The sequence below is a fragment of the Streptomyces parvus genome, assembly GCF_014648875.1.
Lineage (GTDB): Bacteria > Actinomycetota > Actinomycetes > Streptomycetales > Streptomycetaceae > Streptomyces > Streptomyces parvus.
On record NZ_BMRY01000004.1, the window covers coordinates 1 to 57,298 of the forward strand.

General features: G+C 71.8%; 52 protein-coding genes (1 of these 52 cut by a window edge). 32 read left to right on the forward strand and 20 right to left on the reverse strand.

Annotated elements, in window-relative coordinates:
- Positions 1-458: 458 nt before the first annotated feature.
- From IE140_RS13685 to IE140_RS35970, 8 genes are all read left to right on the forward strand, one after another.
- Complete coding sequence (locus IE140_RS13685) at positions 459-1,259, forward strand: helix-turn-helix domain-containing protein (protein WP_150198242.1); 801 nt, start codon at positions 459-461, stop codon at positions 1,257-1,259.
- 162 nt (positions 1,260-1,421) lie between these two features.
- Entirely contained in the window at positions 1,422-2,903 is a 1,482-nt protein-coding gene (gene rimO, locus IE140_RS13690) for a 30S ribosomal protein S12 methylthiotransferase RimO (protein ID WP_073779960.1), read from the forward strand.
- Entirely contained in the window at positions 2,900-3,757 is an 858-nt protein-coding gene (gene pgsA, locus IE140_RS13695) for a CDP-diacylglycerol--glycerol-3-phosphate 3-phosphatidyltransferase (protein WP_150198244.1), read from the forward strand. Before rimO ends, pgsA begins: the two co-directional genes overlap by 4 nt.
- Positions 3,754-4,263, forward strand: coding sequence for a CinA family protein (locus tag IE140_RS13700; protein WP_150198246.1), 510 nt, complete (start codon positions 3,754-3,756; stop codon positions 4,261-4,263). The genes pgsA and IE140_RS13700 overlap by 4 nt, the downstream gene beginning before the upstream one ends.
- A gap of 109 nt (positions 4,264-4,372) precedes the next feature.
- Entirely contained in the window at positions 4,373-4,756 is a 384-nt protein-coding gene (locus IE140_RS13705; protein WP_003965837.1) for a helix-turn-helix domain-containing protein, read from the forward strand.
- Positions 4,757-4,957: 201 nt separating this feature from the next.
- Positions 4,958-5,428, forward strand: a complete 471-nt coding sequence (locus IE140_RS13710) for a Dps family protein (protein WP_006128014.1) — start codon at positions 4,958-4,960, stop codon at positions 5,426-5,428.
- A gap of 63 nt (positions 5,429-5,491) precedes the next feature.
- On the forward strand, positions 5,492-5,683 hold the full coding sequence (locus IE140_RS13715; protein WP_150198248.1) for a CsbD family protein: 192 nt from the start codon (positions 5,492-5,494) through the stop codon (positions 5,681-5,683).
- Between the two features lie 205 nt (positions 5,684-5,888).
- Positions 5,889-6,146, forward strand: coding sequence for a hypothetical protein (locus IE140_RS35970; RefSeq protein WP_088575245.1), 258 nt, complete (start codon positions 5,889-5,891; stop codon positions 6,144-6,146).
- On the opposite strand, the gene IE140_RS13720 is transcribed toward IE140_RS35970, so the two are convergent.
- The 3 genes from IE140_RS13720 to IE140_RS13730 all read right to left on the reverse strand — a co-directional run bounded on the left by IE140_RS13720 (position 6,094) and on the right by IE140_RS13730 (position 12,553).
- Positions 6,094-6,858: an SDR family NAD(P)-dependent oxidoreductase gene (locus IE140_RS13720; protein ID WP_150197123.1), complete on the reverse strand. Its 765-nt coding sequence runs from the start codon at positions 6,856-6,858 to the stop codon at positions 6,094-6,096. The two genes, IE140_RS35970 and IE140_RS13720, sit on opposite strands and share 53 nt — an antisense overlap.
- 36 nt (positions 6,859-6,894) lie before the next feature.
- Positions 6,895-7,764, reverse strand: a complete 870-nt coding sequence (locus IE140_RS13725) for an Fpg/Nei family DNA glycosylase (RefSeq protein ID WP_093445157.1) — start codon at positions 7,762-7,764, stop codon at positions 6,895-6,897.
- A 103-nt stretch (positions 7,765-7,867) separates the two neighbouring features.
- Entirely contained in the window at positions 7,868-12,553 is a 4,686-nt protein-coding gene (locus tag IE140_RS13730; RefSeq protein ID WP_150197124.1) for an Lhr family ATP-dependent helicase, read from the reverse strand.
- A gap of 102 nt (positions 12,554-12,655) precedes the next feature.
- On the opposite strand from IE140_RS13730, the gene IE140_RS13735 reads away from it, so the two are divergent.
- From IE140_RS13735 to IE140_RS13745, 3 genes are read left to right on the forward strand one after another with little or no spacing between them, the layout of a single operon-like run.
- The gene (locus IE140_RS13735) at positions 12,656-13,588 is read left to right on the forward strand and encodes an AraC family transcriptional regulator (protein ID WP_150197125.1); all 933 of its coding nucleotides are present in this window, start codon (positions 12,656-12,658) and stop codon (positions 13,586-13,588) included.
- Between the two features lie 10 nt (positions 13,589-13,598).
- Positions 13,599-14,432, forward strand: a complete 834-nt coding sequence (locus IE140_RS13740) for an AzlC family ABC transporter permease (protein WP_128808292.1) — start codon at positions 13,599-13,601, stop codon at positions 14,430-14,432.
- Complete coding sequence (locus IE140_RS13745) at positions 14,429-14,734, forward strand: AzlD domain-containing protein (protein ID WP_003965829.1); 306 nt, start codon at positions 14,429-14,431, stop codon at positions 14,732-14,734. Before IE140_RS13740 ends, IE140_RS13745 begins: the two co-directional genes overlap by 4 nt.
- Positions 14,735-14,837: 103 nt before the next feature.
- On the opposite strand, the gene IE140_RS13750 is transcribed toward IE140_RS13745, so the two are convergent.
- Positions 14,838-15,752, reverse strand: a complete 915-nt coding sequence (locus IE140_RS13750) for a hypothetical protein (RefSeq protein WP_150197126.1) — start codon at positions 15,750-15,752, stop codon at positions 14,838-14,840.
- Between the two features lie 79 nt (positions 15,753-15,831).
- Here IE140_RS13750 and IE140_RS13755 point away from each other — a divergent pair, with 79 nt between their 5' ends.
- Positions 15,832-16,026, forward strand: a complete 195-nt coding sequence (locus IE140_RS13755) for a DUF3046 domain-containing protein (RefSeq protein ID WP_006128024.1) — start codon at positions 15,832-15,834, stop codon at positions 16,024-16,026.
- 278 nt (positions 16,027-16,304) lie between these two features.
- Positions 16,305-17,471, forward strand: a complete 1,167-nt coding sequence (locus IE140_RS13760) for an AI-2E family transporter (protein ID WP_093445153.1) — start codon at positions 16,305-16,307, stop codon at positions 17,469-17,471.
- Here IE140_RS13760 and IE140_RS13765 read toward each other — a convergent pair.
- Positions 17,462-18,346 (reverse strand): SDR family oxidoreductase, encoded by an 885-nt coding sequence (locus tag IE140_RS13765; protein WP_010072349.1) that lies wholly within the window; start codon positions 18,344-18,346, stop codon positions 17,462-17,464. The genes IE140_RS13760 and IE140_RS13765 overlap by 10 nt on opposite strands.
- 120 nt (positions 18,347-18,466) lie before the next feature.
- Positions 18,467-19,087: a dihydrofolate reductase family protein gene (locus IE140_RS13770; RefSeq protein WP_100564865.1), complete on the reverse strand. Its 621-nt coding sequence runs from the start codon at positions 19,085-19,087 to the stop codon at positions 18,467-18,469.
- A gap of 294 nt (positions 19,088-19,381) precedes the next feature.
- Here IE140_RS13770 and recA point away from each other — a divergent pair, with 294 nt between their 5' ends.
- Positions 19,382-20,500 carry a recombinase RecA gene (recA, locus tag IE140_RS13775; protein ID WP_100564867.1) on the forward strand — a complete coding sequence of 373 codons (1,119 nt, stop codon included), beginning with the start codon at positions 19,382-19,384 and terminating at the stop codon, positions 20,498-20,500.
- Between the two features lie 3 nt (positions 20,501-20,503).
- Complete coding sequence (gene recX / locus IE140_RS13780) at positions 20,504-21,253, forward strand: recombination regulator RecX (protein ID WP_150197127.1); 750 nt, start codon at positions 20,504-20,506, stop codon at positions 21,251-21,253.
- A gap of 51 nt (positions 21,254-21,304) precedes the next feature.
- On the opposite strand, the gene IE140_RS13785 is transcribed toward recX, so the two are convergent.
- From IE140_RS13785 to IE140_RS13820, 9 genes are all read right to left on the reverse strand, one after another.
- Positions 21,305-21,931, reverse strand: a complete 627-nt coding sequence (locus tag IE140_RS13785; RefSeq protein ID WP_006128031.1) for a DUF6197 family protein — start codon at positions 21,929-21,931, stop codon at positions 21,305-21,307.
- Between the two features lie 191 nt (positions 21,932-22,122).
- Complete coding sequence (locus IE140_RS13790; protein WP_150195831.1) at positions 22,123-22,536, reverse strand: rhodanese-like domain-containing protein; 414 nt, start codon at positions 22,534-22,536, stop codon at positions 22,123-22,125.
- The gene (locus tag IE140_RS13795) at positions 22,533-23,162 is read right to left on the reverse strand and encodes a cupin domain-containing protein (protein WP_150195833.1); all 630 of its coding nucleotides are present in this window, start codon (positions 23,160-23,162) and stop codon (positions 22,533-22,535) included. The genes IE140_RS13790 and IE140_RS13795 overlap by 4 nt, the downstream gene beginning before the upstream one ends.
- Before the next feature lie 73 nt (positions 23,163-23,235).
- The gene (locus IE140_RS36590) at positions 23,236-23,382 is read right to left on the reverse strand and encodes a putative leader peptide (RefSeq protein WP_366385032.1); all 147 of its coding nucleotides are present in this window, start codon (positions 23,380-23,382) and stop codon (positions 23,236-23,238) included.
- A gap of 24 nt (positions 23,383-23,406) precedes the next feature.
- Positions 23,407-25,128 (reverse strand): FAD-dependent monooxygenase, encoded by a 1,722-nt coding sequence (locus tag IE140_RS13800; protein WP_150195835.1) that lies wholly within the window; start codon positions 25,126-25,128, stop codon positions 23,407-23,409.
- Between the two features lie 176 nt (positions 25,129-25,304).
- Positions 25,305-26,246, reverse strand: coding sequence for an amino acid ABC transporter permease (locus IE140_RS13805; protein WP_150195837.1), 942 nt, complete (start codon positions 26,244-26,246; stop codon positions 25,305-25,307).
- Positions 26,243-26,890: an amino acid ABC transporter permease gene (locus IE140_RS13810; RefSeq protein WP_006128036.1), complete on the reverse strand. Its 648-nt coding sequence runs from the start codon at positions 26,888-26,890 to the stop codon at positions 26,243-26,245. Before IE140_RS13810 ends, IE140_RS13805 begins: the two co-directional genes overlap by 4 nt.
- A gap of 192 nt (positions 26,891-27,082) precedes the next feature.
- The gene (locus IE140_RS13815) at positions 27,083-28,006 is read right to left on the reverse strand and encodes a glutamate ABC transporter substrate-binding protein (protein WP_032769476.1); all 924 of its coding nucleotides are present in this window, start codon (positions 28,004-28,006) and stop codon (positions 27,083-27,085) included.
- Positions 28,007-28,038: 32 nt separating this feature from the next.
- On the reverse strand, positions 28,039-28,824 hold the full coding sequence (locus IE140_RS13820; protein ID WP_032769482.1) for an amino acid ABC transporter ATP-binding protein: 786 nt from the start codon (positions 28,822-28,824) through the stop codon (positions 28,039-28,041).
- A gap of 387 nt (positions 28,825-29,211) precedes the next feature.
- On the opposite strand from IE140_RS13820, the gene IE140_RS13825 reads away from it, so the two are divergent.
- Positions 29,212-29,904 (forward strand): response regulator transcription factor, encoded by a 693-nt coding sequence (locus IE140_RS13825; protein WP_032769484.1) that lies wholly within the window; start codon positions 29,212-29,214, stop codon positions 29,902-29,904.
- Between the two features lie 21 nt (positions 29,905-29,925).
- Positions 29,926-31,320, forward strand: coding sequence for a sensor histidine kinase (locus IE140_RS13830; RefSeq protein ID WP_150195839.1), 1,395 nt, complete (start codon positions 29,926-29,928; stop codon positions 31,318-31,320).
- A gap of 83 nt (positions 31,321-31,403) precedes the next feature.
- Here the strand turns inward: IE140_RS13830 and IE140_RS13835 are convergent, their stop codons facing one another.
- On the reverse strand, positions 31,404-32,405 hold the full coding sequence (locus IE140_RS13835; RefSeq protein ID WP_150195841.1) for a TAXI family TRAP transporter solute-binding subunit: 1,002 nt from the start codon (positions 32,403-32,405) through the stop codon (positions 31,404-31,406).
- Positions 32,406-32,543: 138 nt separating this feature from the next.
- On the opposite strand from IE140_RS13835, the gene miaB reads away from it, so the two are divergent.
- Together miaB and IE140_RS13845 are read left to right on the forward strand one after the other, a co-directional pair.
- Complete coding sequence (miaB, locus tag IE140_RS13840) at positions 32,544-34,064, forward strand: tRNA (N6-isopentenyl adenosine(37)-C2)-methylthiotransferase MiaB (RefSeq protein WP_006128043.1); 1,521 nt, start codon at positions 32,544-32,546, stop codon at positions 34,062-34,064.
- A gap of 146 nt (positions 34,065-34,210) precedes the next feature.
- A complete protein-coding gene (locus IE140_RS13845) occupies positions 34,211-34,951 on the forward strand; it encodes a class III extradiol dioxygenase subunit B-like domain-containing protein (protein ID WP_150195843.1) in 741 nt (246 codons plus the stop codon).
- A gap of 155 nt (positions 34,952-35,106) precedes the next feature.
- On the opposite strand, the gene IE140_RS13850 is transcribed toward IE140_RS13845, so the two are convergent.
- Positions 35,107-35,409, reverse strand: a complete 303-nt coding sequence (locus IE140_RS13850; RefSeq protein WP_032769491.1) for an antitoxin — start codon at positions 35,407-35,409, stop codon at positions 35,107-35,109.
- Between the two features lie 154 nt (positions 35,410-35,563).
- Here IE140_RS13850 and miaA point away from each other — a divergent pair, with 154 nt between their 5' ends.
- From miaA to hflX, 6 genes are all read left to right on the forward strand, one after another.
- On the forward strand, positions 35,564-36,502 hold the full coding sequence (gene miaA / locus IE140_RS13855; RefSeq protein WP_109180331.1) for a tRNA (adenosine(37)-N6)-dimethylallyltransferase MiaA: 939 nt from the start codon (positions 35,564-35,566) through the stop codon (positions 36,500-36,502).
- A gap of 104 nt (positions 36,503-36,606) precedes the next feature.
- Positions 36,607-37,059, forward strand: coding sequence for a hypothetical protein (locus tag IE140_RS13860; RefSeq protein ID WP_030715963.1), 453 nt, complete (start codon positions 36,607-36,609; stop codon positions 37,057-37,059).
- A 103-nt stretch (positions 37,060-37,162) separates the two neighbouring features.
- Entirely contained in the window at positions 37,163-38,029 is an 867-nt protein-coding gene (dapF, locus tag IE140_RS13865; RefSeq protein ID WP_150195845.1) for a diaminopimelate epimerase, read from the forward strand.
- 213 nt (positions 38,030-38,242) lie between these two features.
- Complete coding sequence (locus IE140_RS13870) at positions 38,243-40,405, forward strand: RelA/SpoT family protein (protein WP_150195847.1); 2,163 nt, start codon at positions 38,243-38,245, stop codon at positions 40,403-40,405.
- 194 nt (positions 40,406-40,599) lie between these two features.
- Positions 40,600-42,045, forward strand: a complete 1,446-nt coding sequence (locus tag IE140_RS13875; protein WP_150195849.1) for a M1 family metallopeptidase — start codon at positions 40,600-40,602, stop codon at positions 42,043-42,045.
- A gap of 131 nt (positions 42,046-42,176) precedes the next feature.
- Positions 42,177-43,697 carry a GTPase HflX gene (gene hflX / locus IE140_RS13880; protein ID WP_006128051.1) on the forward strand — a complete coding sequence of 507 codons (1,521 nt, stop codon included), beginning with the start codon at positions 42,177-42,179 and terminating at the stop codon, positions 43,695-43,697.
- Positions 43,698-43,776: 79 nt separating this feature from the next.
- Here hflX and IE140_RS13885 read toward each other — a convergent pair whose 3' ends face one another.
- Positions 43,777-44,949, reverse strand: a complete 1,173-nt coding sequence (locus tag IE140_RS13885; protein ID WP_150195851.1) for a trypsin-like serine peptidase — start codon at positions 44,947-44,949, stop codon at positions 43,777-43,779.
- A 227-nt stretch (positions 44,950-45,176) separates the two neighbouring features.
- Entirely contained in the window at positions 45,177-46,343 is a 1,167-nt protein-coding gene (locus IE140_RS13890; protein ID WP_150195853.1) for a trypsin-like serine peptidase, read from the reverse strand.
- Positions 46,344-46,698: 355 nt separating this feature from the next.
- Between IE140_RS13890 and IE140_RS13895 the strand changes: the two genes are divergently transcribed.
- From IE140_RS13895 to IE140_RS13915, 5 genes are all read left to right on the forward strand, one after another.
- Entirely contained in the window at positions 46,699-48,093 is a 1,395-nt protein-coding gene (locus tag IE140_RS13895) for a diaminobutyrate--2-oxoglutarate transaminase family protein (protein ID WP_100564884.1), read from the forward strand.
- 28 nt (positions 48,094-48,121) lie between these two features.
- Positions 48,122-50,017: an IucA/IucC family protein gene (locus IE140_RS13900; protein WP_150195856.1), complete on the forward strand. Its 1,896-nt coding sequence runs from the start codon at positions 48,122-48,124 to the stop codon at positions 50,015-50,017.
- Positions 50,018-50,120: 103 nt separating this feature from the next.
- The gene (locus IE140_RS13905; protein WP_109180336.1) at positions 50,121-50,846 is read left to right on the forward strand and encodes a GNAT family N-acetyltransferase; all 726 of its coding nucleotides are present in this window, start codon (positions 50,121-50,123) and stop codon (positions 50,844-50,846) included.
- A 60-nt stretch (positions 50,847-50,906) separates the two neighbouring features.
- Positions 50,907-52,862, forward strand: a complete 1,956-nt coding sequence (locus IE140_RS13910; RefSeq protein WP_150195104.1) for an IucA/IucC family protein — start codon at positions 50,907-50,909, stop codon at positions 52,860-52,862.
- Positions 52,863-52,900: 38 nt separating this feature from the next.
- Complete coding sequence (locus IE140_RS13915; RefSeq protein WP_093444145.1) at positions 52,901-54,871, forward strand: ATP-dependent DNA helicase; 1,971 nt, start codon at positions 52,901-52,903, stop codon at positions 54,869-54,871.
- 123 nt (positions 54,872-54,994) lie between these two features.
- Here the strand turns inward: IE140_RS13915 and lexA are convergent, their stop codons facing one another.
- A complete protein-coding gene (gene lexA / locus IE140_RS13920; protein WP_010072358.1) occupies positions 54,995-55,792 on the reverse strand; it encodes a transcriptional repressor LexA in 798 nt (265 codons plus the stop codon).
- A 524-nt stretch (positions 55,793-56,316) separates the two neighbouring features.
- On the opposite strand from lexA, the gene nrdR reads away from it, so the two are divergent.
- Both nrdR and IE140_RS13930 read left to right on the forward strand, forming a co-directional pair.
- Complete coding sequence (gene nrdR / locus IE140_RS13925) at positions 56,317-56,829, forward strand: transcriptional regulator NrdR (RefSeq protein ID WP_006128060.1); 513 nt, start codon at positions 56,317-56,319, stop codon at positions 56,827-56,829.
- A 165-nt stretch (positions 56,830-56,994) separates the two neighbouring features.
- Positions 56,995-57,298, forward strand: the beginning of a protein-coding gene (locus tag IE140_RS13930; protein ID WP_109180340.1) for a vitamin B12-dependent ribonucleotide reductase. Its footprint extends 2,594 nt past the window's final position; 304 of the gene's 2,898 nt are visible here — the first part of the coding sequence; its start codon is at positions 56,995-56,997; the stop codon falls past the right edge of the window.

Genomic DNA, 57,298 nt, shown 5'->3' on the forward strand with positions numbered 1-57,298 from the left:
CCTGACCCTCTACCAGGCCCTGGACCTCCTCCAACACCTACTGGCCACCTGGACCGGAACCTGCCCCACCTGCCGACAACCCACCCCATGGCAGCCCTACGACACCACCTAACAAAGCCCTACTAGGACCCGACGTCACAAAATCCGCTCGGTAAAGGTTTTGTGGGCAACCGTTTCGTACGGTCGTACGTCCAGTTGAAGGGAGGGACGGACCCGTGCTCCTCCCCGCAGCCAGCTCCGTCACCACCTCACCCCTGCTCCCCCCCGTTCGGCCCACTACAGGTTGCCCAGTCCTCGATCGGGGCCGTCCTCCGCCCCCGCTCCGCACCGGAGCCGGAGGCGGAGACGTCCGGCGAAACCCGATGGCGTACAAAGTCGTCCCTCCCGGTTGCCCCACCCTTTCGTACCCCCCCTAGACTGAACATCCAGCAGGTGGCTCACGCTCGAAAGGCGCCCCCGTGTCCATCGGCAACTCCCCCGAAGACGACCAGCCTTCGATCGGTCGTGCCCTTCAGCAGGCTCGCATCGCCGCAGGTCTGACGGTCGAGGAAGTCAGCAGCTCCACCCGGGTGCGCATCCCCATCGTGCACGCGATCGAGCAGGACGACTTCTCCCGCTGCGGCGGCGACGTCTACGCCCGCGGCCACATCCGCACGCTCGCCCGTGCCGTCGGTCTCGATCCGGAACCGCTGGTCGAGGAGTACGACGCCGATCACGGCGGCCGTCCCGCCCCGACCCCCGCGGCACCGCTGTTCGAAGCGGAACGCATCCGCTCCGAACCCCGGCGGCCCAACTGGACCGCCGCCATGGTCGCGGCCATCGTCGCCGTCGTCGGGTTCGTCGGCTTCACGCTCTTCAGCGGCGAGGACGAACCCACCAACACCGCCCAGGTCGCGGAGGGCTCCAAGCCCGACAAGACCGCGGCCAAGCCGACCACCACGAAGCCCGCAGACCCCAAGCCCGTGCCCTCCGAGAGCGCCATCGCCGCCGCCCCCCGGGACAAGGTGACGGTCAAGCTCAGCGCGGACAGGGACAAGAGCTGGGTCTCGGTCAAGGACCACAACGGACGGCGGCTCTTCGACGGGCTGCTGCTCCAGGGCGAGTCCAAGACCTTCCAGGACAAGGAGCGCATCGACCTCGTCCTGGGCAATGCCGGGGCGATCGACCTCTTCGTCAACGGCAAGCAGGTCGAGGACCGCTTCGGTCCCGGCCAGGTCGAACGGCTCTCCTACACCAAGGGTGACCCCGAGGCCGGCTGATCCGCCGCCCCGATTCCCCTGCCGCGTCCCGACGGGCGCCCGGTTCCGTACCGGGCGCCCGTCGGCGTTCCCCGCCCCGCGCCTGCTACGCGGAGTAACAGCGGCGGGGGCAGGCAACCCTGCACGGCAGGGCGGCCGCCGGGACAAAGTAGTCTTGAGTCCATGCCCGAACGCCGTACCGTCGCCCTTGTCACTCTTGGCTGCGCCCGTAACGAGGTGGACTCGGAGGAGCTTGCAGGCCGCTTGGCAGCGGACGGCTGGGACCTCGTCGAGGATGCCTCGGACGCGGATGTCGCAGTCGTCAACACCTGTGGGTTCGTCGAAGCCGCCAAGAAGGACTCCGTCGACGCCCTGCTCGAAGCCAACGATCTCAAGGACCACGGCCGCACCCAGGCCGTCGTCGCCGTCGGCTGCATGGCCGAGCGCTACGGCAAGGACCTCGCCGAGGCCCTGCCCGAGGCGGACGGCGTCCTCGGATTCGACGACTACGCCGACATCTCCGACCGGCTCCAGACCATCCTCAACGGCGGCATCCACGCCTCGCACACCCCGCGCGACCGCCGCAAGCTCCTGCCGATCAGCCCCGCCGAGCGGCAGGACGCCGCCGTGGCGCTGCCCGGCCACGCCCAGGAGACGCCCGCCCCGGCCCCCGAGGACCTCCCCGAAGGCGTCGCCCCGGTCTCCGGGCCGCGGGCACCGCTGCGCCGCCGGCTCGGCACCAGCCCCGTCGCCTCGGTCAAGCTCGCCTCCGGCTGCGACCGCCGCTGCTCCTTCTGCGCCATCCCCTCCTTCCGCGGCTCCTTCATCTCGCGGCGGCCCTCGGACGTGCTCCAGGAGACCCGCTGGCTGGCCGAGCAGGGCGTCAAGGAGGTCATGCTCGTCTCCGAGAACAACACCTCCTACGGCAAGGACCTCGGCGACATCCGTCTCCTGGAGACCCTGCTGCCCGAGCTGGCCGACGTGGACGGCATCGAGCGGATCCGGGTCAGCTACCTCCAGCCCGCCGAGATGCGCCCCGGTCTCATCGACGTCCTCACCTCGACGCCGAAGGTCGCCCCGTACTTCGACCTCTCCTTCCAGCACTCCTCCCCGAGCGTGCTGCGCACGATGCGCCGCTTCGGCGACACCGACCGCTTCCTGGAGCTCCTCGACACCATCCGGAGCAAGGCGCCCCAGGCCGGAGCCCGCTCCAACTTCATCGTCGGATTCCCCGGCGAGACCGAGGCGGACCTCGCCGAGCTGGAACGCTTCCTCACCGGCGCCCGCCTCGACGCGATCGGCGTCTTCGGCTACTCCGACGAGGAGGGCACCGAGGCGGTCGGCTACGAGAACAAGCTGGACGCCGACACCATCGCGGAACGCCTCGCCCACATCTCCCAGCTCGCCGAGGAGCTGACTTCGCAGCGGGCCGAGGAGCGCGTCGGTGAGACCCTCCAGGTGCTCGTGGAGTCCATCGAGTCGGACGAGGACGGCGAGGTCGCGATCGGGCGCGCGGCCCACCAGGCCCCCGAAACGGACGGCCAGGTGGTCTTCACCACACGCGAGGGACTCGTGCCGGGCCGTATGGTCGAGGCAAAGGCAGTGGGCACCGAGGGCGTCGACCTGGTGGCCGAACACCACGAGCTTGCGGAGGCAGCCAGATGACGGGAGTCCCGGCATCCGCGGCAGGCGGTTCCGGCGCGAAGCCGGTCCGCGGCGGCAAGCTGGGGACTGCGGCCGTCAACCAGGCCAGTCTGTGGAACATCGCCAACATCCTGACCATGGTGCGGCTGCTGCTCGTGCCCGGCTTCGTCCTGCTGCTGTTCCACAACGGCGGCTACGATCCGGCCTGGCGCTCCTTCGCCTGGGCGGCCTTCGCCATCGCCATGATCACCGACCTGTTCGACGGCCATCTCGCGCGGACGTACAACCTGGTCACCGACTTCGGGAAGATCGCCGACCCGATCGCCGACAAAGCGATCATGGGCGCGGCGCTGGTCTCGCTGTCGATCCTGGGCGATCTGCCCTGGTGGATCACCGGCGTGATCATCGCGCGTGAGCTGGGGATCACGCTGATGCGGTTCTGGGTGATCCGCCATGCCGTGATCCCGGCCAGCCGGGGCGGCAAGCTGAAGACGCTCGCGCAGGGGACGGCGGTCGGGATGTACGTCCTGGCGCTCACCGGCCCCCTGGCGACCTTGCGCTTCTGGATCATGATGGTCGCCGTCGTGCTGACGGTCGTCACCGGACTCGACTACGTACGCCAGGCCGTCGTCCTGCGCCGCAAGGGCCTCGCGGCCGAGCGCGCCGCCGCGGTCGAGCGGGCGGCGGAGGCGACGGAGGAGGCGTTGCGGGCCGCGGCCGGGACCACGGTCGGTGCCGGTGCTGCTTCCGGCCCTGTGGCCGGTTCCGTGGCCGGTGCGACGGACGTACGCGGTGGCGTCACGGACGTACGCCGTGCCGGGGCGGATGCAAGCGGTACGGCCGAGGCGCGCGACGCCGCGGAGGCCGAGCGGTGACAGCCGCTGCCCGGGTGCTCCGGCTTCTCGGGGCGCGGGGCGAGACGCTCGCCGTCGCCGAATCCCTGACCGGCGGCCTGGTCGCCGCCGAACTGACCTCCGTACCCGGAGCCTCGCGGTCCTTCCGGGGCTCGGTGACGGCCTACGCCACCCCTCTGAAGCGGGACGTCCTGGGTGTCGACGCGACCCTTCTGGCGGAGCGCGGCGCGGTGGACCCCGAGGTCGCGCTGCAGATGGCGGCCGGTGTGCGCCGGGCGCTGGAGGCGGACTGGGGGATTTCCACCACGGGCGTCGCGGGGCCGGAACCCCAGGACGGACAGCCCGTCGGCACCGTCTACGTTGCCGTCGCCGGACCCTCCGGCGTCGAGAAAGTGACGGCACTGCGGTTGAATGGTGAGAGGGCGGATATCCGTAGGGAGAGTGTGCGAAGCGTCCTCGAACTGCTCGCGAGCGAACTCGGTGGGAATGCGCGGGCACAGGATACGGAACAACACGGGGGGAATTGATGTTTGCAGCCCTGAGTGAACACGACATCGCTCCCCGCACGGCCGCAGCACAAGGCGGTACGGTAGGGCGTGAAGGATGCGGCTACGCGGTCCGAGGAGGGAGCCACCGATGATTCTGCTCCGTCGCCTGCTGGGTGACGTGCTGCGTCGGCAGCGCCAGCGCCAAGGCCGTACTCTGCGCGAAGTCTCCTCGTCCGCCCGGGTCTCGCTCGGTTATCTCTCCGAGGTGGAGCGGGGGCAGAAGGAGGCATCCTCCGAGCTGCTCTCCGCGATTTGCGACGCGCTTGACGTACGGATGTCCGAGCTCATGCGAGAGGTGAGCGACGAGCTCTCGCTCGCGGAGCTGGCCGAGTCGGCAGCTGCCAGTGATCCGGTCCCAGTACCGGTTCGTCCCATGCTCAATTCCGTCTCCGTCTCGTCGGTCGCAGGTGTGCCGTCGGGACGCGTGACCATCAAGGCGCCCGCGGAAGCGGTGGACGTCGTCGCCGCCTGATCCACGCGGCACTGAGCTCGACCGGAGTCCCGGTCGGCCCCTACCGGGGTCGGCCGGGACTTCTGCGTGACGGGTGTGTGAATCGGGAGCCAGTGGGCACACGGAGGACAAGGCCCACATGACCGTTTTGCTTCATATGTGCCATCGTGGGTGATGCACCGAGACGGTCAGTGAAGTGGCTGACGGATGGGAGTAGCGCACATGTCTGTGGTCAAGAGCACGTTGTCCGAGGGGGATCTCAAGGTCGTGGGAACGGCGCTCCAAGGCGCTCTGGTCGACCTCGTCGACCTCTCCCTGGTGGCCAAGCAGGTCCATTGGAACGTGGTCGGCCCGCGCTTCCGCTCCGTGCACCTTCAGCTCGACGACGTCGTCGCCACGGCCCGGCAGCACTCCGACACGGTGGCCGAGCGCGCCTCGGCGGTCGGGGTCAACCCGGACGGGCGGTCCGGCACGGTGGCCAAGGAGACGGCCATCGCGTCCGTGCCCGAGGGCTGGATCAAGGACACCGACGCGGTGAAGATCCTGGTCGACGCGCTCGGCGTGGTCATCGGCCGGATGCGGGAGCGCATCGAGGCGACCGACGAGCCGGACCCCGTGACCCAGGACCTGCTGATCGCGCTGACGGCAGATCTTGAGAAGCACGCCTGGATGTTCCAGGCGGAAAGCGCCTGACCGGAGGCCGGACGACCGGCGACCGACGACCGCGATACGTCTGACGAGCGAAGGAGCGACATCATGAGCGACGGAGCCATGGACAAGCTGAAGGGCAAGGGCAAGGAAGCGGTCGGCAAGCTGACCGGCGACCACCGCAAGGAGGCCGAGGGCAAGGCCGACCAGGCCAAGGGTGGAGCCAAGGGCATGGCCGACGGGCTCACCGAGCGCGCCAAGGGCGTCAAGGACTCCCTCGGCCGGGACGACGACAAGTAGTCCTGCGGCCCAGGCCGCCCAGGGTTTTCCGTGCCCCCGCCGTTCTCTTCCTCTGGCGGGGGCACGGTTGTGTGGTTGGGCCCTCGCCTGGGGAGGGTAGCTCTTCGGCTTCTGTGGGGGTGGCTCTTCGGCCGGACGTTCTGGATGCACTGCCGCCGCTGCCAGGGGAAACTGCCGGAAAGGACCCCGGCCGCAGGAGGCAACCTTGATACGGCGATGGGTGCCGGCGCTGGTTCTCGGCGGGCTGTGGTGGTGGGCGGTGCTCCGGCTGGTGCTGCGTCCGGAACAGGCGGGGCTGGTTGAGGGGGCGGTGGCGGCGGGCGGCTGGGGGCTGAGCCTGTTGCCGGTTCATGTCGCGTCGGTGGTGCCGTTGGGCTCGTCAAGGGGCCCGGGCGCGGCTCCTGGGGGGCTCACCAGGGCATGGCGACGCCGCCGTTCGGCCGGAGGATCTGGCCGGTCATGAAGGCCGAGGCGTCCGAGGCCAGGTGCAGCACGGTATGGGCGACGTCCTCGGGCTCCCCGACCCGGCCCAGTGGGGAGATCCGGGCCATCGTCGCCTCCACCCGGTCCTGCCCGTCGGCATCGTGCCGGTCGGTCATCGGCGTACGGATCCAGCCGGGCGCGACGGCGTTCACCCGTATGGCGTGCGGGCCCAGCTCCGTGGCCAGCGTCCTGGTGAGCTGGACCACGGCGGCCTTCGCGACGCTGTAGCAGAGCAGGCCCGCGCTCGCGGAGTCCACGGCGCCGGACGCCATCGTGATCAGGGAGCCGGGGGCGGAGCGGGTCGTCATGGAGCGGGCCACTTCCTGGCAGGCGTACAGCACCCCCTTGAAATTGGCCGCCAGCACGCGGTCCAGATCCTCGTCCGCAGTCTCCAGCACGCTGCTGGTGTGCATGATCCCGGCCGCGGCGACCAGGATGTCGAGATGGCCCGCGTCGGCGACCGCGGCACGGACCCGGTCGCGGTCGGTGACGTCCAGGGGGTGGGTCCGGGCACTGCCGCCCGCACCGGCGATCAGGTCGTACGTCCGGCGCAGGCCCGTCTCGTCGCGGTCCGCGCAGTGCACCAGGGCCCCGGCCTCCGCGAGCAGCAGGGCGCTCGCCCGGCCGATGCCGCTCGCCGCCCCGGTGACGAACGCGGCGCGGCCCGTGAGGTCGTACGCGGAGAGAGCCATAACCGGACCGTACGACTGTATCTGACGGGTCGTCAACTAGGGAGTCGGTCCCGATTGGCACCCTGGGCACCAGTAGGTGGGCCGGTCGTCCTGGTCGGCGAGGCGGATCGGGGTGCCGCAGCGCAGACAGGGTCTGCGGGCCCGCCCGTAGACGTACAGCCGCTCCTGTACGCGGTGGGGTGGGCGTGGCCGGAGGCGCCCGGAGTCCAGGACCGGGGCCGGGCCGGGGCCCCGGGGCGGCGGGGTGCGGAGTTCGGAGGTGATCGTCGTCGTGCGGGTGGGGCGGTCGCGGTTGGCGTGCAGCAGGCGCTCGGCGAGGGTGACGAGCCGGGGGAGTGCGCCGTCGGGGAGGGCGCCCACGGGGAGCCACGGGGTGACGCGGGCGAGAAAACAGAGCTCGCACTTGTAGACGTTGCCGATGCCCGCCAGATTGCGCTGGTCGAGGAGCGCTTCCCCGAGGGGGCGGTCCGGTACGGCGAGCAGCCGGTCCAGGGCGATGGCGGCGTTCCAGTCGGGGCCCAGCAGATCCGGCCCCAGATGCCCCACGGCCCGGTCCTCCTCGTCGGTGCGCAGCAGTTCCAGCACGGGGAGCCGGTAGCCGACGGCGGTGTGCCCGGTGTTGCCGAGGATCGCGCGGATCTGGTGGCCCGGGCCGCCCCGCCAGCGCTCGTTCGGGGCGAACACCCGCCAGGCGCCGTCCATCCGGAGGTGGCTGTGCAGGGTCAGGCCTCCCTCGATCCGGGTCAGCAGGTGCTTGCCGCGCGCGGTGACGTCCAGGACGGTCCGGCCGGTGAGGTCGGCGGTGGCGAAACGGGGGACGCGCAGGTCCGACCGGGTCAGGACCTGCCCCGCCAGCGCCGCGTGCAGCCGGGCGGCGGTCTGCAGGACCGTGTCTCCTTCGGGCATGCCTCCATGATGGGCGCGCGGAGGCGCCCGTGCGTCGCCCCGGGGCCGCCCGTGCGCCGCTGCGGGGCCGCCGGCCGGCCGCGGCAGGGGCCGATGACCCGGGTCAGGCCCGCAGACGCAGGCCTCTCGGGGTGGCGAGGAAACCGGCCGCCTCCAGCGTCCGCCCCAGGGGCGAGGTGAGGGACGAGACGCCGTTCGTCCGCTCCACCGTCACCGTGCCCAGGGCTCCGGCGCGGGCCGAGGCGGCCAGGGCCTCGGCCGCCGCGCGCAGCGCCGGGGCCTCGGGGTCGGATGGCCAGGCCAGAAGGGTCTTGCCGCCGCGCTCCATGTAGAGCGTCAGCTCTCCGTCGACCAGGACCACCAGCGCCCCCGCCTTGCGGCCCGGTTTGTGTCCGGCGCCGTCCGGGGACTCCGGCCACGGCAGCGCCGCGCCGTACGCGTTGGCCGGGTCGGCCGCGGCGAGCACGAGGGCCTCGGGCGGGGTGTCCGGATCCCGGCGGTCGCGAGCCGTGGAGGCAGCCCGCAGCCGGTCCACCGCCCCGTCCATCGCGAACTGGGCGGCCCCAAGACCCTCGACCACATAGCCGCGCCGGGCCTGCCCGCTGTCCTCGAAGGCGGCCAGGACGCGGTACGTAGCGGAGAAGCCGCCCTCCACCCCCTCGGCCTGCACCGCCCCGCGGGTCACGACGCCGTGCCGGTCGAGGAGGGTCCGGGCCAGGGCATGGGCGCGGTGGGTCCGCTCCGGTTCGACCGGAGGGAGCAGGGACCAGCGGCCCGACACGGTCGGCGGCCCGGTCCGGGACGCGGGCCTGGCGGCGGCGGTGAGCGATCCGTATCGCCCGCGCGGGACGCTGCGCCGGGAGCGGTGGGCGGTGGAGCCCGCCGTCCGCCCGGAGCCCAGGAGCGAGCGCAGCGGGGCCAGGGTGTCGTTGGTGAGCCGCCCGGACCAGGCCAGATCCCACAGGGCGTCGGCCAGCTGCTGGTCCGTGCAGTCCGGGTGGGTGGTGGCCCGGACCTGGTCGGCGATCTGGCGGAAGAAGAGGCCGTATCCGCCGGAGAGCGTGGTGAGCACGGACTCGTGGAGCGCCGACAGCTCCAGGGGGTGCGGGGGCGGCAGGAGCAGCGGCGCGCTGTCGGCGAGGTAGAGGGAGACCCAGCCGTCCTTGCCCGGCAGCGCCCCCGCCCCCGCCCAGACGACCTCGCCCGTGGTCGTCAGCTCGTCGAGCATCGCCGGGGTGTAGCCGAGGACCCGGCTCGGCAGGATCAGCTTCTCCAGCGCCGACGCGGGCACGGGCGCGCCCTGGAGCTGTTCGACGGCGCGGGCCAGCCCGTCGATGCCCCGCAGCCGGTGGGAGCCGAAGTGCTGCCACTGGGGGAGGAAGGAGGCCAGGGCCGCGGGCGGTACGGGTTCCAGCTCCTGGCGGAGCGCCGCCAGCGACCGGCGGCGGAGCCGGCGCAGCACCGTGGCATCGCACCATTCCTGGCCGATGCCCGCCGGGTGGAACTCACCCTGGACGGTCCTGCCGGAGGCCGAGAGACGTTGCAGCGCGCCGTCGGTGACGGCGGTGCCGAGCCCGAAGCGCTCGGCGGCCCGGGCGGCGGTGAACGGGCCGTGGGTCCGTGCGTAGCGGGCGAGGAGGTCGCCGAGCGGGTCCTTCACCGGCTCGGTGAACGCCTCGGGGACGCCGACCGGAAGCGCGGTGCCCAGGGCGTCGCGCAGCCGGCCCGCGTCCTCGATCGCCGCCCAGTGGTCGGCGCCGGCGATCCGGACCTGGATCGCCCGGCGGGCTGTCGCCAGCTCCGGCGCCCAGGACGGCTCGGCGCCCCGCTCGGCCAGCTCGGCGTCGGTCAGCGGACCGAGCACGCGCAGGAGGTCGGCGACCCCTTCAGCGTCCTTGACGCGCCGGTCCTCGGTGAGCCACTGCAGCTCCCGCTCCAGCTCGGTGAGGACCTCGGGGTCGAGCAGCTCGCGCAGCTCCGCCTGGCCCAGCAGCTCGGCCAGGAGATGGGAATCCAGGGAGAGGGCGGCGGCGCGCCGCTCGGCGAGCGGTGAGTCGCCCTCGTACAGGAACTGGGCCACATAGCCGAAGAGGAGCGAGCGGGCGAAGGGCGAGGGCTCCTGGGTGGTCACCTCGACCAGCCGGACCCGGCGCGCCTCCAGATCGCCCATCAGTTCCGTGAGCCCGGGGACGTCGAACACGTCCTGGAGACATTCGCGGACAGCCTCCAGGACGATCGGGAAGGAGCCGAACTCCGAAGCGACCTGGAGCAGCTGGGAGGCCCGCTGGCGCTGCTGCCAGAGCGGGGTGCGCTTGCCGGGGGAGCGGCGGGGCAGCAGCAGGGCGCGCGCGGCGCACTCCCGGAACCGGGCGGCGAACAGGGCGGATCCGCCCACCTGGTCGGTGACGATCTGCTGGACCTCGCCCTGGTCGAAGACGACGTCGGCCGCCGCCACCGGGGGCTGGTCGCTGTCGTACGCCGGGGCCGCCGGCGGGGGAGAGCCCTTCCCGGCGTCGGAGGTCCCCGGAGGGTCGAAGTCGAGCAGATCCAGGCCCATCATGTCCGCGTCGGGCAGCCGCAGCACGATTCCGTCGTCGGCGTGCATGACCTGGGCGTCCATGCCGTAGCGCTCACCGAGGCGGGCGGAGAGGGCGAGCGCCCAGGGGGCGTGGACCTGGGCGCCGAAGGGGGAGTGCACGACGACCCGCCAGTCGCCCAGCTCGTCCCGGAACCGCTCGACCAGGATCGTCCGGTCGTCCGGCACATGGCCGCAGGCCCGGCGCTGCTCGTCCAGATAGGCCAGGATGTTGTCCGCCGCCCAGGCGTCGAGTCCGGCGGCGAGCAGCCGCAGCCGGGCATCCTCATCGGACAGGCCGCCGATCTCCCGGAGAAACGCCCCCAGGGCGCGGCCGAGCTCCAGCGGGCGGCCCAGCTGGTCGCCCTTCCAGAACGGCAGCCGCCCCGGAACGCCCGGGGCAGGTGAGACGAGGACCCGGTCCCGGGTGATGTCCTCGATCCGCCAGGACGTGGTGCCCAGGGTGAAGACGTCGCCGACGCGGGACTCGTAGACCATCTCCTCGTCCAGCTCGCCGACCCGGCCGCCGCCCTTCTTCGGATCGGCCCCGGCCAGGAAGACCCCGAAGAGACCGCGGTCCGGGATGGTTCCGCCCGAGGTGACGGCGAGCCGCTGCGCGCCGGGGCGGCCCGTGACCGTACCTGCCACGCGGTCCCACACCACCCGGGGGCGCAGCTCCGCGAAGGCGTCGGAGGGGTAGCGTCCGGCGAGCATGTCGAGGACGGCGGTGAACGCCGACTCGGGCAGTGAGGCGAACGGGGCGGCCCGCCGCACCAGGGCCAGCAGGTCGTCGGCCTGCCAGCTGTCCAGGGCCACCATGGCGACCAGCTGCTGCGCCAGGACGTCCAGCGGATTGGCCGGGATGCGCAGCGCCTCGATGGCCCCCTCACGCATCCGCTCGGTGACCACGGCGGCCTGCACCAGATCGCCCCGGTACTTCGGGAAGACCACTCCGGTCGAGACCGCGCCCACCTGGTGTCCGGCCCGGCCCACCCGCTGGAGCCCGGAGGCGACGGAGGGCGGGGACTCCACCTGGACCACCAGGTCGACCGCGCCCATGTCGATGCCCAGCTCCAGGCTGGAGGTGGCGACCACGGCGGGCAGCCGGCCCGCCTTGAGGTCCTCCTCGACCTGGGCGCGCTGTTCCTTGGAGACCGAGCCGTGGTGGGCGCGGGCCAGCAGGGCGGGTGCGCCCCTGCCCGCCCCGGACTGGGCCATGATCTCGGCGGGGGCGTGCGCCTCGGGGAGAGCGGGGGCCGGGTCGTCGGGGTCGAAGGCGGTGCCGGTCGCCCGCTCGTACGCGATCTCGTTCAGCCGGTTGCACAGGCGCTCCGCCAGCCGCCGGGAGTTGGCGAAGACGATGGTGGAGCGGTGCGACTGGACGAGATCGGCGATGCGCTCCTCGACATGCGGCCAGATCGAGGGCTTGTCGGCCTGACCGGAGTCCCCGTCGGTGGCGGGGGAGCCGCCCAGCTCGCCCAGATCCTCGACCGGGACGACGACCGAGAGGTCGAACTCCTTGGTGGACCGGGGCTGGACGATCTCCACCTTGCGCTGCGGCGACAGGAAGCGGGCCACCTCGTCGACCGGCCGGACCGTCGCGGACAGACCGATGCGCCGGGCGGGACGGGCCAGCAGTTCGTCGAGCCGCTCCAGGGAGAGGGCGAGATGGGCGCCCCGCTTCGTCCCGGCGACCGCGTGCACCTCGTCGAGGATCACCGTCTCCACACCGGCCAGTGCGTCCCGGGCGGAGGACGTCAGCATCAGGAACAGCGACTCGGGCGTGGTGATGAGGATGTCCGGCGGCCGGGTCACCATGGAGCGCCGCTCGGCCGGCGGGGTGTCCCCGGACCGGATACCGACGCGCACCTCGGGCTCCGGCAGGCCCTGGCGCACCGACTCCTGGCGGATACCGGTCAGCGGTGAGCGGAGATTGCGCTCGACGTCGACCGCCAGGGCCTTGAGCGGAGACACGTACAGCACACGGCAGCGCTTCTTGGCGTCGGCGGGCGGCGGCTCGGCGGCCAGCCGGTCCAGCGAGGCGAGGAACGCGGCCAGCGTCTTGCCGGAACCGGTCGGCGCGACCACCAGGACGTCACTGCCCTCGCCGATGGCCCGCCAGGCGCCCTCCTGCGCGGCGGTGGGCGCGCTGAAGGCCCCGGCGAACCAGCTGCGGGTCGCGGGCGAGAACGCGTCGAGCGCTGATCCGGTCATGTCCCCCATCGTGCACCCTGCCACTGACAACGGGCCGGTGGCACCGCACGCCGTGGCCCGCTCGGCCGGTCGCGCACGACCCGGACCTGCGAGAATGGCCCCATGGCGGGAGCGGACGGCGCGGCGGAGTGGGCACGGCACTGGCAGTACGCCGCGCTGCCCGACCTCGATCTGCTCCGCGCCCGGTACGTCCGCCACACCTTCCCCCGGCACAGCCACGAGGGCTATGTCTTCGGAGCGGTCACCGGCGGGGTGGAGGACGTGGGGCTGCCGGGCGGCACGGTCCACGCGGTCCCCGGAACCGTCGTCATGATCAACCCGGAGGTGCCGCACACCGCCCGCTCCGGGGCGCCCGAGGGCTGGGCGTACTCCACGCTCTACCCGTCGGCGCAGGTGGTCAACGACATCGCGGCCGAGGTGACGTCCCTGCGCGGCACGGTCGGCTTCGCCGAGACCAGGGTGACCGACCCCCACGCCTCCCGGCTGATCACCGAGGTGCACCGGGCGGCGGAGGAGGGCAACGCGCTGGCGGCCGACAGCCTGCTGCGGATCCTGGTCACCCGGCTCCTGAGCCGGCACGGCAGCCCGTTGCCCGCACTGACCGCGCACACCGGGGGCGCGCGGAACGCTGTACGCGCCCGCGCCGCGCTGGAGGAGCGCATGGCCGACCCGCCCACGCTGGAGACGCTCGCCGCCGAGCTGGGCACCGGCCCGTTCGCGCTGCTGAGGGCCTTCAAGAAGGAGTACGGGATGCCGCCCCACACCTGGCTCACGGACGCCCGGGTGCGCAGGGCCCGCCGCATGCTCGACGCGGGGGTCGCCCCCGCCGAGGCCGCGACCGCCGTCGGCTTCACGGATCAGCCGCACCTCAACCGGCACTTCACCCGGATCGTGGGTGTGCCGCCGGGCGCGTACCAGCGCGAGCGCGGAGTGCTGCGACCCGGGCGGTGGGAAACTGTGGCGCCGGTGAGCGGAGAACCGGTGGCCGGCGGGGGTGCAAGAACGTACAAGACCGAGCCCCGAAGATCCCTGTAGCGTTCCGGGCGTGGCAGAACAGACAGCACTCCCAGAGAGCACCGGCTCGCCCGGCGCCATGACCGACGGCCCGCCCGTCCCGCCGGGCCCGGCCTCCGAGGCCCGACCGGACAAGCCGGACGCGGCCGTCGTCCGGGACGCACTCGGCGTCGGCATCGCCGTCGGGCTCTCCGGCTTCGCCTTCGGCGTCACCTCCGCCGGCTCCGGACTCAGCCTGCTCCAGACCTGCGTCCTGAGCCTTCTCGTCTTCACCGGTGCCTCGCAGTTCGCCCTGGTCGGGGCGCTGGCGGCGGGCGGCAACCCGTACACCGCGGCGGCCGGGGCGTTCTTCCTGGGCGTCCGGAACGCGTTCTACGGTCTGCGACTCTCCCAACTGCTCGCCCTTCCCCGTGCGGTACGGCCGTTCGCCGCCCACTGGGTCATCGACGAGACGACCGCGGTCACCCTGCCCCAGCCCACCCGGCGGGCCGCGCGCATCGGCTTCACGGTCACCGGACTCACCCTGTACGTGCTGTGGAACCTCACCACCCTGGTGGGCGCTCTGGGCGCCGAGGCGCTGGGCGACACCGACGCGTGGGGCCTGGACGCGGCGAGTCCCGCGGTGTTCCTCGCGCTGCTCGCGCCGATGCTCACGAGCACCACCGAACGCGTCACGGCGGGACTGGCCGTCGTCCTGGCCCTGACCCTGCTGCCCGTACTCCCGGCGGGGGTGCCCGTCCTGCTGTCGGCGCTCGCCGCGCCCGTCGTCCTCTTCCTCATGGGACGGACGAAGAAGGTGCCGGGCGACGGGAAGGGCTCGAACGGAACGGTGACACGGCGGAAGAAGGGTGAGCGGCACTCATGAACGTATGGATCGCCATCGGACTGACCGTGGCGGGCTGCTACCTCGCCAAACTCCTGGGCCTGCTGGTCCCCGCGGGAGTACTGGAACGGCCGCTCGTCCAGCGCATGGCCGCCCTGCTGCCCGTGGCGCTGCTCGCGGCACTCACCGCGCAGCAGACCTTCGGCGACGGCCAGCAGCTCGTCCTCGACGCCCGTGCCGCCGGTCTCGGCGCGGCGGCACTCGCCCTGGTCCTCCGCGCACCCTTCCTGGTCGTCGTCGGCGCGGGCGTTCTGGTCACGGCGGGCGTACGGGCGCTGGCCTGAGCGGACGGCCCGGCAATCCCTTACGGCCAGCAGCGGGGGCCGGCCGAGTCCTGTGCGGCATGCTGCACGGGTCAGCCGAGTCCTGTGCGGCCTGCCGCGGGGGTCAGCCGAGCGGGCGACCGTACGCGCGGAGCGTCTCCAAGGCCCTGAGCGTCACCAGAGGGCGCCCTTCCAACGCGGTTCCCGGCGCCCACTGCCGCCAGGTCACGGGCCATCCGCCGTCGTCCTGCTGCTCGGCGGCCAGGTGGTCGAGCGAGCGCTCCAGCTCCTCGTCGGTGAACCAGCGGCGGGCCAGGGACCCGGGCGTACGGGCGTAGTCGTGCGGGAAGTGGTGCTCGCCGGGGGCGTAGCCGGTCGCCACCGGGTACTCCTCGGGCCGGGCGGGATCGAGCACCGCGAGCCGCTGTTCACGCACCAGACGGCCGAGGCGGTCGGCCGCCACCTCCGCGCGGGCGCGGTCCGGGGCGCCGTCCAGGAAGGCGACCGCGGCCTCGACCTCGTAGGGATGCGACTGCTCCAGAGCCTCGACGGCGCCCCAGCAGAAGTCCGTCGCCCGGAACAGCCAGGCGTTCCACACCTGATTCCCGTGCAGCAGCCCGACGACAGGGCCGGTCGCGAGCAGCTCCGCCGGCGGGTCGTCCACGATCGGGATGAACGGTGCCGCGGGATAGCCGCGCTGGGTGGGCAGCAGAGCGGGCAGCGCGCCTTCTTTGGTTGATACATCGGTCAGATAGCGACAGATCCGTTCAACGCGCCGTCCGTCGCAGCGGTCGATCGAGTCGAGAACGTTCAGCGCGTGGGCGGTGTGCAGCGGTTGACTGACCGGGCCCCGCAGATCGGGTTCCAGTGCGTGACCGTAGCCGCCGTCCTTGTTCAGGTAGGCGGTCAGGGCCGTCTCGACGGCGTCGGGGTCTCCGCCCAGGAAGGCATGGGCGAACCTCCTCTGTTCGAGGACGCGGGCGGTGAGCCAGATGAACTGCTCGGCACGGGCGAGGGTGTGTGCTCCGGTTCCAGCCATGGACCGACCGTAGAGGGCGAAGCGGCCAGGCACATGCCAGGTGGACCTGCTGCACTCTCAGGAGCGGGATACTGATGGCATGCGGTTGACGATTTTCTGGGAGCGGATGGCCGACCACTTCGGTGCGGCGTACGCGGACTCCTTCGCCCGGGACCATGTGATGGCCGAACTCGGCGGCCGCACGGTGCACCAGGCCCTGGAGGCGGGCTGGGACGCCAAGGACGTCTGGCGCGGAGTCTGTGCGGCCATGGACGTTCCGGCGGACAAGCGCTGAACGTCTCACGAACCTCCTGGACCTTCAGGACCGTCCGGGACCGTTCCGTCGGACCGTCGGACCGGCGCTGAGCCTGTAGGACCCCGTATTCCGCGGGAACGGAGCCGGAGCGGCCGGTTCGGGGCGGGGAACCGGCTGTCCGTGGCGTAGGCGAGACTTGTCCCGTGTCATCGACAGACAAGAGCGCCCCGGCCCAGCCGTCCGCCGCCCCGCCCGCTCCGCCGGCCGCCCCGCCGGCCGCGCCACCCACGCCGCCGTCCGGTGCCGGTGGGGTCCGTATGCCCGGCTGGCTGCCGCGTGCGATGGTGCTGGCCCTTGCGCTCTATGCCTGCTTCCAGCTCAGCAGCTGGGCGTTCGACCAGCTCATCGGGTTGCTGACGAACGTGCTGATCGCGTTCTTCCTCGCGCTCGCCATCGAGCCCGCGGTCGGCCGGATGGCGAGTCGCGGCATACGCCGGGGGCTCGCCACGTTTCTCGTCTTCCTGGGCCTGACGATCTTCGGTGTCGGGTTCGTGGTGCTGCTGGGGTCGATGCTCGCGGGCCAGATCGTCGACATGGTCGACGAGTTCCCCAAGTACATCGACTCGGTGATCAACTGGGTCAATCAGACCTTCCACACCGAACTCTCCCGGGTCGAGGTCCAGGACAGCCTGCTGCACTCCGACTGGCTGCAGAAGTACGTCCAGAACAGCGCCACCGGAGTGCTCGACGTCTCCACCACGGTCATCGGCGGGCTGTTCCGGCTGCTGACGATCTTCCTGTTCTCGTTCTACTTCGCGGCAGACGGCCCCCGGCTCCGCCGCGCCCTGTGCTCCGTCCTGCCGCCGGCCCGGCAGACCGAGGTGCTGCGCGCCTGGGAGATCGCGGTCGACAAGACCGGCGGGTACATCTACTCGCGCGGCCTGATGGCATTGATCTCCGGTGTCGCGCACTACATCCTGCTGGTGATCCTCGAAGTGCCCTACGCCCCGGCGCTCGCGGTCTGGGTCGGACTCGTCTCGCAGTTCATCCCCACCATCGGCACGTATCTCGCGGGCGCCCTGCCCATGCTGATCGCCTTCACGGTCGACCCCTGGTACGCGCTGTGGGTGCTCGGCTTCGTGGTGATCTACCAACAGTTCGAGAACTACGTGCTCCAGCCCAAGCTGACCGCGAAGACCGTCGACATCCACCCCGCGGTCGCCTTCGGATCGGTCATCGCCGGCACGGCCCTGCTCGGCGCGGTCGGCGCGCTGGTCGCCATCCCGGCCATCGCCACGCTCCAGGCGTTCCTCGGCGCCTATGTGAAGCGGTACGACGTCACCGACGACCCGCGCGTGCACGGCGGAAGCAGCCGAGCGCCGGGGAGTCCGTTGACGTCGCGCATGAGCCGCCTGCTCAGAGGCCCCGGGGCCGTCGGCCGAGGGAGAGCGGAGGGCTCGTCGGACGGGCCGCGTCAGCGGTAGCCCGTCACGTCCGCCGGGAGGCCCGGGTCCTGGACCTCGGTCAGATAGCGCCAGGCGTCGGGCCGGTCCCCGTCCACATCGGTGAAGCCGTACACCTGGGCGAGCTGCCCGCTGGAGAGCGACCTGCCGTTCCACCGGGCCACCTCGGGATCGCCGGCGAGGGCGGCCACGGCACGGCCGACGTAGGCGGGTGACTCGGAGATCGCGAAGTGCGGCGCGTGCGCGACGGCGTCGCGCCAGGTGGCCTCGGTCACCCCGTGGGCCTGGAGCATGGCCTCCGACCGCAGCCACCCGGGCGTGAGCGCCACGGCCGTCGCGCCGTGCGGCGCGAGTTCATGGCCGAGGGCGAAGGCCATCCGGTTCACCGCGGCCTTCGCCAGGTCGTAGAAGAACGAGACGCGGTAGTGGGAGGCGTTGTACTCGTCCGTCCCGTCGGTCATCTCGACGACCAGCCCGCCCGGCGTCTCGATCAGCAGCGGCAGCGCGAAGTGACTGGTGATCGCGTGGGTGTCGACGGCCAGCCGCAGGGTGTGCAGTCCGGTGTCGAGGGACGACTCCCACACCGGCTTGTCCCACTCGATCTCCGCGCCCCAGATGTCGTTCACCAGGATGTGCAGGGCTCCCTGCTCGCTCGCGATCCGGGCCACGAGCGCCCTGACCCGGTCGGGGACCAGATGGTCGACCTGGACGGCGATCCCCCGTCCGCCCGCCGCGTCTACCAGGGCCGCGGTCTCCTCGATCGTCTCGGGCCGGTCCATCTCGGAGCGCTCGGAACCGCTGGTCCGGCCGGTCACGTACACGGTCGCCCCGGCGGCGCCGAGCTGGACGGCGATGCCTCTCCCGGCCCCGCGGGTCCCTCCGGCGACGAGCGCCACACGGCCGGCCAGGTCGGGCCCGGGGGGTTGCCCGCCGTGGGGTGTTCCGGGTTCCGTGGTCGCTCCCATACCGACTGAATATAGGGTGATACGCCCAGGTGTGCAGGCAGTCGGTGACTGTCAGGGCAGGACTCGGTAGGTCACATGGGTCACCGCGTCCGCCGCGCGTGTCTCCACCAGTTCGAGATCCAGTGGCGGTACGCCGTCGAAGAGGCGGGTGCCGGCGCCGAGCGTGAACGGCACGATGTGCAGCCGCAGCTCGTCGATCAGGCCCGCGGCGAGGTACTGGTTGACGGTCCGCGCGCCGCCGTGGACCGACACGTCGCGGTCTCCGGCGGCCTCGCGGGCCCGACGGAGCGCGGACTCGATCCCGTCGGTGACGAAGTGGAACGTGGTGCCGCCGTCCATCGGCTGCGGGTCGCGCGGGTGATGGGTGAGGACGAAGACGGGCGCGTGGTACGGGGGATTGTCGCCCCACCAGCCCTTCCACCGGCGGTCCCACGCGCCGCGTACGGGGCCGAACATGTTGCGGCCCATGATGAAGGCGCCGACCGTCTCCAGCCGGTCGAGCTCGGCCTGGCGCAGCTCCGGCGTCGCGAACATCCAGGAGTGCAGCCGGTCGCCCCAGCCGTCGCCGCCGTCGTCGCCGAACGGACGCTGCTCGCTCTGATCGAGCCCGGCCGAGTATCCGTCGAGGGAGATCGAGAGGTCGCAGGTCACCCTGCCTGAATGTCCGGTCATGATGCTGTCCTCCTGGGGCGACGGCCCGCCGCCTGCGTGGTGAACCGTCCGATGCCGCTGTCGGAGGGTGGACCGCCGAGGGCCCGGGAACTCATCGCGCCCCGTGTCGTGGCTCCCGCGTGGTGCGCTTGACACGGAAATCGAACATCCATTCTGATGAGATTCCGGCCGGGTTTTCCCGGGCCCGGCCGTGGAGTTGTCCACAGGTCGGGAGGACGTCGAGGCCCATTGTCAGTGGCAGGGGTTAGCGTCTTTCACGTGAAGCGATCGACTCAAGCAAATCGGGTGGAACCCATGGCAGGAACCGACCGCGAGAAGGCGCTGGACGCCGCGCTCGCACAGATTGAACGACAGTTCGGCAAGGGTGCGGTGATGCGCCTCGGTGAGCGGCCGAACGAGCCCATCGAGGTCATCCCCACGGGATCGACCGCCCTCGACGTCGCCCTCGGCGTCGGCGGCCTGCCGCGCGGCCGCGTGGTGGAGGTGTACGGACCGGAGTCCTCCGGTAAGACGACGCTGACGCTGCACGCCGTGGCGAACGCGCAGCGCCAGGGCGGCTCGGTGGCCTTCATCGACGCCGAACACGCCCTCGACCCCGAGTACGCGAAGAAGCTCGGCGTCGACATCGACAGCCTCATCCTGTCCCAGCCGGACAACGGTGAGCAGGCGCTGGAGATCACCGACATGCTGGTGCGCTCGGGCGCGCTGGACCTGATCGTCATCGACTCCGTGGCGGCCCTGGTGCCCCGTGCGGAGATCGAGGGCGAGATGGGCGACTCGCACGTGGGTCTCCAGGCCCGGCTGATGAGCCAGGCCCTCCGCAAGATCACCAGTGCGCTCAACCAGTCCAAGACCACCGCGATCTTCATCAACCAGCTCCGCGAGAAGATCGGCGTGATGTTCGGCTCCCCGGAGACCACCACCGGTGGCCGGGCGCTGAAGTTCTACGCCTCGGTGCGCCTCGACATCCGCCGGATCGAGACGCTGAAGGACGGCACCGACGCGGTCGGCAACCGCACCCGCGTCAAGGTCGTCAAGAACAAGGTCGCCCCGCCGTTCAAGCAGGCCGAGTTCGACATCCTCTACGGCCAGGGCATCAGCCGCGAGGGCGGACTGATCGACATGGGCGTGGAGCACGGCTTCGTCCGCAAGGCCGGCGCCTGGTACACGTACGAGGGCGACCAGCTCGGCCAGGGCAAGGAGAACGCCCGCAACTTCCTCAAGGACAACCCCGACCTCGCCAACGAGATCGAGAAGAAGATCCTGGAGAAGCTGGGCGTCGGTGTCCGCCCGGACGCCGACGCGGGCGAGCCCGGCGCGGACGCGACCCCGGCGGCCGACACGGCGGCGAAGCCCGCGGCCACCGCGACCACCAAGGCCAAGCCGGCCAAGACCGCGGCGGCCAAGAGCTAGGCCGTGACACGTCGTACGGAGTGGCCGGACAGCCCCGCCGAGTCGGGCGGCGATGCCGGAGCCGGTTACGGGCCCGACGCGTCCGCTGCCGCGCGGGGGGCGGCAGCGGACGACGCCGAGGCGCGGTCCGGGCGCCGCTCACGCGAGGGAGCGGGCGCCGGGAGCGGATTCGGCGAGGGAGCGGGCCGCCGTGCCCGCTCCGGCACCAGAAGCAGCGGCTCCCCCTCCTCGTCGAGGGCCGAGAAGGGGGAGCCGCGTGACCCGGTCGAGCAGGCGCGCAACATCTGTCTGCGACTGCTCACCGGGACACCGCGGACGCGTAAACAGCTCGCGGACGCCCTGCGCAAGCGGGAGATTCCGGACGAGGCGGCCGAGGAGGTGCTCGCCCGCTTCGAGGACGTCGGGCTGATCGACGACGCGGCGTTCGCCGGGGCCTGGGTGGAGTCCCGGCACCACGGCCGGGGGCTCGCGCGCCGCGCCCTCGTCCGTGAGCTGCGGACGAAGGGCGTGGACTCCGCCGTGATCGACGAGGCGGTCGGGCAGCTCGACCCGGACCAGGAGGAGGAGACGGCGCGCGAGCTCGTCGCCCGCAAGCTCCGCTCCACCCGGGGCCTGGACCGGGACAAGCGGCTGCGCCGCCTGGCCGGGATGCTCGCCCGCAAGGGATACGGGGAGGGCATGGCCCTGCGGGTGGTGCGTCAGGCGCTGGAGGAGGAGGGCGAGGACACGGAGGGCCTGGACGAGCCCTTCTGACACCGGTCCCCTGACGCGAGTCGTTGGCCGACGCTACGGTCCGGTCCGACGCTACTGTCCGGCCAGGGACGCGCGGCGGATGGTGGCGTCGAGGAGGGCCAGGGCGTCGGCGGCGGTGCGGCCGGGATGGCGGTTCCACGGGCCGATCAGCCCCGGCCACCCCTGCGCGCGCAGCTCCGTGATCAGCCAGGCGCCGGCCCGGTCCACGGTGTCGAGGGAGCCGTAGCCGAGGCGGTGCGCTGAAAGCATGGCGCCGCAGACACAGCGTGCGCCACGGGCGTTCCGCAGCCGGTACGGGGTGTTCTGCCAGCCCCACTCAACCAGGATCTGCCGTGCGTGGCCGAGATGGGCCGAAGGGCGCAGATCGCTCTGCCCGACCCGCCGCCAGAGGTGGACACGGTCGGGCAGCATCGCGCCCAGCCGTCCGGGCAGCGGACGCTGGTGCGGAGGCGGCGCGGGCAGGGACCGCACCGTGTCGTCGATCAGCCGGTCCACGGGTACGGACAGCAGGCTCCGCCAGTCGGAGGGCCGTGCGGGTACGGGGGTGGGTGCGGGGGCCGGGGAGAGCTCGGGAGCACTGTGCTCCCAGCCCGTGACGATCTGCTGCCACGCCTGAGTGTCGTGCAGCCGGGCGGCCTGGCCGTCGAGCTGGTCGGGGGTGAGGACAGCGGTCGCCATATGCGCTCATCTCCGTACATTTCGGTCCTCTGTGTGAGGCGAATGTCGGTCACGCGTGGCGATTGCTCCAGTGGAACGTGGCGTTCGAGTGTGTGGCAGCAGAGACCTGGCGCCCGGCACCTGAGCTCAGGTGCCGGGCGCCACGTGCCAAGGCACGCCCGTCAGGGGGACGGGTGACAGAGGGGCGGGCGTCAGATGGCGGCGACCGGGAGTCCCGCCGCGCGCCACGCCTGGAAGCCGCCGATCAGATCGGTGGCCCGGTGCAGTCCCAGCTGCCGCAGCGAGGCGACCGCGAGGCTGGAGGCGTATCCCTCGTTGCAGATGACGACGACCCGGAGGTCGTGGCCGACCGCCTCGGGCGCGCGGTGGCTGCCCTGCGGGTCGAGCCGCCATTCCAGCTCGTTGCGTTCGACGACCAGCGCGCCGGGGATCAGACCGTCCCGGTCGCGGAGTGCCGCGTACCGGATGTCCACGAGCAGAGCCCCGTCTTCCGCCGCCGCGGCGGCCTCGCGCGGGTCGATCCGGTCGTAACGGGCCCTGACCCGCTCCAGCAGCTCGTCGATGCCCACCGGACCAGGGGCGTCCGTGCTCCGGTTCTCGCTCACTGCCAGTCCCCGGGGCTCTCGGTCTGCTCCAGCCGAAGCACCGCACCGGTGCGGCTGAACCGGCGAATCCGCGGCAGCGGCGGGTAGTAGGCATGGACGGAGACCGCGTGCACGTCCTCGGACTCGTTGAGGACCTCGTGGACGTGGTTCTGCCCGAAGGCCCTGCCCTGACCGGTCGCCAGTTCCCTCGACCGGTCCACCCCGTCCGTCAGCTCCAGCGTCTTCCAGCCGTCGGTGGGCAACCGTACGGCCAGCGAGTGCTCCTTGAGGGCACCGGCCGCCGTAGTGAACGCGCCGATCGAGTCGGCGTGGTCGTGCCAGCCCGTACCGGTGCCGGGCGGCCAGCCGATCAGCCACGCCTCGCTGCCGCCGGGGCCGTCGAGCCGGATCCAGGTGCGGCCCTCCGGATCGAGGGGCAACGAGGCGATGAGCGCCTCGTTCCGGGCGGTGCGGCGGACGAACTCCAGCAGCTCCGCGATCGTCGGCGCGGCACCGCCGGAGGAGGCAGCAGAGGCAGCGGAGGAGGCAGCAGAGGCAGCGGAGGCGGAGGAGGAGACAGTGGAAGAAGTGGAAGAAGGAGAAGGCACCGAGCCGGCCGTGGGCACGGCGGAGTGAGCGGAAGACACGAGGACCGTCCTGAGAGTACGCGCGGGATCCCGGCCGTGCGGCAAGCGGCACGTACCGGCAGAGGAAGGCGATTCAGCAGGACGGGCGACACACGCAGCCCGCGTAACGGACGAGATCCATATGGACCCTCCGCCACAGGCGCACATCGGTGTCGGTCATGATCTGGAGTACACCACGCGTGCCCGTGACGGTCAATGTGCGTCCGCCGCGGAGGCACATGTGCGGCGGACGACGGACCACCGGTCAGCGGTGCCCGACGGTCCCCTCGGCGTGGACCCGCGCCCGCGTCCCCTTCTCGCCCCCGCTCTCCCGGCCGCCGCTCTTCCGGCCCCCGCTCTCCTCGTCCTCCTCCGCCGCGTGCTCCCGCCCGGCATCGGGCGCACCGCCCAGCGCGGCCTGCGCCGCCGTGAACAGCTCCGCAGGCCGTACGCCGCCGAAGGCCGCCACCAGATGCCCGTCCGGCCGGACCAGCAGGACGGTGTGGGCCGACGCCCCCGGATAGCTCTCGGTGACCAGCAGTTCCGTCGTACCGGGGAGCGCCGCCACGGCGTCCGTGAGGCGGGGCATGACTCCCGCGGTCTGCCAGTGCCGCCGGTCCCAGACACCGGTCCCCGGCGCGACCAGGATCACCAGCGGATGCCCCTGCCCGAGTCGCTCCCGCAGCCGGGTCGTCGTTCCGTCCGGCGCGGCCACCGTCACATCCACGACCGGCGCACCCGGGGGCGTACCGACAACGGTGTGCGCCTCGGCGTGCGGAGGTGAAAGGGGGGAGTGCGAGTACGAAGGGGGCGCACCCAGTGCTCCGCGGCCCAGATGGCCGTCGGCGAGCAGGGTGTCGTGACCGCGTGCGGCGCCCGGAACCAGGGTCCGCAGACCGCCCCCGCCGCGCAGTATCGGCAGCGACTGATCGGCGGCGCGCAACCGGGCGGCCACCGCGGCCCGTCGCTCCGCCTGGTAGCTGTCGAGCAACTGCTCGGCCGGGCCGTGGTGCCAGGCGTGGGCCAGCTTCCAGGCCAGGTTCTCGGCGTCCCGGATGCCCTCGTCGAGCCCCTGCGTGCCCAGAGCCCCCAGCAGGTGCGCCGCGTCCCCCGCCAGGAAGGCACGCTGCCTGCGCCAGCGCCGGGCGAGCCGGTGGTGGAGCGTGTGGACGCCGGTGTCCAGCAGTTCGTACGGAGGGGTCTCGCCGCACCAGCCGGCCAGCGTGTCCCGGATCCGGGTGATCACCGCTTCCGGGGTGACCAGTTCGCCGCGCGGCGGCAGCAGCCAGTCCAGTCGCCAGACGCCGTCCGGCAGCGGCCGGGCGGAGACCTCCTCGCCGCCGGTCCGCCACGGCGGCTGACGGTGCGACACGGCCTGGCCGGGCCAGGGCAGTTCGGCCCGCAGTGCGGCGACGGCATGCCGTTCCACCGCTGTACGACCGGGAAAGCGGATGTCGAGCAGCTTGCGCACGGTCGACCGGGCGCCGTCGCAGCCGACCAGATAACTCCCGCGCCACCAGGTCGATCCCGGCTCCCTGGTGTGCACCGTGATGCCGTCGCGGTCCTGCTCCAGGGTGTCGATCCGGCTCAGCGGCACCAGCCGGACCAGCGGTTCCTTGTCCACCGCCGCACGCAGCGCGGCGCTCAGCTCGTGCTGCGGCAGGTGCAGCGGTGCGGGAAGGAGCCCGGGAAGCGGCTCACCGTCCTCGTCCGGCCGGGCCCTGCCCAGCGGCATCTCCCGGACCAGCTGCTTCCGGCGCATCGAACGCCAGCCCGTCCAGCGCAGCCCGACCCGGTCCAGCTCCCGGCAGCCGAGGCGGTCCACCAGGTCCGCGGTGTCCTCGCGCAGCACGACCGTGCGGGCGGGCCGGGGCTCCTCCGCGCCGGGGCCCTCGTCGAGGAGGACCGACGGGACGCCCTGGGCGGCGAGGGACAGCGACAGCGTCAGGCCGACGGGCCCGGCGCCGACGACGATCACCGGGTCCACAGCGCGTACCCTCCGGCCCTGACGGTCATGCGGAACGTGGCAGTGGTAGCCGGGTGCGTGATCACAGAACGTATGCAACCCACTGGTGGTGCTTGCGTCAAGTGACCGAGGCAGCGACGCGTGCGCCGCTGCCTCGAATGCTCCTGCCGGGAGGGGCCGGCAAGGCCCCGGGGAGGTCAGTCCTTCGTCACTGCGGCCCCAGCGGCACCGCCGTCCGTCGGGCCTGCGCCCCCTGCGCCCCCCTCCCTCGGGCCGGGAATGTCCTCGGCCGTGGGGATGTCGGCGGTCTGGACGCCGGGCGCCACCTTGATGCCGGTCTTGGCCCGGCGGCCGCGCTTCTCGATCCACGTCGCCAGCGCCGAGAGCAGCAGACACATCGCGATGTAGATCGTGCCGATGACGACGATCGTCGAGACGTACGGGTACTGGCCGTTCACCTGGGTGTTGGAGGCGATCAGACGCGCGGTCTGGAGCAGCTCCGGGTACAGGATGATGAAGCCGAGCGAGGTGTCCTTGAGGGTCACCACGAGCTGGCTGATGATCGTCGGCAGCATCGACCGGATCGCCTGCGGCATCAGGACGGTCGTCATGACCTGGGTCTTGCTCATGCCGAGGGCGTACGCGGCCTCGCTCTGGCCCGTGGGCACCGAGTTGATACCGGCCCGCAGCACCTCGGCCTGGACGCAGCCGTTGTAGACGGAGAGGCCCGCCGCCAGCGCCCACATCGAGTGATCGGTGAGGAAGCCGACCCAGATCGCGTAGATGGTGATCAGCAGCGGCAGCGAGCGGAACAGCTCGATGAACGTGGTCGCCACCCAGCGGATCGGCTTGTGGTCGGAGAGCCGGCCCACCGCCAGGAGGACGCCGAGGACCAGCGAGCCGACCGCGGCGAGACCGAACGCCTTGAGGGTCGCGAGCACCGCGTCGGCGATGTTCTGCCGGATGCCCGCGTAGTTGAAGATGTCCCACATCTCGGGGGCGAGGTGCCCCTTGTCGGCCAGCCGCAGGATGCTGACGACGATCAGCGCCACGATGGCGAGGCTGCCGACGACGGCGTAGATCCGGTTGCGGACGACGGCCTTGGGGCCCGGGGCGTCGTAAAGAACGCTGGCGCTCATCGGGCGACCTCCATGCGACGCTCCAGCAGCCGGAAGAGACCGCTGATGGTAAAGGTGATGATCAGGTACCCGATGGCCACCCAGATGAAGACGGGGACGATGTCGTAGCCCTTGTCACTCATGAGCTTCTGCCAGCCGAACAGTTCGGCGTTGCTGAAGGCACCGGCGATCGCGGAGTTCTTCGTCAGGGCGATGAAGATGCTGCTCAGCGGCGGGATCACCGTGCGCGTGGCCTGGGGGAGCACCACGATCTGCAGGGTCTGGGCGAACGTCATACCGATCGAGCGCGCGGCCTCCGCCTGCCCCAGCGGCACGGTGTTGATACCGGAGCGGACCGCCTCGCAGACGAAGGACGAGGTGTAGAAACCGAGGGCCAGGGAGCCGAGGACGAACGGGCTCATCCCCGGGAAGAGGATCTCCGGCACGACGAAGAAGAAGATCAGGAAGAGCAGCGTCAGCGGGGTGTTGCGCATCAGCGTGACCCACGCGGTGCCGAAGTACCGCAGCGGCGGCACCGGCGAGACGCGGAATCCGGCGACGACGACACCGAGAACCAGGGCGATAAGCGAGCTGACGGCGGTGATCGACACAGTTCCTATGAAGCCGTCGCGGAACGCTGGGAAATTGTCGAGCAGTACGTTCATGAGGTCTCCGCGTCGGCGGTCATCGGCATCGGGGCAGGGGAAGGAGCGCCCCGTACGACCGCCGTCCCCGGGGAGAGGGGTACGGCGGCGGCGTACGGGACGCCTGGGTCACTCGCGGGGCGCCGTGACGGGTGTCGGCGCTCGGGCACCGGGAGGTGCCGGGCGCCCGACGGTGCCGGGCGCCCGAGGGCGTCAGTAACGCTCGATGGCCGGCGGGTCGACGTAGTCCGAGCCGGACAGGCCGAGGGTGGCCTCGTAGATCTTCTTGTACGTGCCGTCCTTCACGCGGTCCTCCAGCGACTTGCTGATGGCCTCGCGGAGCACCTTGTCGTCCTTGTTCAGGCCGATGCCGTAGGGCTCGTCGGTGAACGGCTTGCCGACGACCTTGAGCTTGCCCTTGTTGGCGGCGGCGTAGCCCTTGAGGATCGAGTCGTCCGTGGTGACGGCGTCGACCTGCTTGGTCAGCAGCTGCTGCACGCAGTCGGAGTACTTGGCCAGCTCGACGACGCTCGCGCCGTACTCCGGCTTCTTGATCTCCTGGAGCGGCGTGGAGCCGACGATCGAGCAGACCTTCTTGCCCTTCACCGACTCCTTGCCGGTGATCGCCGTCTCGTCCTTGCGCACCAGGAGGTCCGCGCCGGCCTTGTAGTACGGACCGGCGAAGCCGACCTGCTTCTTGCGCTCGTCGTTGATCGTGTAGGTGCCGACGTAGTAGTCGACCTGGCCCTTGGAGATGGCCGTCTCACGGACACCGGAGTCGACGGTCTTCCACTCGATCTGCTTCTCCGAGAAGCCGAGGTCGGCGGCGACCATCTTGGCGAGCTCGATGTCGAAGCCCGAGCGCTCCTTGGTCGACTGGTCCTCGAAGCCGAGGTACGGCTGGTCGGCCTTGGCGCCGATGATCAGCTTGCCGCGCTCCTTGGCCTTCTTGAAGACCGGGGAGTCCAGGTCGACACCGGTGGCCGCGGTGTAGGTGGGGAGCGCGGGGGCGTCGGAGGAACCCGGCTTCGTGCCGCCCGGTTTGTCACCGGCGGAACCCTCCTTGCCACCACACGCGGTCGCGGTCAGGGCGAGGACGGCGATGGCCGCCACGGCGGCGGACTTGCGGAGCTTCATGTGAACAATCCTTAGGTCGTAGGTCGTTGTCGTCAGTGGTGAAGGATCTTCGACAGGAAGTCCTTGGCCCGGTCGCTGCGCGGATTGCTGAAGAACTGCTCGGGCGCCGCCTCTTCGACGATCTTCCCGTCCGCCATGAACACGACGCGGTTGGCGGCGGACCGGGCGAAGCCCATCTCGTGGGTGACGACGATCATCGTCATCCCGTCCCGGGCCAGCTGCTGCATGACTTCGAGGACCTCGTTGATCATCTCCGGGTCGAGCGCCGACGTGGGCTCGTCGAAGAGCATGACCTTCGGGTCCATCGCCAACGCCCGTGCGATCGCGACGCGTTGCTGCTGACCACCGGAGAGCTGCGCCGGGTACTTGTCGGCCTGTACGCCTACGCCCACCCGGTCGAGCAGGGTCCGGGCCTTCTCCTCCGCGGCCTTCTTGTCTGCCTTGCGGACCTTGATCTGGCCCAGCATGACGTTCTCCAGCACCGTCTTGTGTGCGAAGAGATTGAACGACTGGAAGACCATGCCCACGTCGGCACGCAGCCTGGCCAGCTCCTTGCCCTCCTGGGGCAGGGGCTTGCCGTCGATCGAGATCGCTCCCGAATCGACCGTCTCCAAGCGGTTGATCGTGCGGCACAGCGTGGACTTGCCGGACCCGGAAGGCCCGATGACGACCACGACCTCGCCCCGGGCGATGGTCAGGTCGATGTCCTGGAGCACATGCAGCGCGCCGAAGTGCTTGTTGACGTTGCTCAGTACGACCAGGTCGTTCGCCGCGGGCGCGGCATCCTCGGCGTCCTTGGTCACTGAAACTCCGCTCATCGGCTTCTTGCTCCGTCCTCCTCGGTTGAACAAGGACCCTAATGACGCAGTGCGACCAACGTCATTACATCTGAGCGGAAATTGAGCATAACGATCCGGCGGCAACCGGACACTCCGCGTGAACAGGACGCCCGGCGCCGCCCCGGGGCGTACCGGGTGCATAACGGAAACCCCGCTGTAACCGGCAGACTCTTGACTGGTGAGCCGTTCATCGGCGTGGATGCCTTGAGCGAGGTCGACGCGAAGCATCGATGAACGGAAGATCACGACAAGGGTCCTCCGGATGAAGCAGGGTGAAACGCGGGACAACACCCGGTGACAGCGTGCAACGGTTGCACAGATGAGCCCGAGGAGCCGGACGGCCCCGGGGGAGACGGAGGGAGGGTCATGAGACTGCTGCTCGTCGAGGACGACGACCATGTCGCGGCGGCCCTGTCCGCCGTGCTCGCCCGGCACGGATTCCAGGTCGTGCACGCCCGCAACGGCGAAGAGGCCCTGCGCGCGCTGCTGCCCGCCGAGAAGGAGCCCTTCGGGGTGATCCTCCTCGACCTCGGCCTGCCCGACCAGGACGGCTACGAGGTGTGCGGCAAGATCCGCAAGCGCACCGCGACCCCCGTGATCATGGTCACCGCCCGCGCCGACGTGCGCTCGCGCATCCACGGCCTCAACCTCGGCGCCGACGACTACGTCACCAAGCCCTACGACACCGGCGAACTGCTCGCCCGTATCCACGCGGTCGCCCGGCGCACGTCGAGCGGCGAGGACACCGCACCGACCCCCGTCGCCGCCCTGCGCCTCGGGCCGGTCGCCATCGAGCTGCCCACCCGCCGGGTCAGCATCGACGGTGAGGAAGTCCAGCTCACCCGCAAGGAGTTCGACCTGCTGGCCCTCCTCGCCCAGCGCCCCGGCGTCGTCTTCCGCCGTGAGCAGATCATCAGCGAGGTCTGGCGCACCAGCTGGGAGGGGACCGGACGCACCCTGGAGGTCCACGTCGCCTCCCTGCGCTCCAAGCTGCGGCTGCCCACCCTGATCGAGACCGTGCGGGGCGTCGGCTACCGGCTCGTCGCGCCGTCCGCGTAACCGAACGGGTACGTTTCCCCGGTGCGCTCCCGCCTGCTCCCGCTGCTCATCGTCCTGATGGCCGCAGTCCTGGTCACCCTCGGCTTCCCGCTCTCGATCAGCGTGGCCGCCGCCGAGCAGCAGCGCCTGGTCATCGACCGGATCGACGACACCGCGCGGTTCGCCGCCCTGGCCCAGGCCATCACCGACACCTCCCCGGACAGCGAGGAGCGCCGCCGCACCCTCCAGACCGACCTGGAGGTCTACGCCTCGGTGTACGACATCCGCGCCGGCGTCTTCTTCCAGGACGACCGGGCCCTGGCCAAGGCCCCCGGCTTCTGGGCCCTGCCCGCCGAGGGGGAGGGGCGCACAGCCTTCGACGAGGCGCTGCTCGGCCGCCGCTCGCACGACCCGCCGCAGGTCTGGCCCTGGCAGGACGGGCGCGTCGTCGTCGCCTCGCCCGTGGTGCGCGACGGTGACGTGGTCGCCGTGGTCGTCATCGACTCGCCCACCGGCGAGATGCGCTCCCGGATCCTGCGGACCTGGCTGCTCATCGGCCTCGGCGAGGCACTCGCCCTGCTGGTCGCGGTCGCCGCGGCGGTCCGGCTCACCGGCTGGGTCCTGCTGCCCGTACGGACCCTGGACGCGGCCACCCGCGACATCGCCGGGGGCCGCATGCGCTCCCGCGTCGCCGCCTCCGCCGGGCCGCCGGAACTCCGGCACCTGGCCCGCTCCTTCAACGAGATGGCGGACAACGTCGAGGACGTGCTGGAGCAGCAGCGCGCCTTCGTCGCCGACGCCTCGCACCAGCTGCGCAACCCGCTCGCCGCCCTGCTGCTGCGCATCGAGCTCCTCGCCCTGGAGCTGCCCGAGGACAGCGAGGAGATCGCGGCCGTCCGCACCGAGGGCAAGCGGCTGGCCCGGGTCCTCGACGACCTCCTGGACCTCGCGCTGGCCGAGCACGCCGAGGCGGACCTCCAGCTCATCGACATCGTCCCGCTCACCGCCGAGCGGGTCGCCTCCTGGCGGCCGATGGCGGACCGGGAGGGCGTGCGGCTCACCCTGGAAGGCGCCCCGGCGGCCACCGCCTGGGCCGACCCCGTGGCGCTCTCCAGCGCCCTGGACGCGGTGATCGACAACGCCCTGAAGTTCACCCCGGCCGGAGAGGACGTCACCGTCTCCGTCGCCGCCGGAACCCGTACGGCGACCGTCGTGGTCGCCGACCGGGGCCCCGGTCTCACCGAAGCGGAACTGGAACGCGTCGGGGACCGCTTCTGGCGCAGCACCCGCCACCAGAACGTCAGCGGATCGGGGCTGGGCCTCTCCATCTCCCGGGTGCTGCTCGCGGCGGGCGGCGGCTCGATCGCGTACGAGCACCACGCACCGCACGGCCTGCGGGTGACCGTCTCACTGCCCCGCGAACGCCAGGGCGGCTGAGCCGGCAGCCCTCCGCGTCAAGAGACCCCGCGCCCCCGCCGAGGGGCGGTCACGGCTTCACCGAGCGGTACGCCGCGGGCTGGTCACGGCTTCACCGAGCGGTAGTAGTCCTTGGCCCCTTCGTGCACGTCCAGCGGATCCGTGTAGATCGCCGTCCGCAGGTCCACCAGCTGCGCCGCGTGGACCTCACGCCCGATCCGGTCCCGGCTGTTGATCACCGTCCGGGTGAAGGCCTCGGTCATGCCCGCGTCCGTACGGTCCGTCGTGACGAGCAGATTGGCGACGGCGACCGTGGGCACCGACTGGCCCTGCTGGGCCTCCGGATAGGCGTCGGCGGGCATCATGGCCGACCGGTAGAACCGGGTGGGGCCGGTCGCCGCCTGCAGCTTCGCGACCAGGTCGGCCTCCAGCGGCACCAGCCGGATGTCGAAGCGCTCCGACAGCTCCTGCACGGCGGCGGTCGGCAGCCCGCCCGACCAGAAGAAGGCGTCCAGCTGTCCCTGCGTCAGCCGTACGGGCATGGTGTCGATCCCCACCGGCACCGGGGTGATGTCGTCGGCCGGATCGAGGCCCGCCGCCTTCAGCAGCCGGTCCGCGACCAGCCGCACCCCGGAACCCTCCTGGCCGACGCCCACCCGCTTGCCCCGCAGATCCGAGGCGCTGCGGACGTCGGAGTCGCGGGGGACGACCAGCTGGACGTAGTCGTCGTACAGCCGGACGCAGCCGCGCAGCCGCTGGGCGCCCTGCCTGCCGTCGCGCAGATAGGTGGCCACGGCGTCGGCCGTGGCGATGGTGAAGTCCGCCTCGCCCGTCGCCACCCGGGCGAGGTTCTGCTGCGACCCCTCGCTGGTCCGCAGCCGTATGGCCACCTCCGGCATGTCCTTGGCGAGTGCGTCCTCCAGCCGCTCCCCGTAACGCTGGTAGACGCCGCTGGGCACTCCGGTGGAGAAGGTGAGCGGGCCGCTCGGGTCCCCCTCGTCCCCCTGGGGCAGAAGCCACCACGCGAGCAGCCCGAGCACGACCGCGAGGACGGCGCCCGTCTGCAGGGTGCGCCGGCGGCCGAATCGGGACAGAGCGTGGTGCATGCGCGCGATCCTGCCAGCTCAACCGCCCCCCTGGCCAGGCTCGCCCGTGAGGCCCGCCCCACAGCGGGCGGGCAGGGAGCAAGGGGCAGGGATACGGGGCAGGAGGGGCACCGCCCGGCAACCGCCTACCCTTGTCCCATGAGCAGCGGCAACCGGAGCGAAGCAGTGGACGTCCAGAAGAGCTACGAGGTGCGCACCTACGGGTGCCAGATGAACGTCCACGACTCCGAACGGCTGTCGGGTCTCCTGGAGGGCGCCGGTTACGTCCGCGCCCCCGAGGGCTCCGACGGCGACGCCGACGTCGTCGTCTTCAACACCTGCGCGGTGCGGGAGAACGCCGACAACAAGCTGTACGGGAACCTCGGCCGCCTCGCGCCCATGAAGACCAAACGCCCCGGGATGCAGATCGCCGTCGGCGGCTGCCTCGCGCAGAAGGACCGCGACACCATCGTCAAACGGGCCCCCTGGGTCGACGTCGTCTTCGGTACGCACAACATCGGCAAGCTGCCCGTCCTCCTGGAGCGCGCCCGCATCCAGGAAGAGGCGCAGATCGAGATCGCCGAGTCCCTGGAAGCTTTCCCCTCCACGCTCCCCACCCGCCGCGAGTCCGCCTACGCCGCGTGGGTCTCCATCTCCGTCGGCTGCAACAACACCTGCACCTTCTGCATCGTCCCGGCGCTGCGCGGCAAGGAGAAGGACCGCCGTACCGGCGACATCCTGGCCGAGATCGAGGCCCTGGTCGCCGAGGGCGTCTCCGAGATCACCCTCCTCGGCCAGAACGTCAACGCGTACGGCTCCGACATCGGCGACCGCGAGGCCTTCTCCAAGCTGCTGCGTGCCTGCGGAAAGATCGAGGGCCTGGAGCGCGTCCGCTTCACCTCACCGCACCCCCGCGACTTCACCGACGACGTCATCGCCGCCATGGCCGAGACGCCCAACGTGATGCCGCAGCTCCACATGCCGATGCAGTCCGGTTCCGACAGCATCCTGAAGGCGATGCGCCGCTCCTACCGCCAGGAGCGCTTCCTCGGGATCATCGAGAAGGTCCGCGCCGCCATGCCGGACGCCGCCATCTCCACCGACATCATCGTGGGCTTCCCCGGCGAGACCGAGGAGGACTTCGAGCAGACGATGCACGCCGTCCGCGAGGCCCGCTTCGCCAACGCGTTCACCTTCCAGTACTCCAAGCGCCCCGGGACCCCGGCTGCCGACATGGACGGCCAGATCCCCAAGGAGGTCGTCCAGGAGCGGTACATGCGCCTGTCGGCCCTCCAGGAGCAGATCTCCTGGGACGAGAACAAGAAGCAGGTCGGCCGCACCCTGGACGTCATGGTCGCCGAGGGCGAGGGCCGCAAGGACGGCGCCACGCAGCGGCTCTCCGGCCGCGCCCCCGACAACCGCCTGGTCCACTTCACGCAGCCCGAGCAGGCCGTGCGCCCGGGCGACGTGGTGACCGTCGAGATCACCTACGCCGCCCCGCACCACCTGCTCGCCGAGGGCACGCCGCTCGCCGTACGGTCCACCCGCGCGGGCGACGCCTGGGAGAAGCGCACCACCGAAGCCGCCGCGAAGCCCGCCGGAGTGATGCTGGGCCTCCCCGGCATCGGCGCCCCGGACCCGCTCCCGGCCGCCACGGCCCCGGCCTGCGGCATCGGCTGAGGGCTCGGGGGCGGGCGCGGCTCCCGGGGTCGGCCGTCGGTCTCCCGGTCCGGGTCGGCCTCCACCGAGCGGCCGACCCCGACCGGGAGACCGACGGCACCGTGCGGCCGACCGGCTCGCGGCCGTCGGCAAGTACGCTGACCGGCATGCTTGTCGCCGCAGCCGTCTGCCCCTGTCCGCCGCTCCTGGTGCCCGAGGTCGCCGCCGGGGCCGCCCCCGAGCTGGACGCCGCGCGTGACGCGTGCCTCGACGCGGTGGGCGTGCTCGCCGCCGCGCGACCGGACCTGCTCGTCGTCGTGGGGCCCGGCGACGAGCCGTCCGAGCCGGGCGAGCACCCGACCGTCGGGCCCTACCCGCCCGGCGCGCACGGCACCTTCCGGGGCGTCGGCGTGGACCTCGACGTGACGCTCGGCCACGCGCCCGACGACGCCACGACTGCGGGCCGTCCGCTGCCCCAGTCCCTCACGGTGGGCGCCTGGCTGCTGGGCCGGGCCCACTGGACGGGCGCCCCCGTCGAAGGGCTCGCCCTTCTGTCGACCGCGGCCCCGGAGGACTGCGCGGAGGCCGGCCGTGCCGTCGCCGGACGCGCCGACCGGGTCGCGCTCCTGGTGATGGGCGACGGCAGCGCCTGCCGCACCCTCAAGGCGCCCGGCTACCTCGACGACCGGGCCGCCGCGTTCGACGCCCGGGCCACCGAGGCGCTCGGCTCCGCGGACCTCGACGCCATCGCCGCGCTCGACGCCGCACTGGCCCATGAGCTCAAGGCGGCCGGACGGGCACCCTGGCAGCTGCTCGGCGGCGCCGCGCGGGACGCCGGGCTCGCCGGACGGCTGCTGTACGAGGACGCCCCGTACGGCGTCGGCTACACCGTCGCAGCCTGGTCCTGAAGGAACCGGTTCCGGCCGGTCCGGTGCTGAACAGACCGTCCCGGCCGGTCCGGCCCAGATCGGACCGGCGGCGGACAGCCCGGCCCAGAACGGACCGGCGGCGGGCCCGGCGCGCTCGGCTCCGGACCCGCCGCCTGGGTGGGACGACGGTTACGTCAGGACGCGGGCGGCGGAGGAGGCGTGTTGCCGGGGCCGCCGGGGGTGCTCCCGGGCGTACCCGGGGCACCGGGGGTTCCGGGCGTGCCGCCGTCCTTCTGGCCCAGCTTGTCCACGGCCTCCTTGGCCTTGCGCGTACCCGAATCGATCTTGTCGCTGTACTTGCCCTTGGTCTTCTGGTCGACCGTGCGCGCGGCCTTGTCGAGGCCCTGCTCGATCTTGCCCCCGTGCTGCTGCGCGAGGTCGCCGACCTTCTCCTTGGCAGGCCCCAGCTTGGCCTTCAGGTTGTCCAGGAACCCCATTGGGTCACCTTCCGTGCAGTGTGGAGGACTGTCGTCGCGGGAGCGTTCTCCCGCCCCCATTGTCCGTCACCTGTCCGTTCCTGCCGTTTTTACTCCTCCGATGGCGCCACCCGGCGTGTTCGGGAGGGCCCGGACTTTTTGGGAGACTGTCCCGGTGACCCCTCCCCACCCCACCCCCCGCGTCATCACCGTCGTAGGCCCCACAGCGGCCGGAAAATCGGATCTGGGGGTCTTTCTCGCCCAGCGGCTCGGCGGCGAGGTGATCAACGCCGACTCCATGCAGCTCTACCGGGGGATGGACATCGGCACGGCGAAGCTGACGCTCCCCGAGCGCGACGGCGTGCCGCACCGGCTGCTGGACATCTGGGACGTCACCGAGGCCGCCAGCGTCGCCGAATACCAGCGCCTGGCCCGCCTGGAGATCGACCGGCTGCTCGCCGAGGGGCGCACTCCCATCCTGGTCGGCGGCTCCGGGCTGTATGTGAAGGGCGCCATCGACGCCCTGGAGTTCCCCGGTACGGACCCCGAGGTGCGCGCCCGCCTCGAAGCGGAGCTGGCCGAGGGCGGCTCCGGCGTCCTGCACGCACGGCTCGCCGCCGCCGACCCGGAAGCCGCCCGGTCCATCCTGGCGAGCAACGGCCGCCGCATCGTCCGCGCCCTCGAGGTCATCGAGATCACCGGCAAGCCCTTCACCGCCAATCTCCCCGGCGACGAGCCGGTCTACGACGCCGTACAGATCGGCGTCGACGTGGACCGCCCCGAACTGGACGAGCGCATCGCCCTGCGGGTCGACCGGATGTGGGAGGCCGGACTGGTGGACGAGGTGCGCGCCCTGGAGATGTCCGGGCTGCGCGAGGGCCTCACCGCCTCACGGGCCCTCGGCTACCAGCAGATCCTCGCGGCGCTCGCGGGGGAGTGCACCGAGGACGAGGCGCGGGCCGAGACCGTGCGCGCCACCAAGCGCTTCGCCCGCCGTCAGGATTCGTGGTTCCGCCGCGACCCGCGTGTCGTGTGGCTCGGCGGCGGGGACCGCGACCGGGGGGAACTCCCGCACCGGGCACTGACGTTGGTCGAACGAGCGGTCACAGCCTGATCACGTGATGGCATCGGGAAGCTCCGCCCGTCAATTCGGCGCCCGTGACCGTGCCATCATCGAGCATCGATCCAGTGGAGTCCGAGTTGGGAGGGCGCGTGGCGATGGAGGCCGGCCCTCGCGACACGGAGCAGCGCGACACAGAGCACGAGGTGCCGTCACCGCGGGAGACCGCGGGACGGCTGAGCCCCGACGGGCCCGACGAGCAGGACGTGACCCCCGAGGTCGAGGTCGAGCTGCGGCCCACCCGCAAGCTGCGGATCTGGCAGCTCGCCCCCATCGTCATGCTGGCCGCGGTCGGCTCGCTGATGTTCGCCTTCCCGCTCGCCTTCGAGTTCGGCGACGGTGGTGCCATCGTCGCCATGCTGGGGCTCCTGATCAGCTGCTGCGCGGCCGGCTGGGGCATGATGGCGGCCCGCCGCGTGGGTCACACCTGGCCCGGACTGCCCTCCCGGGGCTCGGGCGACCGGCCGGACTGGCGGGTGATCGCGCTGTACGCCGTGACCGGCCTCGCTCTGGTCGCCCTCGCCGTCTGGCGCGTGGCCCGGCTGCGCTGACGGCCGCGGACCCGCGCGACGAGCCCTCGGCGCCCCGGACGGCGAAGCCGATCACGGGGGTCCGCCGGAGCGGATTGTCGGCGCCGCCTCGTACAGTGGGCGTGTGAGCACCTCGCAGATCGCCTTCCTCAAGGGTCACGGCACCGAGAACGACTTCGTGATCGTCCCGGACCCGGACAACACCCTCACGCTGCCCGCCGCCCTCGTCGCCCGGCTCTGCGACCGCCGGGCCGGTATCGGCGGCGACGGACTGCTCCACGTCGTGCGGTCCGCCGCGCACCCCGAGGCGCGGTCCATGGCGGAGACGGCCGAGTGGTTCATGGACTACCGCAACGCGGACGGCTCGATCGCCGAGATGTGCGGCAACGGCGTGCGTGTCTTCGCGCACTACCTCCAGCGCGCCGGCCTCGTCGAGGAGGGCGACCTGACCGTCGCCACCCGGGGCGGCCCCAAGCGGGTGCACCTCGCCAAGAACGGCGACATCACGGTCTCCATGGGACAGGCCCTGCTGCCCGATGCGGGCGTCACGGTCAGCGTCGACGGCCGCAGCTGGCCCGCCCGCAACGTCAACATGGGCAACCCCCACGCCGTCGCGTTCGTCGACGACCTGGACCACGCGGGCGATCTGTTCACCGCCCCGCCCTTCACCCCCGAGGCGGTCTACCCGGAAGGCGTCAACGTCGAGTTCGTCGTCGACCGGGGCCCGCGCCACGTCGGCATGCGCGTCCACGAGCGCGGCTCCGGCGAGACCCGCTCCTGCGGCACCGGAGCCTGCGCGGTCGCCGTCGCCGCCGCCCGCCGGGACGGCGCCGACCCCGCCGTGACCGGACTCCCCGTCACGTACCGGGTGGATCTCCCCGGTGGCACCCTCGTCATCACCGAGCACCCCGACGGTGCGGTCGAGATGACCGGCCCCGCCGTGATCGTCGCCGAAGGCGTCATCGACCCGGCCTGGCTCGAAACCGCCTGAGCGATGGCTCGACGCTTTCCCCGGGGCGGCTCAGCGGCCTCCGGGACGGTGCTCGCTCGAAACGGTGATCGGTCCGGGCTTCGCTCGAATGGGTGATCCGTTTCACGCTGGGCGAGAGCTGGACTGCGCCACGTGGTGGGCTCGATAGCATCAAGCACCGGCCCCGAGGCGCATCCAGCCCTCGCCCCGCCGGTCGAGTCGCCGGAGGTGCCCATGAGTGCAGAGGCCGCCGATCCGGGCGCCCCCCTTCGCAGGCGGAGCCGCCCCCGGATCGATCTGCGCAGACTGGGCCGGGTGGCACTGCGCGGCCCGGTCTCCCGCGACCGGCTGCCCGACGCCATCAGCCATGTCGCCGAGGCGCACCGCGCCCACCACCCCGACGCCGACCTCACCATCCTGCGCCGGGCCTACGTCCTCGCGGAGTCCTCGCACCGCGGCCAGATGCGCAAGAGCGGCGAGCCGTACATCACGCATCCGCTCGCCGTGACGCTGATCCTTGCCGAGCTGGGCGCGGAGACCACCACCCTCACTGCCTCCCTGCTCCACGACACCGTCGAGGACACGGAAGTGACGCTCGATCAGGTCAAGGAGAAGTTCGGCGACGAGGTCTGCTATCTCGTCGACGGGGTCACCAAACTGGAGAAGGTCGACTACGGCGCCGCCGCCGAACCGGAGACCTTCCGCAAGATGCTCGTCGCCACCGGCAACGACGTCCGGGTCATGTCCATCAAGCTCGCGGACCGGCTGCACAACATGCGCACCCTCGGGGTGATGCGCCCCGAGAAGCAGGCCCGGATCGCCAAGGTCACCCGGGACGTCCTCATCCCGCTCGCCGAACGGCTCGGCGTACAGGCGCTCAAGACCGAGCTGGAGGACCTGGTCTTCGCGATCCTGCACCCCGAGGAGTACGAGGAGACCCGCGCCCTCATCGCCGCGGCGAAGAGCCCGGACGACCCGCTCGAAACCATCGCCGACAACGTGACGCACACCCTGCGCGACGCGGGCATCAGTGCCGAAGTCCTCATCAGGCCACGCCACTTCGTCTCCGTGCACCGGGTCCGCAGGAAACGCGGCGAACTGCGCGGCACCGACTTCGGACGGCTGCTCGTCCTGGTCGGCGAGGACGCCGACTGCTACGCCGTCCTCGGTGAACTGCACACCTGCTTCACCCCGGTGATCTCCGAGTTCAAGGACTTCATCGCCGCCCCCAAGTTCAACCTCTACCAGTCGCTGCACACCGCCGTCGTCGGCCCCGGAGGAGCCGTCGCCGAAGTCCTCATCCGTACGCACCGGATGCACAAGGTCGCCGAGGCGGGAGTCGTCGCGCTGGGCAACCCGTACGCCCAGGACCCCGCCGCACCGCCGCAGAGCCAGCCGTCCGACGAGCGCGCCGACCCGACCCGGCCCGGCTGGCTCTCCCGGCTGCTGGACTGGCAGGAGTCCGCCACCGACCCCGACACCTTCTGGACCACCCTGCGCGACGACCTCGCCCAGGACCGCGAGATCACCGTCTTCCGCACCGACGGCGGCACCCTCGGGCTGCCCGCCGGGGCCAGCTGCGTCGACGCCGCCTATTCCCAGTACGGCGACAGGGCCCACACCGCCATCGGCGCCCGGGTCAACGGCCGCCTCGCCACCCTGAGCACCGTCCTCAGCGACGGCGACACCGTGCAGCTGCTGCTCGCCCAGGACACCGCCTCCGGCCCCTCGCCCGACTGGCTCGACCACGCGCGCACCCCCGCCGCCCGGATCGCGATCACCGGCTGGTTCACCGACCACCCGGACGGGGCGAAGCCCGACCCGGAGACCGCCGGGGCGGCCTCGCCCGGCGCTCAGAGCGAGCCCTCCTCGGAACGCGAGGCTCCGGGGGCTGCCGCTCCGGCCCGCAGCCGGTCAGGTCCTCGCCCCACGGGCGTCGTCGTGGACGACCCGAACGCGCAGGTGCGCCTGGCCGGCTGCTGTACGCCGGTGCCCCCCGACGAGCTGACCGGCTTCGTCGTCCGGGGCGGCGCGGTCACCGTGCACCGCCGGGAGTGCCCCGCCGTCACCGCGATGCAGGAGATCGGCCGGGCGCCGGTCGGGGCCCACTGGGCGGTCGGGGAGGGCCGGGAGTCCGACGCGGGCTGCCGGGTCACCCTGGTCGCCGAATCGTTCGGCCGCCCTCACCTCCTCGCCGACCTCACCGAGGCCATCGCCACCGCCGACGCGGCGATCGTCTCCGCCACCGTGGAACCGCCCAGCGAGCAGCGGGTCCGCCACACCTACACCCTCAGGCTCCCTGACGCCGCCGGTCTTCCCGGCCTGATGCGCGCCATGCGCGACGTCGCCGGGGTCTACGACGTCAGCCGCGCCCAGCACCCGGCCCCGACGGGCTGAGCGGCACCCGAAACGGCCGCCCGACGGGCCGCCCCACCGGCCGGGCCGCACCGAAGGCACCCGGCCCCGGCGGGCCGAGCCGCCATGCCCCTTCCGCCCCGGCGTGCCGAGCCGCCTCGCACCACCCGTCCTCGTTCGGGTGGTGCGGCGCGCGGCTCCCCGGCCCGGCGGCCCCGCGCTGATAGCGGTAGTCCATGCCGCTCCTGACCCGCCGCCTGCGTGCCGCCCTGCTGGCGACCGCCTCGGCCACCCTCGTCGCCGCCGCCCTGCCCGCCCCCGAGCCCCTGGGCATCGGCGACCGGCTCTTCCCCGAGCTGGGCAACCCCGGATACGACGTCCTCGCGTACGACATCGCCTTCACCTACCAGGGCTCCAACACCAAACCCCTGGACGCCGTCACCAAGATCACGGCCCGCACCACCGCCCCGCTGGACCGGATCAACCTCGACTTCGCCCGGGGCACCGTCCGGGGCGTCGAGGTCAACGGGCAGAGCGTCGACTTCGGCAGCAAGAGGGAGGACCTCGTCCTCCAGGCGCCCCGCCGCCTCCCCGCGGGTGTACCGCTGAACATCACCGTCCGGCACACCAGCGACCCGAGCGGATCCGGGGACGACGGCGGCTGGGTGCGGACCGCCGACGGGCTCGCCATGGCCAACCAGGCCGACGCCGCCCACCGCGTCTTCCCGGGTAACGACCACCCTTCCGACAAGGCGTACTTCACCTTCAAGATCACCGCCCCGCACCGGCTGACGGCGGTCGCGGCCGGGCTGCCCGTGGCGAAGACCCGGCACGGCTCCTCGACCACCTGGACGTACCGCACCGAGCACCCCATGGCCACCGAGCTGGCCCAGGTCTCCATCGGCAGCTCAGCCGTCGTGCACCGCACGGGCCCGCACGGGCTGCCGGTGCGCGACGTCGTCCCGGCCGCCGACCGGAGGAAGCTGGAGCCCTGGCTGAAGAAGACCCCGGCCCAGCTGGAGTGGATGGAGCAGCGGGTCGGCCGCTACCCCTTCGAGACGTACGGGGTGCTCGTCGCCGACAGCCCCATCGGGTTCGCCCTGGAGACCCAGACACTGTCGCTGTTCGGCAAGTCCTTCTTCACCGAGCCCGCCTACCCGGAGTGGTACGTCGACTCGGTGATGATCCACGAGCTGGCCCACCAGTGGTTCGGCAACAGCGTCTCGCCCGCGAGCTGGTCCGACCTGTGGCTCAACGAGGGGCACGCCAGCTGGTACGAGGCCCGGTACGCCGAGGAGAAGGGCGGCCCGACCCTGGAACGCCGGATGCGTGCGGCGTACAAGCTCTCCGACGGCTGGCGGGCCGACGGCGGCCCGCCCGCGCACCCGGACGGCCCGGCCCCGGGGCAGAAGCTCAGCCTGTTCCGCCCGGTCATGTACGACGGCAGCGCGCTGGTCCTCTACGCCCTGCGCCAGGAGATCGGCGAGGCCGCCTTCGACCGGCTGGAGCGCACCTGGGTCCGGGTGCACCGGGACTCCACGGCGACCACCGCGGACTTCACCCGGCTGGCGTCCGGTGTCGCCGGCCGTGATCTGACGGCCTTCTTCGACGGCTGGCTGTACGGCGGGAAGACCCCGCCGATGCCCGGGCACCCGGACTGGCGCAGCGCGAAACCCGCGTGACGGGCCCGGCGGGGCCGTGCCACTATCGACGCGTCGGCGCGGCGGACCGCACCGGAGTTCCCCGAAGGGAATCTTCCGGGAAGATCACACGTTGTGACTGACGCAAAGACTTCTATCGACGTAAGGATCCAATGACCTCCTCTTCTTCCCTTCCCCAGGACGCGCAGGACGCGCAGAGCGCCACGGAGAACACCACCGAGAGCCTCACCGAGGCCCGCCGGGCCGACGCCCTGATGGAAGAGGACGTCGCCTGGAGCCACGAGATCGACGGAGCCCGGGACGGCGATCAGCTCGACCGCTCCGAGCGTGCCGCCCTGCGGCGCGTGGCCGGTCTCTCCACGGAGCTCGAGGACGTCACCGAGGTCGAGTACCGCCAGCTGCGCCTGGAGCGCGTGGTGCTGGTGGGCGTCTGGACCTCGGGGACGGTGCACGACGCGGAGATCTCCCTCGCGGAGCTCGCCGCCCTCGCCGAGACGGCGGGCGCCCAGGTGCTGGACGCGGTGTACCAGCGGCGCGACAAGCCCGACCCGGCGACGTACATCGGTTCGGGCAAGGCGCTGGAGCTGCGGGACATCGTGCTCGAATCCGGTGCCGACACCGTCGTCTGCGACGGTGAGCTGAGCCCCGGCCAGCTGATCCACCTGGAAGACGTCGTCAAGGTCAAGGTGGTCGACCGGACCGCCCTGATCCTCGACATCTTCGCCCAGCACGCCAAGTCCCGTGAGGGCAAGGCGCAGGTCTCGCTGGCGCAGATGCAGTACATGCTGCCGAGGCTGCGCGGCTGGGGTCAGTCGCTCTCCCGGCAGATGGGTGGCGGCGGTTCCAGCGGCGGTGGCGGTATGGCCACCCGTGGTCCCGGTGAGACCAAGATCGAGACGGACCGGCGACGGATCCGCGAGAAGATGGCGAAGATGCGCCGGGAGATCGCGGAGATGAAGACCGGCCGCGAGATCAAGCGGCAGGAGCGCAAGCGCAACAAGGTGCCCTCCGTGGCCATCGCCGGATACACCAACGCGGGCAAGTCGTCCCTGCTCAACCGGCTGACCGGGGCCGGTGTCCTGGTGGAGAACGCCCTGTTCGCCACCCTGGACCCGACCGTCCGCCGGGCCGAGACGCCGAGCGGCCGGATCTACACCCTCGCCGACACCGTCGGCTTCGTCCGGCATCTGCCGCACCACCTCGTCGAGGCGTTCCGCTCCACGATGGAGGAGGTCGGCGAGTCCGATCTCATCCTGCACGTGGTGGACGGCTCCCATCCGGTGCCGGAGGAGCAGCTCGCCGCGGTCCGCGAGGTGATCCGGGACGTCGGCGCGGTGAACGTGCGAGAGATCGTCGTCATCAACAAGGCGGACGCGGCGGACCCCCTGGTCCTCCAGCGCCTGCTCCGCAACGAGAAGTACGCGATCACGGTCTCGGCCCGGACGGGCGAAGGCATCGACGAGCTGCTCGCGCTCATCGACGCCGAGCTGCCCCGGCCGTCCGTCGAGATCGAGGTGCTCGTGCCGTACATCCAGGGGGCTCTGGTCTCCCGGGTGCACGCCGAGGGCGAGGTGCTCTCCGAGGAGCACACCGCCGAGGGCACCCTGCTGAAGGCCCAGGTCCACGAGGAGCTGGCCGCCGAGCTGGAGACCTTCGTCCTCGCCGCGCACTGACGGCGACCCGACCGCACGACAGCCGAAGGCCCGGCCCGAACTCTCCGGAGAGTTCGGGCCGGGCCTTCGGCGTCAGGGACTACTGCCCCGCGAACTTGTCACTCATCGTCGCGAAGGTGCGCCGGGCGTCCTCGCCGAGCCGGGGTCCGGCCAGCCAGCCCGAAGTGACCGGGCCGATCGACGTGTTGGAGACCAGCATCGACTTCCCGTCCGGCCCGGCGACGAACCAGCCGCCCCCGGAGGAGCCGCCCGTCATGGTGCAGCCGATCCGGTACATGGTCGGGGTCCCCGGGGCGATCGAGAGCCGCCCGGGGCGGTCGACGCACTGGTGCATCAGCAGACCGTCGTACGGCGGACCCGCCGGGTAGCCCCAGGCGCCCATGCCGCTGATCTGCTGGATCTCCGGAGCGTCGAAGGAGACCGGCAGCGCGTTGCCCACCGTCTCCTCCAGGGACTTCGTCCCGTTCTCGGGCTTCACGTGCAGCACCGCGTAGTCGTACGGCGCGCCGGCCCCGCCGGTCGGGCCGCCGCCGGAGATCCACTCGCCGGAGGACGCGGCCCAGTCCGCCCAGTAGGTGCCGTACGGGGCGACCTCCTGCGGCTGTGCGGTCCGCAGCTGCGCCGCGTTCTTGCCCTGGTCGTTGTAGGAGGGCACGAAGACGATGTTGCGGTACCAGCCACCGCCCGCGCCCGCGTGCACGCAGTGTCCGGCGGTCCACACCAGGTTGGACTTCCCGGGGTTCTTCGGGTCCTTCACGACCGTTCCCGAGCACACCATGGAGCCCTTGGGGGAGTCGAAGAAGACCTTGCCGACCGGGGCGGCGTGCCGGTGGTAGGGCAGCTTCTCCGGCTTGGCCTGCACCGGGGCGGGGACCGGGTCGCTGACGTCCTGGCCGGCGGAGAGGTCACCGGCCGTCATCGTCTTGGCGGGCTCCTCTGCCGTGGCCATCCGGTCCGGCTTCCACAGCCCGTCGATGACCGGGTTGACGAAGTCCTCGGCCTTCCGGAGCCAGCCGTCCTTGTCCCAGTCCCTCCACCCCCCGTCCTTCCACTTCTCCGGATCGACCCCGTGCTTCTCCAGGGCGTCACCCAGATCACCGGGCAGGCCGGCGGCGGGGCCTTTGCCGGCCGCCCCGTCGGAGGCCGACGGCTTGGCGGCCGCGGAGTCCTCCTCGGGACCGCAGGCCGTGGCCGTCAGAGTGAGCGCCGCGACGAGGCCGGTGGCGGCCAGCAGCGGACGTATCGATCGCATGGAAGAAATCCCCCTGAACAGCTGATGCGTGCGATGGTGCGCGACCTCGCCCTGCGCGGAAGCACAGTGGCGCGTGGTCGCGGTCGTGCATTCTGTCATGTGCTTGTCATTCGAAGTGCCGAAGCCGGCCGTCGGTCGTGCAAGGCCCCCGGCAGACGACAGGCGGTCGTGCAAGGCCCCCGGCAGACGACTGCCGGGGGCCATGGGCCCGCGGGCCCATGCGGGCTCTACCGGCCCGCGTACTTCTCACTCACCGCGCGGTAGATGCCCTCGGCCTCCTTGCCGAGCCGCGGACCGGCCAGCCAGCCCGCCGTGACCGGGCCGATCGAGGTGTTCGAGACCAGGGCGGGCTTGCCGTCCTGCCCCGCCGCGACCCAGCCGCCACCGGAGGAACCACCGGTCATCGTGCAGCCGAGGCGGTACATCGTGGGCTGCTCCTTGAAGACCGAGAGCCGGCCCGGCTTGTCCTTGCACTGCAGCATCTGCTGGCCGTCGTACGGCGGCGCGGCCGGGTAGCCCGTGGCCGTCATCCCGGCGATCTGCGGCACCGCCGGAGCGTTGAACTCGACCGGCAGCGCCGAACCGACCGTCTCCTCCAGCGACTTGCCGCCCGCACCCTTCTCCGGCGTCACGTGCAGCACCGCGAAGTCGTACGGCGCGCCCTGGCCGCCGGTCGCGGCGCCCTGCTCGATCCACTGCTCGGAGGTCTGGGCCCACTGGCCCCACCACAGACCGTAGGGAGCGATCTTCTCCTTGGGCGCGGTCTCCAGCTCGGCCAGCGACAGGCCGTCGTTGTTGTACGCCGGGACGAAGGCGATGTTGCGGTACCAGCCGCCCTCCTTGCCCGCGTGCACACAGTGCCCGGCGGTCCACACCATGTTGGACTTGCCGGGGTTCGCCGGGTCCTTCACCACGGTCGCGGAACAGACCATCGAGCCCTTCGGGCCGTCGAAGAGCAGCTTCCCGGACTCCGGGGCGTTGTCGTTGTACGGCGTCGCGACACCGGCGGCCCGGACCGGGGCCGGCGTCGGGTCCGTCACGCCGTCGTCGCCCGAGATGTCGTTGTCGACCGGGTTCTCCGGAGGCTTGTCGGCGTCCCGCATCCGGTCCGGGTCCCACAGGTCCTCGATGATCGGGTTGACGAAGTCCTTGGCCTCACGCAGCCACTTGTCCTTGTCCCAGTTCTTCCACTCCCCGTCCCGCCACTTGTCGGGGTCGATCCCGTGCTCCTTGAGCCGGTTCTTGAGGTCGTCCGGAATGGTGACCTTGCCGTCGGACTGACCGGCCGAGGCGCTGGGCGTACCGCCCGCGTTGTCCTCCTCCGGGCCGCACGCGGTGGCGGTGAGCGCCAGCACGGCGGCGACGGCGGTCGCGGCGAGCGCGGAGGAGGGCATGCGCCGTGCGCGCCTCCCGCGACGTGCGGTATCGGTCGGGCGAATGGGTCGCATCTCGTGATCCCCCTGGGACTTCGTCACTCGGTACTCGTGCTGCATTGCGGACACTTCGGGCGCCGGACCGGATGCTTCCGCGCCGCTGTGCGGCCCCCACTATGCCGGTGCCGATGGTGACGGTACGCGGCAGGTCCACGGTTCCGTGGCCGCGAGGATGTTCCGATTTACCCGTGATCCATCGCGGTCGGCGTCGTTGGTACGTACGGGGGACACCAGGACAGCGTTCACGGCCTCGGTGCGTCCGCGCGAAATCGTACCGACGTGCAACGCAACTGTTACCGCAGGAGGATCAAGAGCCGTGTCCGTGACCGAACCCGCACCGGTGGCGCCGCCCTCCGCGCACGAGGGCATCCTCCGCCGCCAGTCCCTGCGCGAATCGGCGGCCCGCACCTACGCCCGGTCCCTGCCGATCGTCCCGGTGCGCGCCCGCGGGCTCACCATCGAGGGCGCGGACGGCCGCCGGTATCTGGACTGCCTGTCGGGCGCGGGCACCCTGGCGCTCGGCCACAACCACCCGGTCGTGCTCGAAGCCATCCGGAAGGTCATCGACTCCGGCGCCCCCCTGCATGTGCTGGACCTCGCCACCCCGGTCAAGGACGACTTCACCACCGAGCTGTTCGCCACCCTGCCCCGGCAGTTCGCCGACAACGCCCGCATCCAGTTCTGCGGTCCCGCCGGAACGGACGCCGTCGAGGCCGCGTTCAAGCTGGTCCGTGCCGCGACCGGGCGCTCCGGACTGCTGACCTTCACCGGCGCCTACCACGGCATGACCGCCGGAGCCCTGGAAGCCTCGGGCGGCGCCACCGACGTACGGGTCACCCGGCTCCCCTTCCCGCAGGACTACCGCTGCCCGTTCGGGACCGGCGGCGAACACGGCGCCACGCTCGCCGCCCGCTGGACCGAACACCTGCTGGACGACCGCAAGGGCGGGGTGCCGGCCCCCGCCGGGATGATCGTGGAGCCCGTCCAGGGCGAGGGCGGCGTGAACCCCGCGCCCGACGCCTGGCTGCGCCGCATGCGCCGGATCACCGAGGAACGGTCCATCCCGCTGATCGCCGACGAGGTCCAGACCGGGGTCGGCAGGACCGGCGCGTTCTGGGCCGTCGAGCACAGCGGCATCGTCCCCGACGTCATGGTCCTCTCCAAGGCGATCGGCGGTTCCCTCCCCCTAGCCGTGATCGTCTACCGCGCTGAGCTGGATCTTTGGCAGCCGGGCGCGCACGCGGGTACGTTTCGTGGCAACCAGCTCGCCATGGCGGCGGGCGCGGCCACGCTCGCGTACGTCAGGGAGAATCAACTGGCGGACCGCGCAGCGGTCCTGGGGGCCCGGATGCTCGCCTCGCTCAGGGAACTGAGGGCGCATCACCCGGGAATCGGTGACGTACGGGGGCGTGGACTGATGATCGGCCTGGAGCTGGTGGATCCCGAGAGCGCGCCCCTGCCCGCCGAAGCCGGCGACCCCGCCCCGGCTCCGCCGCCCGACCCGGCCCTCGCCCTCGCCGTCCAGCAGGAATGCCTGCGACGCGGCCTCATCGTCGAACTCGGCGGCCGGCACGGCGCCGTGGTCCGCCTTCTGCCGCCCCTCACCCTCACCGACGAGCAGGCGACTGCCGTCGTCGACCGTCTCGCCGACGCGCTGGCAGCCGCGACACGCTCCCCGCACCGTCGGACCACCGCCGGGCCGACCACCTGAGCCCGGAATCCCCACAAGGAAGAACGCCGTGAACCCCACCCCCGCGTCCGAGGCCGACGGCCCCGGCACCCCCCAGCACCGAGGGCAGGACGGACCGGCCGCCCCCGGCACGGTCGAGGCGACGACCGTGCCCCGCCAGAAATCCCCGCACGACGCCGACCTCGCCGCGTACGCACCGGGGTCGGACCTCGCGGCCCGGAGCCGGGGCTTCGACGCGCTCGACGACCCGGACCCGCTGCGGGCCGCCGATGCGGCGGGCACCGAAAGCCTGCTGCGCTGCTGGACCCGGGAGAACGACCTGCCCCGCCCCGACGGCGACACCCTGCGCATCGCCTTCCCCGCCAGCGGCACCGCGCTGCTCGTCCCCGTGCACTACTGGTCCGCCACCGGGGCCCACCGCTTCGGCGCGCCCGCCCTGGAGAACGCCCCCGCCGGGGCCCCGCCCGCCGACGCCGCCACCGTCGCCGTCCTCATCGGCCGTGAGGGCGGCGAGAGCGGCGCGGGCGATCTGGTCGCCCGGGTCGCCGACTCCGTACGCCACACCGCCGGCTTCATCGAGCAGCGGCGGCGCAGCCCGGCCGACCCCGCCGAGGCAGACCTCTTCCTCACCGCCGAGCAGTCCCTGCTCCTCGGCCACCCCCTCCACCCCACGCCGAAGAGCCGCGAGGGCCTCTCCGAATCGGAGTCCCGCCGCTATTCACCGGAGCTCCACGGCTCCTTCCCGCTGCACTGGTTCGCCGTCGACCGGTCGCTGGCCGTCACCGACTCCGCCTGGACCGCAGGTGGCCCGGCCACCGCAGAGGAACTGCTGGCCCCGCACACCGAAGGGCTGAAGACGCCCCCCGGCACCGTCGCCGTCCCCGTCCACCCCTGGCAGGCCGCCGACCTGATCCACCGCCCCCAGGTCCGCGCCCTCGCCGAGACCGGTCTCCTCCACGACCTCGGCCCGCACGGCGAGCCCTGGCACCCCACCTCCTCGATCCGCACCGTGCACCGCCCCGGGGCGCGGGTCATGCTCAAGCTCTCCCTCGGCGTACGCATCACCAACTCCCGCCGGGAGAACCTCCGCAAGGAGCTCCACCGGGGCGTCGAGGTTCACCGCCTCCTGTCCGCCGGACTCGCCGAGCAGTGGCAGCGCGCGCACCCCGGCTTCGACATCGTCCGCGATCCAGCCTGGCTCGCCGTCGACGATCCCGAGGGCACCCCCGTCACCGGGCTCGACGTGGTGCTCCGCCACAACCCCTTCGGCCCGGGCGACGACGCCGCCTGCATCGCCGGACTCACCGCGCAGCGCCCCCGGCCCGGCCGCCCCGGTATGCACTCACGGCTCGCGGAGGTCGTCTCAGGACTGCGCGCCCGCACCGGGCTCAGCGGAACCGACGTTTCCGCCGAATGGTTCCGGCGCTATCTGCACCACGTCGTGCGCCCCGTCCTCTGGCTCGACGCCCACGGCGGCATCGCCCTCGAAGCCCACCAGCAGAACACCCTCGTCCTCCTCGACCCGGACGGCTGGCCCGTCGGCGGCCGCTACCGGGACAACCAGGGCTACTACTTCCGCGACTCCCGCCGCGCCGAGCTGGACCGGCGGCTCCCCGGCATCGGCACCGTCAGCGACACCTTCGTCTCCGACCCGGTCACCGACGAGCGCTTCGCGTACTACCTCGGCATCAACAACGTCCTCGGCCTCATCGGGGCGTTCGGGGCCCAGCACCTGGCCGACGAACAGCAACTCCTCACCGTCCTGCGCCAATTCCTCACCGAGACCGCGGAACTGGGCTCGCCCCTGCCCGCGTATCTCCTGGAGAACCGCCAACTGCGCTGCAAGGCAAACCTGCTGACCCGGCTGCACGGCCTCGACGAGCTGGTCGGACCGGTCGACACCCAGTCCGTCTACGTCACCATCGCCAACCCGCTGCACAGCTGAACCGGCGCACCAGTAAGACTCCGAGCGCACCAGAGAGACTCCGGCCGCACCCGCACCGGAGAAGCTCACCGACCGCACCCGGTCCAGAGAGGAGAGCGCCACCGTGCCTCCCGCCGACGCCTCAGCGGAACCCGGCACCGCACCCGACGGCGGGAGCACCGGAGTCGAGGACACCCTCGACCTGAAGCTCACCGAGGAGCTCCTCGCGCTGATCGCCGAGGAGCGCAGCGCCGGGACGCGGCGGGCCACCGTTCCGGGTGACCTGCTCGGCGACCCGGGCTCCTGGCCGCCCGCACGGACCACGCCGGGGGAGTTCGCCCTCCTGCCCGTTCGGCTGGATCGCGACCTCCCCGTCATCAGCCGCTGGATGAACGACCCCGCCGTGGCCGCCTTCTGGGAGCTCGCCGGACCCGACTCCGTCACCGCCGACCACATCCGGCCCCAGCTCGAAGGGGACGGGCGCAGCATCCCCTGTCTCGGCGTACTCGACGGCATCCCGATGAGCTACTGGGAGATCTACCGCGCCGACCTCGACCCCCTGGCCCGCCACTACCCCGCCCGCCCCCACGACACCGGCGTCCACCTCCTCCTGGGGGGCGTGAAGAACCGCGGCCGGGGCGTGGGCACCACTCTGCTCCGCGCCGTCGCCGACCTCGTCCTGGACAACCTTCCGCAGTGCGGACGGGTCGTCGCCGAGCCGGACCTGCGCAACACCCCGTCCGTATCCGCGTTCCTCAGCGCCGGTTTCCGCTTCTCCGCCGAAGTGGACCTCCCCGACAAACGCGCCGCGCTGATGATCCGCGACCGAACGTACCGAGCCCAGCTGTGACTTGCTCTCCGCACCGCCCCAACCGCTCGAACCTCATAGGTTCCCTCCGGAGGAGTCCCCGTGCCGATATCTCCCACGAGCCGTGACGCAGCCGAGTCCCCGCAGCTGTTCAGCCCTCCGGAGCTGAACCGGCAGATCTGGGACCGGGCCGCAGCGAGGCTTCTCGCCAAGATGCTCGGTGAGTTCGCCTACGAGAAGATCATCGAGCCGGTTCCGGTGCCCGGGACCGGCGGGCGCCACCGGCTGACCCTCGACGACGGGGGAGTGCTCGCCTTCACCGCCCGCCGCGGCGTCTACGGCAGCTGGCGCGTCGACCCCGGGTCGATCGAGATCACCGCGCAGCCCCAGGCCGACGGCTCGTCCGCCGCTTCGGCCGACGTACAGTCCAACGGCTCGCCCGCCACCCGGGCCGACGTACAGTCCAACGGCTCGGCCGACGCACCGGCCAACGGTTCGCCCGCCGCCTCCCGCCCGTTCCGTGACCCGCTGACCTTCCTCACCCGGGCCCGCGATCTCCTCGGGCTCGACGGCACGACGCTCGGTCACCTCATCCGCGAGCTGACCCTGACGCTCTCCGCCGACGCCCGGCTCGACCACACCGCGCTCACCGCGGACCGGCTCGCCGCCCAGGACTACGCCGAGCTGGAAGGCCACCAGACCGGCCACCCCTGGCTGGTGGCGAGCAAGGGCAGGCTCGGCTTCTCCGCCGCCGACGCCGCCCGCTTCACCCCCGAGACCCGCAGCCCGCTCCGGCTGCCGTGGATCGCGGTCAGCACCCGCATCGCGCAGTTCCGGGGCGTCGGCCGCGTCTCCACCCCCGACCAGCTGTACGCCGGAGAGCTCGACCCGGACGTCCGGGACGCCTTCGCCGACGAGCTGCGGGCCCGGGGGCACGACCCGGAGGACTACTTCTACCTCCCCGTCCACCCCTGGCAGTGGGACGAGTGGATCGTGCCGCTCTTCGCCCCGGCCATCGCCGACGGCGACATCGTGGCCCTGCACACCGACGGCGACGCCCGCCTCCCGCAGCAGTCCATCCGCACGTTCGCCAACGTGGACCGGCCCGAGCGGCACACGGTGAAGCTCCCGCTCTCCATCCTCAACACCCTGGTCTGGCGCGGCCTGCCGACCGAGCGGACCCTCGCCGCCCCCGCCGTCACCTCCTGGGTCCAGGGGCTGTGCGAGGGCGACCCCTTCCTGCGCGACACCTGCCGGGTCATCCTGCTCGGCGAGGTCGCCTCCGTCGCCGTCGAACACCCGCTGTACGACCATCTCCCCGAAGCGCCCTACCAGTACAAGGAACTGCTCGGCGCGATCTGGCGGGAGCCCCTGCCGCCCCGCCTCGCCCCGGGCGAACGCGCCCGCACGCTCGCCTCCCTCCTTCATACGGACCCGACGGGCCGCGCGTTCACCGCGGAGCTGGTCGAGCGCTCCGGCCTCGCCCCGGAGACCTGGCTGAAGCGGCTCTTCGCCGCTCTGCTGCCGCCCCTGCTGCACTTCCTCTACCGCTACGGCACCGTGTTCTCCCCGCACGGCGAGAACGCCATCGTCGTGTTCGACGAGAACGACGTGCCCGTACGGCTCGCCATCAAGGACTTCGTCGACGACGTCAACGTCAGCGCCCGCCCGCTGCCGGAACACGACACCATGCCCGACGAGGTGCGCGCCGTCCTCCTCACCGAGGAACCGTCCTTCCTCACCCAGTTCATCCACTCCGGCCTCTTCGTCGGCGTCTTCCGCTATCTGTCCCCGCTCTGCGAGGAGCAGCTCGGGGTCTCCGAGGACACCTTCTGGTCACTCGTCCGGGCGGAGATCGTGCGCCACCACGCCCGCTTCCCGGAGCTGAAGGAGCGGTTCGAGCTGTTCGACATGCTCACCCCAGAGATCGAACGCCTCTGCCTCAACCGCAACCGCCTGCATGTCGACGGCTACCGGGACCGGGCGAGCCGCCCACACGCGGCGATCCACGGCACGGTTCCCAACCCGCTGCACCCCTCCGTCCGCGTCCGGGAGTGACCGTCGTTGTCAGTGGTGCGCCGTAGGCTGGTCGGGCTATGACGAAGCCATCCCTCCCCGAGCTCCTGCACGCCGCCGTCACCGCCGTCGGCGGTACGGAACGGCCCGGCCAGGTCACCATGGCCGAGGCCGTCGCCGAGGCGGTCGACGACCAATCCCACCTCCTCGTCCAGGCCGGCACCGGTACGGGCAAGTCGCTCGGCTATCTGGTGCCGGCCCTGGCGCACGGGGAGCGGGTCGTCGTGGCCACGGCCACCCTCGCCCTCCAGCGCCAGCTCGTGGAGCGGGACCTTCCGCGTACGGTCGAGTCCCTGCATCCGCTGCTGCGCCGGCGCCCGCAGTTCGCCATGCTCAAGGGCCGGTCGAACTACCTCTGCCTGCACCGGCTCCACGAGGGGGTGCCGCAGGACGAGGAGGAGGGGCTCTTCGACCAGTTCGAGGCGGCGGCCCCGTCGAGCAAGCTGGGGCAGGACCTGCTGCGGCTGCGGGACTGGTCGGACGAGACGGAGACGGGCGACCGGGACGACCTCACACCCGGTGTCTCGGACCGGGCCTGGGGCCAGGTCTCGGTCTCCTCGCGGGAGTGCCTCGGCGCGACGAAGTGCGCGTACGGCGCGGAGTGCTTCGCCGAGGCGGCTCGCGAGCGGGCCAAGCTCGCGGATGTCGTCGTCACCAACCACGCGCTGCTCGCGATCGACGCCATCGAGGGCGCGCCGGTGCTGCCGTCCCACGAGGTGCTGATCGTCGACGAGGCCCATGAGCTGGTCTCCCGGGTCACCGGCGTCGCCACCGGCGAGCTGACCCCCGCCCAGGTCAACCGCGCGGTCCGGCGGGCGGCGAAACTTGTCAACGAGAAGGCGGCCGACGCCCTCCAGACCGCGGCCGAGGGGTTCGAGCGGGTCATGGAGCTGGCGTTGCCCGGACGGCTCGAAGAAGTGCCCGAGGACCTGGGGTACGCGCTGATGGCGCTGCGGGACGCGGCGCGCACGGTGATCTCCGCGATCGGCGCCACCCGCGACAAGTCGGTCGAGGACGAGAACGCCGTCCGCAAGCAGGCCCTGGCCTCGGTCGAGTCGATCCACGGAGTCGCCGAGCGCATCACCCAGGGCTCGGAGTACGACGTCGTCTGGTACGAGCAGCACGACCGGTTCGGAGCCTCCGTCCGGGTCGCCCCGCTCTCCGTGTCGGGGCTGCTGCGCGAGAAGCTGTTCGCCGAGCGGTCCGTGGTGCTGACTTCGGCCACCCTCAAGCTCGGCGGCGATTTCAACGGCGTGGGCGCGTCCCTCGGGCTGGCCCCCGAGGGCACGGCGGGCGAGGACGTCCCGCAGTGGAAGGGGCTGGACGTCGGCTCCCCGTTCGACTACCCGAAGCAGGGCATCCTCTATGTGGCCCGGCATCTGAACACTCCGGGGCGCGAGGGATCGCGTACGGACATGCTGGACGAGCTCGCCGAGCTGGTGGAGGCGGCCGGCGGCCGCACGCTGGGTCTCTTCTCCTCCATGCGGGGAGCCAAGGCGGCGGCCGAGGAGCTGCGGGGCCGCCTGGACAAGCCGATCCTGCTCCAGGGCGAGGAGACGCTCGGCGAGCTGATCAAGAACTTCGCGGCCGACCCGGAGACCTGCCTCTTCGGCACGCTGTCGCTCTGGCAGGGCGTGGACGTCCCGGGGCCGAGCTGTCAGCTGGTGGTCATGGACCGGATTCCGTTCCCCCGGCCCGACGATCCGCTGATGAGTGCCCGGCAGAAGGCGGTCGAGGAGGCCGGTGGCAACGGCTTCATGGCCGTGGCGGCGACACACGCCGCTCTGCTGATGGCCCAGGGCGCGGGCCGGCTGGTCCGAGCGACGGGCGACAAGGGCGTCGTCGCCGTGCTGGACCCGAGGCTCGCCAACGCGCGGTACGGAAGCTATCTGCGCGCCTCGCTGCCGGACTTCTGGTACACCACCGACCGTAACCAGGCGCGCCGCTCGCTGGCCGCCATCGACGCCAAGGCGAGGGCGGACGGCGCGTAGACCGCGGACGCGGCACAGCCGGAAGGGGGCCCGGGGCAAGGCAAAGCCCCGGGCCCGACGTCATGATCGACGTGCTGGGGAGTCCCGGGGCCGACAAGCCCTCGCCGACGCGCCGCCGTCTCCTCAGACGCGGCGCAGCACCGCCACCACCTTGCCCAGGATGGTCGCTTCGTCGCCGGGGATCGGCTGGTACGCGGCGTTGTGAGGCAGCAGCCATACGTGACCGTCCTCCCGGCGGAAGCGCTTGACCGTCGCCTCGCCGTCGAGCATGGCGGCGACGATGTCCCCGTTCTCCGCGACGGGCTGGCGGCGGACGGTGACCCAGTCGCCGTCACAGATCGCGGCCTCGATCATCGAGTCACCGACGACCTTCAGGACGAAGAGCTCACCGTCACCGACGAGCTGGCGGGGGAGCGGGAAGACGTCCTCGACGGACTCCTCGGCGAGGATCGGACCACCGGCGGCGATCCGGCCCACCAGCGGCACATAGGACGCGGCGGGCTTGCCCGTCGTGTCGGTCGGCTGGGTGCTGGGCTGGTCCGATCCGCGTACCTCGTACGCGCGGGGGCGGTGCGGGTCGCGGCGGAGGAAGCCCTTGCGCTCCAGGGCCATCAGCTGGTGGGCGACGGACGAGGTGCTCGAGAGGCCCACCGCCTGACCGATCTCCCGCATGGAGGGCGGGTATCCCCGCCGCTGCACGGAGTCGCGGATGACCTCGATGACCCGCCGCTGCCGGTCCGTGAGCCCCGAGCTGTCCGCCCGGATGCCGGGAGGCCTGCCGGGCATGGAACGTCCGGGGCGTGCGGGCTCGGGCCCGTCCGTGTTCGTGACTGAGTCATTCATGGCATGCACCGGCTCAAGTCGGCTCTGGGAGCGGTGGTCCCGGGCGGTGATGGTGGCGCTGTCTGCGGTGGTGGTCACGTCGGCCCCTCTCGAATGTTCTCCCTAGCTGGACAACGGTAGTAGCTTTCGAAAGGTTGCGCCAAACACACGTTCGAGTGAAAAACGAATAAAGGGGTGCCGCGGTGCTGCCGACGGGTGTATGGGTGCCGCGGTGAAGGTCGTTCGGTCTCCGCAGCGGCCCAGTCGCGGGTCCCGGTCCAAGTCTGTCATCCGGACCTGTGTGCGGAGTCTTTCATCCGGGCCCTGGTGCCGAAGCCCCGGCGGCTCGACGGCCCCGCGTTTCCCGTACCCTCTTCTCTGGCCCACGCTCCGCGGGCGGCCTCGCGGCGACACCCCGGCGAGGCCCGGCGCGCGACACGCGATGGGGTCGAAAACGCGACCCAACCCTAGATCTAGTGGTTGGATTGCCTCAGTCGCCCAGAAGTTGTGGTCCCGGTTCAATCGCGCCGTGGTCATCGCCTATGCTGGGGACTGCTTCCAGGGGCCCGGACAAGGCCCTGAAGAGGCTATTCAGTCGTGCGTGTGAAGGAGGGTTGGGAGCCATGCACTGCCCCTTCTGCCGGCACCCCGACAGCAGAGTCGTCGACAGTCGCACCACCGACGACGGGACGTCGATCCGTCGCCGCCGCCAGTGCCCCGACTGCTCCCGCCGCTTCACCACGGTGGAGACCTGCTCGCTGATGGTGGTCAAGCGCAGCGGCGTGACCGAACCCTTCAGCCGCACCAAGGTCATCTCCGGCGTCCGCAAGGCATGCCAGGGACGGCCCGTCACGGAGGACGCCCTCGCCAAACTCGGCCAGCGGGTCGAGGAGGCGGTGCGCGCCACCGGCAGCGCCGAACTGACCACCCACGACGTGGGGCTGGCCATCCTCGGCCCCCTGCAGGAACTCGACCTCGTCGCGTACCTGCGCTTCGCGTCCGTGTACCGGGCGTTCGATTCCCTGGAAGACTTCGAGGCCGCCATCGTGGAACTGCGTGCGCAGCGGCCCTCCGCGGAGGACTGCGGGAACGGCGAGACCCTTGAGGTCCCCGCGCCCGCCATTGCCGCCGACTGAGCGGTACGCGCCCGTCACGGTCCGGGGTCACCTCCGTCGACCGATGGCCGGGCGAATCAAGACCTGTTCCCGAGGCCGAGTGCGGCCCACGGGGCAACGGACACACACTGTGCCTGGGAAGATCTGGGTACTTCAGGGCGTTTTCGCCCACATATGGGAGGCGGCATGACAGAGACGGCGAGCGGCCCGGCACGAGGTTCCCGCACCAAGGGCGCCAAGGCGAGCAAGGGTCTGCGTATCGAGCGCATCCACACCAACCCCGGCGTGCATCCGTACGACGAGGTGGAGTGGGAGCGCCGTGACGTCGTCATGACCAACTGGCGCGACGGCTCGGTCAACTTCGAGCAGCGTGGCGTCGAGTTCCCCGACTTCTGGTCGGTGAACGCGGTCAACATCGTCACCAGCAAGTACTTCCGCGGCGCCGTCGGCACGCCGCAGCGCGAGACCGGCCTCAAGCAGCTGATCGACC

Excerpts from the sequence above, each read along its gene's own strand:
- rimO (WP_073779960.1), top strand. The coding sequence starts at position 1,422 with ATGCCCGAACGCCGTACCGTCGCCCTTGTCACTCTTGGCTGCGCCCGT.
- pgsA (WP_150198244.1), top strand. The coding sequence starts at position 2,900 with ATGACGGGAGTCCCGGCATCCGCGGCAGGCGGTTCCGGCGCGAAGCCG.
- IE140_RS13705 (WP_003965837.1), top strand. The coding sequence starts at position 4,373 with ATGATTCTGCTCCGTCGCCTGCTGGGTGACGTGCTGCGTCGGCAGCGC.
- IE140_RS13710 (WP_006128014.1), top strand. The coding sequence starts at position 4,958 with ATGTCTGTGGTCAAGAGCACGTTGTCCGAGGGGGATCTCAAGGTCGTG.
- IE140_RS13715 (WP_150198248.1), top strand. The coding sequence starts at position 5,492 with ATGAGCGACGGAGCCATGGACAAGCTGAAGGGCAAGGGCAAGGAAGCG.
- IE140_RS13720 (WP_150197123.1), bottom strand. The coding sequence starts at position 6,858 with ATGGCTCTCTCCGCGTACGACCTCACGGGCCGCGCCGCGTTCGTCACC.
- IE140_RS13725 (WP_093445157.1), bottom strand. The coding sequence starts at position 7,764 with ATGCCCGAAGGAGACACGGTCCTGCAGACCGCCGCCCGGCTGCACGCG.
- IE140_RS13730 (WP_150197124.1), bottom strand. The coding sequence starts at position 12,553 with ATGACCGGATCAGCGCTCGACGCGTTCTCGCCCGCGACCCGCAGCTGG.
- IE140_RS13735 (WP_150197125.1), top strand. The coding sequence starts at position 12,656 with ATGGCGGGAGCGGACGGCGCGGCGGAGTGGGCACGGCACTGGCAGTAC.
- IE140_RS13745 (WP_003965829.1), top strand. The coding sequence starts at position 14,429 with ATGAACGTATGGATCGCCATCGGACTGACCGTGGCGGGCTGCTACCTC.
- IE140_RS13750 (WP_150197126.1), bottom strand. The coding sequence starts at position 15,752 with ATGGCTGGAACCGGAGCACACACCCTCGCCCGTGCCGAGCAGTTCATC.
- IE140_RS13755 (WP_006128024.1), top strand. The coding sequence starts at position 15,832 with ATGCGGTTGACGATTTTCTGGGAGCGGATGGCCGACCACTTCGGTGCG.
- IE140_RS13760 (WP_093445153.1), top strand. The coding sequence starts at position 16,305 with ATGCCCGGCTGGCTGCCGCGTGCGATGGTGCTGGCCCTTGCGCTCTAT.
- IE140_RS13770 (WP_100564865.1), bottom strand. The coding sequence starts at position 19,087 with ATGACCGGACATTCAGGCAGGGTGACCTGCGACCTCTCGATCTCCCTC.
- recA (WP_100564867.1), top strand. The coding sequence starts at position 19,382 with ATGGCAGGAACCGACCGCGAGAAGGCGCTGGACGCCGCGCTCGCACAG.
- IE140_RS13785 (WP_006128031.1), bottom strand. The coding sequence starts at position 21,931 with ATGGCGACCGCTGTCCTCACCCCCGACCAGCTCGACGGCCAGGCCGCC.
- IE140_RS36590 (WP_366385032.1), bottom strand. The coding sequence starts at position 23,382 with ATGTGCCTCCGCGGCGGACGCACATTGACCGTCACGGGCACGCGTGGT.
- IE140_RS13805 (WP_150195837.1), bottom strand. The coding sequence starts at position 26,246 with ATGAGCGCCAGCGTTCTTTACGACGCCCCGGGCCCCAAGGCCGTCGTC.
- IE140_RS13810 (WP_006128036.1), bottom strand. The coding sequence starts at position 26,890 with ATGAACGTACTGCTCGACAATTTCCCAGCGTTCCGCGACGGCTTCATA.
- IE140_RS13815 (WP_032769476.1), bottom strand. The coding sequence starts at position 28,006 with ATGAAGCTCCGCAAGTCCGCCGCCGTGGCGGCCATCGCCGTCCTCGCC.
- IE140_RS13820 (WP_032769482.1), bottom strand. The coding sequence starts at position 28,824 with ATGAGCGGAGTTTCAGTGACCAAGGACGCCGAGGATGCCGCGCCCGCG.
- IE140_RS13825 (WP_032769484.1), top strand. The coding sequence starts at position 29,212 with ATGAGACTGCTGCTCGTCGAGGACGACGACCATGTCGCGGCGGCCCTG.
- IE140_RS13835 (WP_150195841.1), bottom strand. The coding sequence starts at position 32,405 with ATGCACCACGCTCTGTCCCGATTCGGCCGCCGGCGCACCCTGCAGACG.
- miaB (WP_006128043.1), top strand. The coding sequence starts at position 32,544 with ATGAGCAGCGGCAACCGGAGCGAAGCAGTGGACGTCCAGAAGAGCTAC.
- IE140_RS13845 (WP_150195843.1), top strand. The coding sequence starts at position 34,211 with ATGCTTGTCGCCGCAGCCGTCTGCCCCTGTCCGCCGCTCCTGGTGCCC.
- IE140_RS13850 (WP_032769491.1), bottom strand. The coding sequence starts at position 35,409 with ATGGGGTTCCTGGACAACCTGAAGGCCAAGCTGGGGCCTGCCAAGGAG.
- IE140_RS13860 (WP_030715963.1), top strand. The coding sequence starts at position 36,607 with ATGGAGGCCGGCCCTCGCGACACGGAGCAGCGCGACACAGAGCACGAG.
- IE140_RS13870 (WP_150195847.1), top strand. The coding sequence starts at position 38,243 with ATGAGTGCAGAGGCCGCCGATCCGGGCGCCCCCCTTCGCAGGCGGAGC.
- IE140_RS13875 (WP_150195849.1), top strand. The coding sequence starts at position 40,600 with ATGCCGCTCCTGACCCGCCGCCTGCGTGCCGCCCTGCTGGCGACCGCC.
- hflX (WP_006128051.1), top strand. The coding sequence starts at position 42,177 with ATGACCTCCTCTTCTTCCCTTCCCCAGGACGCGCAGGACGCGCAGAGC.
- IE140_RS13885 (WP_150195851.1), bottom strand. The coding sequence starts at position 44,949 with ATGCGATCGATACGTCCGCTGCTGGCCGCCACCGGCCTCGTCGCGGCG.
- IE140_RS13890 (WP_150195853.1), bottom strand. The coding sequence starts at position 46,343 with ATGCCCTCCTCCGCGCTCGCCGCGACCGCCGTCGCCGCCGTGCTGGCG.
- IE140_RS13915 (WP_093444145.1), top strand. The coding sequence starts at position 52,901 with ATGACGAAGCCATCCCTCCCCGAGCTCCTGCACGCCGCCGTCACCGCC.
- nrdR (WP_006128060.1), top strand. The coding sequence starts at position 56,317 with ATGCACTGCCCCTTCTGCCGGCACCCCGACAGCAGAGTCGTCGACAGT.